This window comes from Kitasatospora sp. NPDC048194, assembly GCF_043202455.1.
In the GTDB taxonomy this organism is placed as follows: domain Bacteria; phylum Actinomycetota; class Actinomycetes; order Streptomycetales; family Streptomycetaceae; genus Kitasatospora.
Window position 1 is genome coordinate 226,440 of the sequence record NZ_JBIDAK010000006.1, and the last position, 57,671, is coordinate 284,110.

Annotated in this window: 43 protein-coding genes, 1 tRNA gene and 2 pseudogenes (2 of these 46 cut by a window edge); 32 read left to right on the forward strand and 14 right to left on the reverse strand. The window is 74.4% G+C overall.

Features of this window, described 5'->3' with window-relative positions; all coding sequences use genetic code 11:
* A pseudogene (locus ACGF07_RS11110) lies at positions 1 to 274 on the forward strand (Rv3654c family TadE-like protein) (its annotated part extends 143 nt beyond the left edge of the window); the annotation flags it as partial.
* A gap of 80 nt (positions 275 to 354) precedes the next feature.
* On the opposite strand, the gene ACGF07_RS11115 reads toward ACGF07_RS11110, so the two are convergent.
* Positions 355 to 2,778, reverse strand: a complete 2,424-nt coding sequence (locus ACGF07_RS11115; protein WP_392897433.1) for a DEAD/DEAH box helicase — start codon at positions 2,776 to 2,778, stop codon at positions 355 to 357.
* Positions 2,779 to 3,000: 222 nt separating this feature from the next.
* Here ACGF07_RS11115 and bldG point away from each other — a divergent pair, with 222 nt between their 5' ends.
* From bldG to ACGF07_RS11170, 11 genes are all read left to right on the forward strand, one after another.
* Positions 3,001 to 3,342, forward strand: coding sequence for an anti-sigma factor antagonist BldG (gene bldG / locus ACGF07_RS11120; RefSeq protein ID WP_188305076.1), 342 nt, complete (start codon positions 3,001 to 3,003; stop codon positions 3,340 to 3,342).
* 159 nt (positions 3,343 to 3,501) lie between these two features.
* Positions 3,502 to 3,921: an ATP-binding protein gene (locus tag ACGF07_RS11125; RefSeq protein WP_392897342.1), complete on the forward strand. Its 420-nt coding sequence runs from the start codon at positions 3,502 to 3,504 to the stop codon at positions 3,919 to 3,921.
* Between the two features lie 180 nt (positions 3,922 to 4,101).
* Positions 4,102 to 4,470 (forward strand): cyclophilin-like fold protein, encoded by a 369-nt coding sequence (locus tag ACGF07_RS11130; protein ID WP_392897343.1) that lies wholly within the window; start codon positions 4,102 to 4,104, stop codon positions 4,468 to 4,470.
* Between the two features lie 134 nt (positions 4,471 to 4,604).
* Positions 4,605 to 5,366, forward strand: a complete 762-nt coding sequence (locus ACGF07_RS11135; RefSeq protein WP_392897345.1) for a small secreted protein — start codon at positions 4,605 to 4,607, stop codon at positions 5,364 to 5,366.
* A gap of 135 nt (positions 5,367 to 5,501) precedes the next feature.
* Entirely contained in the window at positions 5,502 to 7,034 is a 1,533-nt protein-coding gene (locus ACGF07_RS11140) for a methyltransferase (RefSeq protein ID WP_392897346.1), read from the forward strand.
* 262 nt (positions 7,035 to 7,296) lie between these two features.
* Entirely contained in the window at positions 7,297 to 7,755 is a 459-nt protein-coding gene (locus ACGF07_RS11145) for a DUF3592 domain-containing protein (protein WP_392897347.1), read from the forward strand.
* 602 nt (positions 7,756 to 8,357) lie between these two features.
* Positions 8,358 to 11,249, forward strand: coding sequence for a type I DNA topoisomerase (gene topA / locus ACGF07_RS11150; protein WP_392897349.1), 2,892 nt, complete (start codon positions 8,358 to 8,360; stop codon positions 11,247 to 11,249).
* Positions 11,250 to 11,515: 266 nt separating this feature from the next.
* Positions 11,516 to 15,112: a dTMP kinase gene (gene tmk / locus ACGF07_RS11155; RefSeq protein WP_392897351.1), complete on the forward strand. Its 3,597-nt coding sequence runs from the start codon at positions 11,516 to 11,518 to the stop codon at positions 15,110 to 15,112.
* A gap of 290 nt (positions 15,113 to 15,402) precedes the next feature.
* Positions 15,403 to 16,614 carry a DNA polymerase III subunit delta' gene (locus ACGF07_RS11160; RefSeq protein WP_392897435.1) on the forward strand — a complete coding sequence of 404 codons (1,212 nt, stop codon included), beginning with the start codon at positions 15,403 to 15,405 and terminating at the stop codon, positions 16,612 to 16,614.
* 279 nt (positions 16,615 to 16,893) lie between these two features.
* The gene (locus tag ACGF07_RS11165; RefSeq protein ID WP_392897353.1) at positions 16,894 to 18,066 is read left to right on the forward strand and encodes a hypothetical protein; all 1,173 of its coding nucleotides are present in this window, start codon (positions 16,894 to 16,896) and stop codon (positions 18,064 to 18,066) included.
* 71 nt (positions 18,067 to 18,137) lie between these two features.
* Positions 18,138 to 19,898, forward strand: a complete 1,761-nt coding sequence (locus ACGF07_RS11170; RefSeq protein ID WP_392897355.1) for an alpha/beta fold hydrolase — start codon at positions 18,138 to 18,140, stop codon at positions 19,896 to 19,898.
* Between the two features lie 28 nt (positions 19,899 to 19,926).
* Here the strand turns inward: ACGF07_RS11170 and leuE are convergent, their stop codons facing one another.
* Entirely contained in the window at positions 19,927 to 20,580 is a 654-nt protein-coding gene (gene leuE, locus ACGF07_RS11175; protein ID WP_350737128.1) for a leucine efflux protein LeuE, read from the reverse strand.
* A 171-nt stretch (positions 20,581 to 20,751) separates the two neighbouring features.
* Between leuE and ACGF07_RS11180 the strand changes: the two genes are divergently transcribed.
* Positions 20,752 to 20,825 (forward strand) — tRNA-Thr (locus ACGF07_RS11180).
* Positions 20,826 to 21,075: 250 nt separating this feature from the next.
* Entirely contained in the window at positions 21,076 to 22,443 is a 1,368-nt protein-coding gene (locus ACGF07_RS11185; protein WP_392897357.1) for a helix-turn-helix domain-containing protein, read from the forward strand.
* Between the two features lie 143 nt (positions 22,444 to 22,586).
* Here ACGF07_RS11185 and ACGF07_RS11190 read toward each other — a convergent pair whose 3' ends face one another.
* A complete protein-coding gene (locus ACGF07_RS11190; protein WP_392897359.1) occupies positions 22,587 to 22,748 on the reverse strand; it encodes a hypothetical protein in 162 nt (53 codons plus the stop codon).
* A 327-nt stretch (positions 22,749 to 23,075) separates the two neighbouring features.
* Here ACGF07_RS11190 and ACGF07_RS11195 point away from each other — a divergent pair, with 327 nt between their 5' ends.
* On the forward strand, positions 23,076 to 24,374 hold the full coding sequence (locus tag ACGF07_RS11195) for an alanine--tRNA ligase-related protein (RefSeq protein ID WP_392897361.1): 1,299 nt from the start codon (positions 23,076 to 23,078) through the stop codon (positions 24,372 to 24,374).
* A gap of 176 nt (positions 24,375 to 24,550) precedes the next feature.
* On the opposite strand, the gene ACGF07_RS11200 is transcribed toward ACGF07_RS11195, so the two are convergent.
* Together ACGF07_RS11200 and ACGF07_RS11205 are read right to left on the reverse strand one after the other, a co-directional pair.
* Positions 24,551 to 25,585 carry a JmjC domain-containing protein gene (locus tag ACGF07_RS11200; protein WP_392897362.1) on the reverse strand — a complete coding sequence of 345 codons (1,035 nt, stop codon included), beginning with the start codon at positions 25,583 to 25,585 and terminating at the stop codon, positions 24,551 to 24,553.
* 30 nt (positions 25,586 to 25,615) lie between these two features.
* A complete protein-coding gene (locus ACGF07_RS11205; RefSeq protein ID WP_392897364.1) occupies positions 25,616 to 26,419 on the reverse strand; it encodes a class I SAM-dependent methyltransferase in 804 nt (267 codons plus the stop codon).
* A gap of 233 nt (positions 26,420 to 26,652) precedes the next feature.
* Between ACGF07_RS11205 and ACGF07_RS11210 the strand changes: the two genes are divergently transcribed.
* Positions 26,653 to 27,357, forward strand: coding sequence for a Type 1 glutamine amidotransferase-like domain-containing protein (locus ACGF07_RS11210; RefSeq protein ID WP_392897366.1), 705 nt, complete (start codon positions 26,653 to 26,655; stop codon positions 27,355 to 27,357).
* Positions 27,358 to 27,521: 164 nt separating this feature from the next.
* Here ACGF07_RS11210 and ACGF07_RS11215 read toward each other — a convergent pair whose 3' ends face one another.
* The 3 genes from ACGF07_RS11215 to ACGF07_RS11225 form a co-directional block, all read right to left on the reverse strand.
* A complete protein-coding gene (locus ACGF07_RS11215; RefSeq protein ID WP_392897368.1) occupies positions 27,522 to 28,598 on the reverse strand; it encodes a hypothetical protein in 1,077 nt (358 codons plus the stop codon).
* A gap of 80 nt (positions 28,599 to 28,678) precedes the next feature.
* The gene (locus ACGF07_RS11220) at positions 28,679 to 30,487 is read right to left on the reverse strand and encodes an alanine--tRNA ligase (RefSeq protein ID WP_392897370.1); all 1,809 of its coding nucleotides are present in this window, start codon (positions 30,485 to 30,487) and stop codon (positions 28,679 to 28,681) included.
* Positions 30,484 to 31,875: an alanine--tRNA ligase-related protein gene (locus ACGF07_RS11225; protein ID WP_392897371.1), complete on the reverse strand. Its 1,392-nt coding sequence runs from the start codon at positions 31,873 to 31,875 to the stop codon at positions 30,484 to 30,486. Before ACGF07_RS11225 ends, ACGF07_RS11220 begins: the two co-directional genes overlap by 4 nt.
* Positions 31,876 to 32,000: 125 nt before the next feature.
* Here ACGF07_RS11225 and ACGF07_RS11230 point away from each other — a divergent pair, with 125 nt between their 5' ends.
* Genes ACGF07_RS11230 through ACGF07_RS11250 form a run of 5 tightly spaced genes read left to right on the forward strand, consistent with a single transcriptional unit; the run spans position 32,001 to position 37,972 of the window.
* Positions 32,001 to 33,110 (forward strand): radical SAM protein, encoded by a 1,110-nt coding sequence (locus ACGF07_RS11230; RefSeq protein ID WP_392897373.1) that lies wholly within the window; start codon positions 32,001 to 32,003, stop codon positions 33,108 to 33,110.
* Positions 33,107 to 34,144: a Gfo/Idh/MocA family protein gene (locus ACGF07_RS11235; RefSeq protein ID WP_392897374.1), complete on the forward strand. Its 1,038-nt coding sequence runs from the start codon at positions 33,107 to 33,109 to the stop codon at positions 34,142 to 34,144. Before ACGF07_RS11230 ends, ACGF07_RS11235 begins: the two co-directional genes overlap by 4 nt.
* Positions 34,145 to 34,188: 44 nt before the next feature.
* The gene (locus tag ACGF07_RS11240; RefSeq protein ID WP_392897376.1) at positions 34,189 to 35,745 is read left to right on the forward strand and encodes a hypothetical protein; all 1,557 of its coding nucleotides are present in this window, start codon (positions 34,189 to 34,191) and stop codon (positions 35,743 to 35,745) included.
* Positions 35,742 to 36,797: a sulfotransferase gene (locus ACGF07_RS11245; protein ID WP_392897378.1), complete on the forward strand. Its 1,056-nt coding sequence runs from the start codon at positions 35,742 to 35,744 to the stop codon at positions 36,795 to 36,797. Before ACGF07_RS11240 ends, ACGF07_RS11245 begins: the two co-directional genes overlap by 4 nt.
* 47 nt (positions 36,798 to 36,844) lie before the next feature.
* On the forward strand, positions 36,845 to 37,972 hold the full coding sequence (locus ACGF07_RS11250) for a radical SAM protein (protein WP_392897379.1): 1,128 nt from the start codon (positions 36,845 to 36,847) through the stop codon (positions 37,970 to 37,972).
* A 182-nt stretch (positions 37,973 to 38,154) separates the two neighbouring features.
* Here ACGF07_RS11250 and ACGF07_RS11255 read toward each other — a convergent pair whose 3' ends face one another.
* The 5 genes from ACGF07_RS11255 to ACGF07_RS11275 form a co-directional block, all read right to left on the reverse strand.
* Complete coding sequence (locus ACGF07_RS11255; RefSeq protein ID WP_392897381.1) at positions 38,155 to 39,072, reverse strand: hypothetical protein; 918 nt, start codon at positions 39,070 to 39,072, stop codon at positions 38,155 to 38,157.
* Between the two features lie 140 nt (positions 39,073 to 39,212).
* Entirely contained in the window at positions 39,213 to 40,478 is a 1,266-nt protein-coding gene (locus ACGF07_RS11260) for a DUF455 family protein (protein WP_392897383.1), read from the reverse strand.
* Complete coding sequence (locus tag ACGF07_RS11265; protein WP_392897384.1) at positions 40,475 to 41,470, reverse strand: TIM barrel protein; 996 nt, start codon at positions 41,468 to 41,470, stop codon at positions 40,475 to 40,477. The genes ACGF07_RS11260 and ACGF07_RS11265 overlap by 4 nt, the downstream gene beginning before the upstream one ends.
* Positions 41,464 to 42,804, reverse strand: a complete 1,341-nt coding sequence (locus tag ACGF07_RS11270; RefSeq protein ID WP_392897386.1) for a DegT/DnrJ/EryC1/StrS family aminotransferase — start codon at positions 42,802 to 42,804, stop codon at positions 41,464 to 41,466. The genes ACGF07_RS11265 and ACGF07_RS11270 overlap by 7 nt, the downstream gene beginning before the upstream one ends.
* A complete protein-coding gene (locus ACGF07_RS11275; RefSeq protein WP_392897388.1) occupies positions 42,801 to 43,970 on the reverse strand; it encodes a Gfo/Idh/MocA family protein in 1,170 nt (389 codons plus the stop codon). The genes ACGF07_RS11270 and ACGF07_RS11275 overlap by 4 nt, the downstream gene beginning before the upstream one ends.
* A gap of 122 nt (positions 43,971 to 44,092) precedes the next feature.
* Here ACGF07_RS11275 and ACGF07_RS11280 point away from each other — a divergent pair, with 122 nt between their 5' ends.
* The 6 genes from ACGF07_RS11280 (at position 44,093) to ACGF07_RS11305 (ending at position 50,500) form a co-directional block, all read left to right on the forward strand.
* Positions 44,093 to 44,779, forward strand: coding sequence for an SIS domain-containing protein (locus ACGF07_RS11280; RefSeq protein ID WP_392897389.1), 687 nt, complete (start codon positions 44,093 to 44,095; stop codon positions 44,777 to 44,779).
* The gene (locus ACGF07_RS11285) at positions 44,776 to 45,372 is read left to right on the forward strand and encodes a D-glycero-alpha-D-manno-heptose-1,7-bisphosphate 7-phosphatase (protein WP_392897390.1); all 597 of its coding nucleotides are present in this window, start codon (positions 44,776 to 44,778) and stop codon (positions 45,370 to 45,372) included. Before ACGF07_RS11280 ends, ACGF07_RS11285 begins: the two co-directional genes overlap by 4 nt.
* 282 nt (positions 45,373 to 45,654) lie before the next feature.
* Complete coding sequence (locus ACGF07_RS11290) at positions 45,655 to 47,883, forward strand: cysteine peptidase family C39 domain-containing protein (RefSeq protein WP_392897392.1); 2,229 nt, start codon at positions 45,655 to 45,657, stop codon at positions 47,881 to 47,883.
* Entirely contained in the window at positions 47,867 to 48,805 is a 939-nt protein-coding gene (locus tag ACGF07_RS11295; protein WP_392897394.1) for an ABC transporter ATP-binding protein, read from the forward strand. The genes ACGF07_RS11290 and ACGF07_RS11295 overlap by 17 nt, the downstream gene beginning before the upstream one ends.
* The gene (locus tag ACGF07_RS11300; RefSeq protein WP_392897396.1) at positions 48,802 to 49,647 is read left to right on the forward strand and encodes an ABC transporter permease; all 846 of its coding nucleotides are present in this window, start codon (positions 48,802 to 48,804) and stop codon (positions 49,645 to 49,647) included. Before ACGF07_RS11295 ends, ACGF07_RS11300 begins: the two co-directional genes overlap by 4 nt.
* Entirely contained in the window at positions 49,634 to 50,500 is an 867-nt protein-coding gene (locus tag ACGF07_RS11305; RefSeq protein WP_392897397.1) for an ABC transporter permease, read from the forward strand. The genes ACGF07_RS11300 and ACGF07_RS11305 overlap by 14 nt, the downstream gene beginning before the upstream one ends.
* A gap of 224 nt (positions 50,501 to 50,724) precedes the next feature.
* Here the strand turns inward: ACGF07_RS11305 and ACGF07_RS11310 are convergent, their stop codons facing one another.
* The gene (locus ACGF07_RS11310; RefSeq protein ID WP_392897399.1) at positions 50,725 to 52,101 is read right to left on the reverse strand and encodes a hypothetical protein; all 1,377 of its coding nucleotides are present in this window, start codon (positions 52,099 to 52,101) and stop codon (positions 50,725 to 50,727) included.
* A 181-nt stretch (positions 52,102 to 52,282) separates the two neighbouring features.
* On the opposite strand from ACGF07_RS11310, the gene ACGF07_RS11315 reads away from it, so the two are divergent.
* The 5 genes and pseudogenes from ACGF07_RS11315 to ACGF07_RS11335 all read left to right on the forward strand — a co-directional run.
* Positions 52,283 to 53,527 carry a cytochrome P450 gene (locus ACGF07_RS11315; protein ID WP_392897401.1) on the forward strand — a complete coding sequence of 415 codons (1,245 nt, stop codon included), beginning with the start codon at positions 52,283 to 52,285 and terminating at the stop codon, positions 53,525 to 53,527.
* Positions 53,528 to 53,627: 100 nt separating this feature from the next.
* Entirely contained in the window at positions 53,628 to 55,115 is a 1,488-nt protein-coding gene (locus ACGF07_RS11320) for an FAD/NAD(P)-binding protein (protein WP_392897403.1), read from the forward strand.
* Positions 55,116 to 55,227: 112 nt separating this feature from the next.
* Positions 55,228 to 55,761, forward strand: a pseudogene (gene cysC, locus ACGF07_RS11325) (adenylyl-sulfate kinase); the annotation flags it as partial.
* Positions 55,758 to 56,696, forward strand: coding sequence for a sulfate adenylyltransferase subunit CysD (cysD, locus tag ACGF07_RS11330; RefSeq protein WP_392897405.1), 939 nt, complete (start codon positions 55,758 to 55,760; stop codon positions 56,694 to 56,696). The pseudogene cysC and the gene cysD, both read left to right, overlap by 4 nt.
* On the forward strand, positions 56,696 to 57,671 hold the 5' portion of the coding sequence (locus tag ACGF07_RS11335) for a sulfate adenylyltransferase subunit 1 (RefSeq protein WP_392897407.1). It continues 347 nt past the right edge of the window; 976 of the gene's 1,323 nt are visible here — the first part of the coding sequence; the start codon lies at positions 56,696 to 56,698; its stop codon lies beyond the right edge, outside the window. The genes cysD and ACGF07_RS11335 overlap by 1 nt, the downstream gene beginning before the upstream one ends.

Here is a 57,671-nt window from a genome sequence, read left to right on the forward strand (position 1 = left end):
GGTCTTCGCCGCGACGATCGCGCTGGGTGCGGTGGTTGCTGCCCGGCACCGGGCCGAGTCCGCCGCCGATCTGGCGGCCCTCGCGGCGGCGGACCGGTTGCTGCTGGACGCGGACGGCGGCTGCGGTCGGGCTGCGGGGATCGCTGCCGCGCAGGGTGCCGGCCTGGTCTCCTGCGCGGTTGACCGGACGGCGGACGCCGTCGAGGTGGTCACCGAGGTGCCGGTCGGCGGGCTCCCGGCGCGGCTGCCGGTGGGACCGGCGCGGGGGAGGGCCCGGGCCGGACCGGCCCGGGCGCCCGTCACGGTCGCCGAGGACGGCCTGGGTGACTCTCCGGGCGGTGCGACGGCGGCCCCTCACGGTCCGGTCGGCGCACCGCCGTCCGGACCGGATCCGCCCTCCTCGGGGCCGGGTGCACCGTCGGGGCCGGGCGCACCGCCGTCCGGACCGGGCCCGGCCTCGGCCTCAGGTGCTCCGGCCAGCAGCACGTCCAGCAGCAGGACGGCCGCCGCCTTGTCCAGCGGGTCGTTCCCGTTGCCGCACTTGGGCGACTGGACGCAGGACGGGCAGCCGCGCTCGCACTCGCAGGAGGCGATCGCCGCCCGGGTGGCGGTCAGCCATTCGAAGGCCCGCTGGAAACCGCGCTCGGCGAAGCCGGCCCCGCCCGGATGGCCGTCGTAGACGAACACGGTGGGCAACCCGGTGTCGGGGTGCAGCGGGACGGAGACACCGCCGATGTCCCACCGGTCGCAGGTGGCGAACAGCGGCAGCAGGCCGATCGAGGCGTGCTCGGCGGCGTGGGCCGCGCCGGGCAGCTGGTCGAGCGGGAGGTCCGCGTCGAGCAGCTGGTCCTCGGTGACGGTCCACCAGACCGCCCGGGTGCGCAGCGTGCGGGGCGGCAGGTCGAGCTTGCTCTCGCCCATGATCTCCCCGGTGGAGATCCGCTTCCGGAGGTAGCCGACCACCTGGTTGACCACCTCCACCGAACCGAAGCTGAGCCGGCCCTCGCCCCAGGGGACGGTGGTGTCGGTGTCGAGGACGGAGATGGAGGTGATGTCGCGGGCGGCCGTGGTGTACGGCGGGTCGGCCGGTGCGACCAGGGCGACCGAGTTCTCCAGGTCGAGTTCCCGGACCAGGTAGGTGCGGCCCTGGTGGAGGTGCACGGCCCCGGTGTGGACGGTGGTGTGGGCGGCTGCGGCGTCCACCGTGCCGAGCAGTCGGCCGGTGTCCGCCTCGACGATCTGCACCGGGCTGCCGCCGCTGCCGCGCAGGTCGACGGCGTCGGCGGCGCGTTCCCGGCGGGTCCAGTACCAGGATCCGTCGGCGCGGCGGCGTAGCAGGCCGCGCCGTTCCAGGACCGGTAGCAGCGGCGCGGTGGAGGGGCCGAACAGCTCCAGGTCGGCGGCGGTGAGCGGAAGCTCGGCGGCGGCCGCGCACAGGTGCGGGGCGAGCACGTGCGGGTTGTCGGGATCGAGCACGGTGGCCTCGACGGGTGCCGCGAACAGGGCCTCCGGGTGGTGCACCAGGTAGGTGTCCAGCGGGTCGTCCCGGGCGATCAGCACGGCCAGCGCTCCCTGGGCCTCGCGGCCCGCCCGGCCCGCCTGCTGCCAGAGCGAGGCCCGGGTGCCGGGGTAGCCGGCCATCAGGACGGCGTCGAGACCGGAGATGTCGACGCCGAGCTCGAGAGCGGAGGTGGACGCGAGGCCCAGCAGCCGACCGGAGTGCAGCGCGCGCTCCAGGGCCCGGCGTTCGTCGGCGAGGTAGCCGCCGCGGTAGGCGGCGACCCGGTCGGCGAGCGGGCGGCCGAGCTGGTCCTGGGTCTGGAGGGAGACCAGCTCGGCGGCGCGCCGGGAGCGGACGAACACCACCGTCCGGGTCTGCTGCTCGACCAGGTCGGTCAGCAGGTGGGCGGCCTCGGCGGTGGCGGTGCGGCGCACCGGCGCGCCGTGTTCGCCGACGTTCTCGGTCAGTGGCGGTTCCCAGAGGCCGAAGACCATCGGCCCGCGCGGCGAGGCGTCCTCGGTGACGGCCACGGCGGGCAGGCCGGTCAGGCGCCGGGCGGTGGCGGCCGGATCGGCGGTGGTGGCGGAGGCGAGCAGGAAGGTGGGTGCCGAACCGTAGCGGGCGCAGATCCGGCGCAGCCGGCGGAGCACCTGGGCGACGTGCGAACCGAACACGCCCCGGTAGCTGTGGCACTCGTCGACGACCACGTAGCGCAGCGACTTCAGGAAGGAGGACCAGCGGGCGTGCGCCGGCAGGATGCCCCGGTGCAGCATGTCCGGGTTGGTGAGCACGTAGGACGCGTACTGGCGGACCCACTCGCGCTCCTCCGGCGGGGTGTCGCCGTCGTACAGGGCGGCCCTGACCCTCGGCGGCGCGAGTTCGGCCGCGCGGCGGCGCTGGTCGGCGGCGAGCGCCTTGGTCGGGGCCAGGTAGAGCGCGGTGGCGCCACGGCCGTTGCGGGCTTCCGTGCCCTCCAGCAGATCGCTGAGGACCGGAGCCAGGTAGCCCAGCGACTTGCCCGACGCGGTGCCTGTGGCGATCACCACAGTCTGACCGGTTTTGGCCAGGTTCATCGCTTCCGCCTGGTGTGCCCAGGGCTGTTCGACGCCGACGGCGCGCGCGGCGGACACGATCTCCGGTCGGATCGACTCGGGCCAGGGCGCATAACGTGCAGGTCGGGCGGGAAGGTGCTCCGTATGGGTGAGCCGGTCGGACCGCCCCCGGCTGGTGGCCAGGGTCGTGAGCAGTGCCTCGGGCAGGCTGTGTCGGGGCGGCATGAGGACCCAGTGTGTCACCGGCGTGACGGAGAATCGTCGTAAGCCATCGTGCGGCCATGGTCGCAGGTGGTTGAATGTGGCCGTGACGGCCGTACGGCCGTGGGTCGCAGCGCTGAGGCTTGCCACGCGTTTGGCTTGGCGCGCCAGGCTCGCGACCATGCGGTGGCGGCCTTCCGGCCGAGGATCGCACATGACGTAGCAAGGCAAGGTGCTGGAGGTTCCGTGGACCTGTCCCTGTCGACCCGCGCAGTCGGCGATCGTACGGTCGTCGAGGTAGGCGGCGAGATCGATGTGTACACCGCCCCGAAGCTGCGGGAGCAGCTGGTCGAGCTCGTCAACGACGGCAAGTACCACCTCGTCGTCGACATGGAGGGCGTTGACTTCCTCGACTCGACGGGCCTGGGTGTGCTGGTCGGCGGTCTGAAGCGGGTGCGTGCCCACGAGGGTTCGCTCCGCCTCGTCTGCAACCAGGAGCGCATCCTCAAGATTTTCCGGATCACCGGCCTCACCAAGGTCTTCCCGATCCACACCTCGGTGGACGACGCGGTCGCCGCGACCGACTGACGCGTCCGGGCCGGTCCCCGTGGCCGGCCCGCCGTTCCACACGTCCGGAGCGCCGGGGCCTGTGCGGCCCCGGCGCGGCCCGGCCGTTCCCGGGCCGGTCCGGCCGGCCCATCAGGGGCCGCGTGCCGGGCCCCAGTCGGAGCACCCCGAAGGGGAGAGATGGCAACCGTCGAACTTCGATTCAGCGCGCTACCCGAGCACGTGCGGACGGCCCGGCTGGTCGCCGCGGCCGTCGCCAGACGGGCCGGTGTCGACGAGTCGGTGCTCGACGAGGTCCGGCTCGCGGTCGGCGAGGCGTGTTCGCGCGCCGTGGGCCTGCACCAGCGCGGTGGCGTCGGCGGCACGATCCGGGTGGCGCTGACCGACCAGGAGAAGCGTTTCCTCATCGAGGTCGAGGACGAGGCCGGCCCTGCCGCCGTCCCGACTTCCGGCGCCCCCGAGGGCGGCGACCCGGACGACGACACCCTGGGCCTGGCCGTGATCACCGGCCTGGTCGAGGACCTCGAGGTCACCAACGGCAGCGACGGTGGCGTGATCCGGATGAGCTGGCCGGTGCCGGTCGCCTCCGTGACGGTCTGAAGCGGCCGCGCCGCCGGTACCCGCCGCTTCGACCGACGCCGCCCGACCGCCGAGGACGCGACTGCGGGGATCCCGATTCCTGAGATCCCGTTGACAAGTTGTTGAGGCTGGCGGTTCCCTGCTTCCGGCACGACCGGGTCCGATCGTCGTCGATCGGACTCGTCGCGGAAGAGGAAGCACATGCGGATTCGCATCCTGTGGCCGGCCGGGCAGACCACCGCCACGCTGCGGGCGACACCGACCACCGAAGCGCTCTGGAACGCGCTGCCGATCGCCTCGACGGCGAACACCTGGGGTGACGAGGTCTACTTCGGCACGCCCGTCAGTGTGCCGCGCGAGGACGGTGCCCAGCAGGTCGTCGAACCGGGCACGGTCGCGTTCTGGACCGACGGGGACAGCCTCGCGCTCCCGTACGGGCCGACCCCGATCTCGCGTGACGGCGAGTGCCGACTGGCCAGCCCCTGCAACGTCCTCGGCGCGCTGGACGGGGACTCCCAGGTGTTGCGCACCGTCCGGCCGGGCGATCCGATCCGGGTGGAACGCGCCTGACCGATGGCCCGGGATGGCCCGGGGCCTCGAGTTCGGGGCGGGGGTACCGGGGCCGAGGAGCCGGGAACCGGTGGCCGGACGGCGGACGTGTAGGTTCGACGACCGAAGACGACCGAACCGAAAGGCTTCTCCCGGTGAACAAGCGACTGCTGGCCGTACCCGCCCTCGGCGTGCTGCTCGCGTTCGGCGCCGTCGGCTGTGGCAGCGACAACAGCAAGCAGCTGGAGTCCTGGGCGTCGAACGTCTGCGGCGCGGCCAAGGATCCGATCGCCCAGGCGCAGACCGCCCTCGCCGACACCGGCCAGGTGAAGACCGGCGAGGCCCCGGCCGACCTGCAGAAGCGGCTCTCGACGGACATCGGGAAGCTGGCCAAGACCAACCAGGACATCGCGGCCGCCGTCGACGCGGCCGGCGCGCCCAAGGTGGACGACGGCGCGACCCTGCAGAAGGACACCGTCGACGAGCTGAAGAAGGCGGCCGACGGCTACCAGGACGTGCAGAAGAAGCTGGACGCGCTGCCCAACAACGACCAGGCGAAGTTCGCCGACGGGTTGCGCAGCGTGGCCGATCAGGTGCAGCGGCTGGCGTCGCTGTCCACCCAGGCGCAGAGCAAGCTGCAGAGCGGCGAACTCGGCGCCGCGATGGCCAAGCAGGAGGGCTGCAAGCCCAGCCAGGCGACTCCGGGGGCGGGTGCGAGCGGCAGCGCCGGCGGCTCCCCGGCCGCCGGGAGCGCGAGCGGGACGCCGAGCGCCGGTGCGTCCGCCCCGACCGGCGCCCCCAGCGCCGCGCCCACGCCCGGCGCCACGGGCAGTGCGAGCCCGGCGGCCGCCCCCTCGGCGAGCGCCGCCGCCACCCCGGCCGCCAACCCGTCCACTCCGGCCCCCAGCGCGAGCTGACCGAGGGCCGACGGGAGGACGCGAGAGTTCCCCCGCTCCAGCCGCCTCCGCTCCGGCCGCCGCCCGCTTCGCAACCCGCCCGCCCAAGGACGGGCTGCGGGGCGGGGGTCGGCCGGGGCGGGGGACAATGGCGGGGTGATCAGTAGCCCCGTTCTCGACCCGACCCGTCTGGCCAAGCTGCGCGAGGCGCTGCTGGCCGCTTCGTTCACCGCTGACGGCTGCCTGGACCTGTTGGGCCCCACCGGATACGCGGCGCTGGCCCGTAGCGAGGCCGTCCCCGCCCTGCGTGCGACGCAGGGCGGCAGCCCGCTGGAGACCCTGGTGCGGCTGTTCCTGCTCCAGCAACCGGTGCCGTACCGGGCGGCGGCGGCCGCACTGCCGGTGGAGGACTGCCTGGCGGACGGCTGGCTGCGCCCCGACGGAGACCTGGTGCGAGCCACCGTGGACGTCCGGCCGTACGCCAACGAGGTCGCCGGTCTGCCGAGTTCGGATGCCTGGGTGGTCTCCGACCTGGGCTGCGCGGTGGGCGGCGCGGGCGGCATCGGCTCCGGGGAGACGGCTCACGGAGTGGCTCGCAAGGACCTGGTGCTGGGGGTCGGCGGGGCGTCCACCACACTGGCGAACATCACCGTGCGCCGCCCCGTACGGGCCGCGCTGGACCTCGGTTCGGGCTCGGGCGTGCAGGCGCTGCACGCGGCCCGGCACGCCCAGCAGGTCGTCGCCACCGACCTCAACCCCCGGGCGCTGCGGTTCACCGAGCTGACCCTGGCGCTGTCCGGTTTCGACCGCACCGAGGTGGCCGCCGGCAGCCTCTTCGAGCCGGTCGGGGAGCGGAAGTTCGACCTGATCGTCTCCAACCCGCCCTTCGTCATCTCGCCGGCCGGCCGGTTCACCTACCGGGACGGCGGCATGGCCGGGGACGACCTGTGCCGCAACCTGGTGCGCTCGGCCGCCGAGCACCTGGAGCCGGGCGGCTACTGCCAGTTGCTCGCCAACTGGCAGCACGTCAAGGGCGAGGACTGGCACGAGCGGCTGGCCGACTGGGTCGCGGGCACCGGGCTGGACGCGTGGATCGTCCAACGCGAGGTCCAGGACGTGGCCCAGTACGCCGAGTTGTGGCTGCGGGACGGGGGCGACCACCGCGGCGCCGGCGGCGACTACCAGGCCCGGTACGGCGAGTGGCTGGACGCCTTCGAGGCCGGCCGGGTCGAGGGCATCGGCATGGGCTGGATCACCCTGCGGGCCGGCGGCGCCGAGCGCCCGACCGTACGGGTGGAGGAGTGGCCGCACCCGGTGGAGCAGCCGCTCGGCCCGCACATCGAGGAGTGGTTCGACCGGCAGGACTTCCTGCGCTCGCACGACGACGCCGGCCTGCTCGCGGCCCGCTACGTGCTGGCCGACGAGGTGGTCCAGGAGCAGGTCGGCGCGCCGGGGGCGGAGGATCCGGAGCACGTGATCCTGCGTCACAACCGCGGCATGCGGCGCGCCACCAAGGTGGACACCGTGGCGGCGGGGTTCGTCGGGGTGTGCGACGGGACGCTGTCCGCGGGCGAGATCGTCGACGCCATCGCGCAGCTGCTCGGCGAGGACCGGGTGGTGCTGCGCGACCGGGTGCCGGAGTCGCTGCGGCTGCTGACCGAGCAGGGGTTCATCGATCCCGTCCGGTGATCCGCTGGGCGTGACCCCGCCGGGTGGGGCCTGCCCGCGCAGGCCCGCCGTCGGCCCGCTGTCGGCCCGCGTCTGCCGGGTGCCTGCCCGCGCCTGCCCGGCGTCGGTCCGTCCGCGGAACGCTTCGCGGACGATGCCTGGTTCACCCGCCCGTACCCCCCGGTTCGGCCGGCCGTCCCCGGGCGGCCCCGCTCCGTTGGCCCGGCGCTGTGAGGCTCTCCGTCCACAGGCTGTGGACAAAGCTGGGGAGTCGGGGGCAGGGGTGGACGCGACGACGGCGACGCTGGCCGGGGTGGTGCTCGCCCTGTTCGGCGGCGTGCTGCTGCTCTGGTGCGCCGCCGAAGTGCGCCTTCGCCACCGGGTGCGTCGGCGGGGCGTACCGGCGGTCGCCACCGTCGTCGCCGAGACCGATGTGCACGGGCATCTCGACAGCGCGCCGCTGCTCTCCTTCTCCGTGCTGCCCTCGGTGGGAGGGCCGGGTGGCGGCCGGATCGGTGAGCTGGTGCTCACCCGTCCGCGGGGACACACCCCGTTGCGCCGTCCGGTGCGCTTCGCGCCGGGAGCCTCGGTACGCGTCTGCTACGACCCCGACCGTCCCTGCCGGGCGGTGCTGGCGGCGGGGGAGGTCGGCCGGGCCGTGGTCACCGACCTGCTGTGGAGCGCCCTGGGCGCGGGCTGCCTGGCGGCGGGTGCCGCACTGCTGGTCGCGGCCGGCCGCTGAGGTCGGAGCTGCACCGACGGCGGGGACGAATCAGCACGGTCCAGGGCCAACGGCGCGAAACGGACCGTAACGGTAAGAAACGAACGGAGTCGGAGCACCCGGAGCCCCACCCGATCGGAGTGCCCCGGAATCCCGCGGTTCCGAGCGCCCCGGAACCCCACGGGTCGGAGTGCCCCGCAACCGCATGGATGCGGAGCGGGCTCGGAGGACCTCGGAACGGGCGAGAACGGCCAGGTCCGCACCGGTCGGCCCGGACGGCCCGAGCGCTTCCGACGCGATCCGGCGGGCGCGGTACCGCAGGCGCGGCGATTTTTCCGTTGACAGATCTTGAAATCCGTCATTCCATCCTCCGGAACCTGCCGAAGCCGCCCTCCGCGGGGCGCGAACCTCCGTCATCGGGTTACCGTTCGAGTGGCGTCGGTGAGCCCGGCAAGTGAAAACGCGGGATCCGTCCGTTTGACAAGGGTGGCCGGGGTACGGTCACACTCCGCTGGTGGGGTGTCGTTCGGCGGCAGCCCCGGGACGGTGGAGGGGTCGGGCGGAGCGCAGCCCGTGCTGCCAGCGCCGACCAGCCACATAAGGACCGGGAGAGAAGAGCGAAGGTGTCCCCGAGCAGCGAGACCGCGCACGGACAGCGACTCGTCATTGTCGAGTCGCCGGCCAAGGCGAAGACGATCAAGGGCTACCTTGGCCCCGGCTACATCGTCGAGGCGAGCGTCGGGCACATCCGCGACCTGCCCAGCACGGCGGCCGAGGTGCCGGACAAGTACACCGGTGAGGTGCGCCGCCTCGGAGTGGACGTCGACCACGACTTCGCGCCCATCTACGTGGTCAATGCGGACAAGAAGTCCCAGGTCAGCAAGTTGAAGTCGCTGCTCGCGGAGTCCGACGAGCTCTTCCTGGCCACCGATGAGGACCGCGAGGGCGAGGCCATCGCGTGGCACCTCCAGCAGGTGCTCAAGCCCAAGGTGCCGGTGCACCGGATGGTGTTCCACGAGATCACCAAGTCGGCGATCCAGGAGGCCGTGGCCAACCCGCGCGAGCTCAACCAGCGCCTGGTCGACGCCCAGGAGACCCGCCGCATCCTCGACCGGCTGTACGGCTTCGAGGTCTCGCCGGTGCTGTGGAAGAAGGTCATGCCGAAGCTGTCGGCGGGCCGGGTGCAGTCCGTCGCGACCCGTCTGGTGGTCGAGCGGGAGCGCGAGCGGATCGCCTTCCGCACCGCCTCGTACTGGGACCTGGTCGGCACCTTCGGCACCGGCCGCACCCCGGTGGACGCGGCCAACCCGGAGACCTTCGGCGCCCGGCTGGCCTCGGTGGACGGCAAGCGGATCGCCAGCGGCCGGGACTTCGGTTCGGACGGCCGGCTGAAGGCCGGCAGCACCAACACCCTGCACCTGGACGAGCAGGCCGCCCGCCAGCTGGCCGCCGCCCTGGTGCAGACCGCCTTCAGCGTCCGCAGCGTCGAGTCCAAGCCGTACCGCCGCTCCCCGTACGCGCCGTTCCGCACCACCACGCTCCAGCAGGAGGCCAGCCGCAAGCTGGGCTTCGGCGCGAAGCGGACCATGCAGGTGGCCCAGAAGCTGTACGAGAACGGCTTCATCACCTATATGCGTACCGACTCCACCACGCTGTCGGACACCGCGATCGCCGCTGCCCGGGCGCAGGTCACCCAGCTCTACGGTGCGGACTACCTGCCGGACGCCCCGCGCACCTACGCCAGCAAGGTCAAGAACGCCCAGGAGGCGCACGAGGCCGTCCGCCCGTCCGGCGACCGCTTCCGCACGCCCGCCGAGACCGGCCTGACCGGCGACGACTTCAAGCTCTACGAGCTGATCTGGATGCGCACCGTCGCCTCCCAGATGAAGGACGCGGTCGGCCAGTCCGTCACCGTCCGGGTGGGCGGCGCCTCCGCCGACGGCCGGGACGTCGAGTTCTCCGCCTCCGGCAAGATCATCACCTTCCACGGCTTCCTCAAGGCCTACGTCGAGGGCGCCGACGACCCGAACGCCGAGCTCGACGACCGCGAGCGCCGGCTGCCGCAGGTCGCCCAGGGCGACCCGCTGGCCGCCGAGCGGATCACCCCGGAGGGCCACGCGACCAAGCCGCCGGCCCGCTACACGGAGGCTTCGCTGGTCAAGGAGCTGGAGGACCGGGAGATCGGCCGCCCGTCCACCTACGCGTCGATCATCGACACGATCATCCAGCGCCGGTACGTCTTCAAGAAGGGCACCGCGCTCGTCCCGTCCTTCCTCTCCTTCGCCGTGGTCAACCTGCTGGAGAAGCACTTCGGCCGGCTCGTCGACTACGACTTCACGGCCAAGATGGAGGACGACCTCGACCGGATCGCCGCCGGTGAGGCGCAGTCCGTGCCGTGGCTGAAGCGCTTCTACTTCGGCGAGGGCGAGGGCCACGCCGCGGGCGTCGCCGCCGAGGCCGGCAACGGCGACGGCGACCACCTGGGCGGCCTGAAGGAACTGGTCACCGACCTCGGTGCGATCGACGCCCGGGAGATCAGCTCGTTCCGGATCAGCGACGACATCACCCTGCGGGTCGGCCGCTACGGCCCGTACGTCGAGCGCGCCTCCGCCGTGGAGGGCGAGCCCGGCCAGCGCGCCGACATCCCGGACGACCTGCCGCCGGACGAGCTGACCGTCGAGCTGGCCGAGGAACTGCTCGCCAAGCCCAGCGGCGACTTCGAGCTCGGTCCGGACCCGGTCACCGGCAACATGCTGGTCGCCAAGGACGGCCGGTACGGCCCCTACGTGACCGAGATCCTGCCCGAGGGCACGCCCAAGACCGGCAAGAACGCCGTCAAGCCGCGCACCGCCTCGCTGCTCAAGTCGATGTCGCTGGACACCGTCACCCTGGAGGACGCGCTGCGGCTGCTCTCGCTGCCGCGCGTGGTCGGCACCGACCCCGAGGGCGCGGAGATCACCGCGCAGAACGGCCGCTACGGCCCGTACCTCAAGCGCGGCACCGACTCGCGTTCGCTCACCAGCGAGGAGCAGATCTTCACGATCACCCTCGAGGAGGCGCTGGCGATCTACGCCCAGCCCAAGCAGCGCGGCCGGGCCGCCGCCGCCCCGCCGCTCAAGGAGCTGGGCACCGACCCGGTCAGCGAGCGCCCGGTGGTGGTCAAGGACGGCCGCTTCGGCCCGTACGTGACCGACGGCGAGACCAATGCCACGCTGCGCAAGGACGACGACGTCGAGACCATCACGCCGGAGCGCGGCTACGAGCTGCTCGCCGAGAAGCGGGCGCGCGGTCCGGTGAAGAAGGCGGCGAAGAAGGCCCCGGCGAAGAAGGCGGCGGCCAAGAAGACCACCACCGCCAAGGCGACCGCGACCAAGACCGCCGCCAAGAAGACGGCCGCGAAGAAGACCGCCACCAAGACGGCGGCGGCGAAGAAGACGGCCGCGAAGAAGACCACGGCCAGCAAGACCGCGGTCGGCAGGACCGCGGCGGGCAACGCCGCCGGCGACGAGGGCTGATTCCTCGGCGCCGTCGCCGGCGACGAGGCTGACTTCTCGGCGCCGCCTCCGGCGACGACGGCAGATCCCCCGGCAGTCCCCGGACAGCCGGGGGAAGCCGGCGACAGCCGACGGGACGGTCCTCCCGGAGCCCGACCGGGCCCGTGCCCCCACCCCGGGGGCGCGGGCCCGAGCTCTGTGCAGGGATCGTCACAAGGCGGTGATGACCGGGGACCGGAACCCCGTTCATCTCAATCGGGCAAAGCCCAGCCCGCTACGCTGACCGTATGACGAGCGAGGAGCAGCCCACCCCCAGTGCCGCCCCGGCCGCCGGCGCCACCGTGGCCGACCTGCCCGAGGTCGTGCCCGCCGGGACCCCTGTGGACCGGGCCAGGGCACTGCTGCGCATCCGGCCCTACCGGCGCCTGTGGACCACCCAGCTGATCGGCGGCACCGCCGACCGGCTCGGGCTGCTGGTGCTGCTCGCGCTCACCGTGATCGCCGCCGCCCAGGGCGGGCAGTTCGGCGCGCTGCCGCGCAGCCTCGCCTTCGCCACCGCCGCTGTCCTCGCCGTGCGGGTGGCGGCCACCGGCCTGGTCGGCGTGGTGCTGCTGGAGCCGGTGCACCAGCTGGTCGCCGGGAAGCTCGACCGGCGCTGGACGCTGCTCGGCGCCGACGCGCTGTGCGCCCTGCTGATCGGCCTCGCGCCCTGGTGGACGGTCTGGCTGGGTTCCGGGCCGAAGCCCTCCGGCGCCGCGACCTACGTGCTGCTCGCCACCGTGTTCCTGGTCGGCGCGGCGGAGCGGGTCCGGGGGATCGCCAGGGCCGCCGCCGTTCCCGGCCTGCTGCCGCCGGCCAACCCCTACGCGCCCGCCGCGGAGCAGCGGCCGGCCGCCGCCAACCTGGACACCGTCCGGAGCGTCGACCGCTTCACCGGCTGGGTCACGGTGCCGCTCGCGGCCGCCGGCCTGATCGCCCTCACCCTGGTCAACAACGTCGGCGCGGCGCTCGGCTCGGACTGGCTGCGCGCCCACCAGCTGACCTTCGCGGCGCTCGGCGCGGCCGGGCTGTTCGCCGCCGCCGCCGTCCGCGACCACCTCCAGCAGCTGCCCGGCGGGCCGGTGGCCGTGGCCCCGCGCTCGCCGCTGACCGGTCTGCGCGCCCCGACCGACGCGACCCCCGGCCCCGCCCTGAGCAAGGGCCGCACCGGCAGTGCCCCGTACTTCACCTTCGCCGTCGCGGCGGCCTTCGCCTCCACGGCGGGCGTCGCCGCGCTGGCGCTGCTCACCGCCGCCGAGCACCGCGCCGGGCCGATCGGCTACGGCCTGGTCGTGCTCGCCGCGGTCGGCACCCCCGCGCTGGGCGCCCGGCTCACCCGGGCCGTCCTGCCCTCGCTCTCCCGCCGCCGGCTGCTCGCACTGGCCCTGCTCACCGAGGGCGTCGCGCTGATCCTGGCCGGGCTGGTGCTGGACTTCGTGCTGGTCCTGCTGCTCACCGTGCTGGCCGGCCTGGCCGCCGGGATCGTGGTCTCCGCAGGGCGCACCCTGCTCGCCCAGGAGGTCGAGGAGGCCCGGCTGCCGAAGGTCACCGAGCACCTGTACGCGGTGCTGCGGGTCGTGGTCGCCGCCGCGCTGGTCGCCGTCCCGCTGATCGCGGCGGCGTACGGGGACGTCGAGTACGGCACCGTCGAGCCCGGCTCCTTCACCTTCATCCACGGCGGTGCGGCCCTCGCCGTCGCCACCGCGGGCCTGCTCACCCTCGTGCTCGCCGCCGTCGTGCTGCTGCGCACCGACGACCGGCGCGGCACCGCGCCGTTCGCCCGGGACCTGGTGGACGCGGTGCGCGGCGGCAGCGGACCGGTGCCGCACCGGGGCACCGGCGCCGGATTCTTCATCGCCCTGGAGGGCGGCGACGGCGCCGGCAAGTCCACCCAGGCCCAGGCGCTCGCCGAGTGGATCCGCGGCAAGGGGCACGAGGTCGTGCTCACCCGCGAGCCCGGCGGCAGCCCCGTCGGGCAGCGGCTGCGCGGACTGGTCCTGGACGTCGGCAACACCGGGCTGTCGCACCGCGCCGAGGCGCTGATCTACGCGGCCGACCGGGCCGAGCACGTCGAGAACGTCATCCGGCCGGCCCTCGCCCGCGGCGCCGTCGTGATCACCGACCGGTACATGGACTCCTCGATCGCCTACCAGGGCGCCGGGCGCGACCTGGCCGCGACCGAGGTCGCCCGGATCTCCCGCTGGGCGACCGGTGGGCTGCTGCCCGACCTGACCGTGGTGCTGGACGTCGACCCGACCAAGGCCCGGGAGCGCTTCACCGAGGCGCTGGACCGGCTGGAGTCCGAGCCCACCGAGTTCCACCAGCGAGTCCGGGCCGGCTTCCTCGCCCTCGCGGCCGCCGACCCGGCGCGCTACCTGGTCGTCGACGGCAGCCAGGCCCCCGGCTTCGTCACCACCGCCATCCGGCACCGGCTGGACCGCGAGCTGCCGCTCTCCGAGCAGGAGAAGGCCGCCCGCGCCGAGCAGGAGCGACTGGCGAAGGAGGAGGCCGAGCGGCGCGCCGCCGAGGAGGCCCGCAGGAAGGCCGAGGAGGAGGCCGCCGAGCGCAAGCGCCAGGAGGTGCTGGCGCAGCTGCGGGCCGAGCAGGCCGAGCAGGAGCGGCTCGCCAAGGAGGCGGCCGAGCGGGCCGCCGCCGAGGCCCGGCGCAAGGCCGAGGAGGAGGCCCGCCGCCGGGCGGAGGAGGAAGCGAAGCGCCGCGCCGAGGAGGAGGCGCGCCGGCGGGCGGCCGAGGAGGCCCGGCTGGCTGCGGAGGCCGCCGAGCGCCGGCGGATCGCCGACGAGGAGGCCGCCCGGGCGGAGCTCCAGCGGCAGCGGGAACTGGCCCGCGAGGAGCAGCGGCGCCGGGCGGAGGAAGCCCTGCAGCGGGCCGAGGAGGCCCGGCTGGCGCAGGCTGCCGCGCTCGCGGCGGCGGCCGCTGCGGCTGAGACGGCAGCGGACCGCGCCGCGGACCGGGCTGCCGGCCGCGCCACGGGGCGGCCGGAGGGGTCACCGGAGGCCGGGGACGCGGCGACGACGGAGCTGCGGGCGGTGCGGGAGACGCCGCAGGGCGGTTCGGGCGCTGAGCGCGCTGCGGGTGCTGCGGGTGCCTCGGGGGCTTCGGCAGTGTCGGGCGCGTCGGGGGTTCCCGGCGGTCCCGGAACGTCGGAGGGATCGGGCGGGCTCGGTGACGAGGCGACGCGGGAGCTGTCGCTGCGGGACCGGCAGGCGGCCGATGCGACCGCCAAGCTGCCGAAGGTGCCGACCGGGCCGGCCGCGGACGACACGGCGGTGCTGCCGACCGTTCCGGCCGCCGACGAGACGGCCGTGCTGCCCAAGGTCCCGGCCGCGGACGAGACCGCCGTGCTGCCCCGGATCGAGCCGGACGGGAAGCCCGGTGAGCCGGTGGACAGCACGCGGGAGCTGCCGGTGGTCGACGGGGGGAAGGCGGACGCCGGGTGGCCCGGCGCGGGTCGGCCCGCCGCCGGTGCCCCGGTCTCCGGCGGTCCCGGCGGCCCCGGCGGTCCTGGCGGCTTCGGCGGTCCTGGCGCTCCCGGCACCGGGCGGTCCGGTCCGGGTCAGCCCGCCGCCGGTCAGCCCGCCCCTGGTCAGCCCGCCGAGCAGCCCACCGTGGAACGGTCGCGGCCGGAGTGGGCCGAGGACACCCCGATGGACGACCTGCCGAGCCTGACCGACACCCTGCTCGGATCGCGGGACGAGTGGGCGCGTTGGGAGCAGGCCGCCGGTCAGGAGCAGCACGGCCCGCGCGACGGCGACAGCCGGCGTGACGGTGGCCGAGGCGAGGACGGCGGCAAGGGCAGGGGCAGGCGCTGGGGCCGGCGGAGCTGAGCAGGCTCCACGGCGACTGAGCGGGCGGTGTCACCGGGGCAGTACCCCCGGCGGCGCCGCCCGTCGCCGTCGGGGCCCGCTTCCCGTCCGCTCCCGTCGCGTGCCCTTCGCGTCCAGTCCGCTTCCCGTCCCGTTCCGCTCCCCGTCCCATTCCGCTTCCGGTTCGCGGCTCCGCCCGGCTCCGTACCCGGGGTGACCCGGACGGAGCAGTGGCTGTCGAGGCGGAGACGTATGCTCGACGGCGGGGAATCGGCGCCGGGGGCGCTGTCGTACGGAGCTTGGGAGCAGCAGTGGCCGTCTGGGACGACCTGGTGGGCCAGGAGCGGGTGGTCGAGCAGCTGACCGCCGCGGCCCGGGCGGCCGGGGCGACGGTCGAAGCGGGCCGCGGCGCCGCGCCTGCGGACGGCGGGAACGCCTCCCTGATGACGCACGCCTGGCTGTTCACCGGGCCGCCCGGGGCCGGGCAGGTCACCGCCGCGCGGGCCTTCGCCGCCGCCCTGCAGTGCACCAGCCCCGACCTCGCGCTCGGCGGCACGCCCGGCTGCGGGTTCTGCGACGGCTGCCACACCGTGCTGGCCGGCAGCCACGCCGACGTCAAGTACGTGCGGACCGACGGCCTGTCCATCGGCGTCGGCGACATGCGCGAGCTGGTGCTGCGCGCCTCCAGCTACCCGACCGGCGGCCGCTGGTCGGTGATCCTGGTGGACGCCGCCCACCGGCTCACCGAAGCCGCCGCGAACGCGCTGCTCAAGGGCGTGGAGGAACCCTCCCCGCGCACCGTCTGGCTGCTCTGCGCCCCCTCCGTCCAGGACGTGCTGCCGACCATCCGCTCGCGCTGCCGCCTGCTCGTGCTTCGCACCCCCTCCGCCGAGGCGGTCGCCGACATGCTGGTCCGGCGCGACGGCGTCGAACCGGAGGCCGCCCGGATCGCCGCGCTCGCCGGACAGGGCGACATCGAGCGCTCGCGCCGCCTCGCCGTGGACGAGCAGGCCCGCACCCGCCGCGCCGAGGTGCTGCGGATACCGCTGGAGGTCTCCGACATCGGCGGCTGCCTGGCCGCGGCGCAGCGCCTGGTCGACACCGCGAAGGCGGACGCCGAGGCGCTCGCCGAGACGCAGGACGCCAAGGAGACCGACGACCTGAAGGCGGCCTACGGCGCGGCCGAGGGGAGCAAGGCGCCGCGCGGCATGGCGGGGGCGGTCAAGGAGCTGGAGAAGCGGCAGAAGAGCCGCGCCACCCGCACCCGCCGGGAGACCCTCGGGGTCGCACTGCTCGACCTGCTCGGCTTCTACCGGGACGTGCTGGCCATCCAGCTCGGCTCCACCGGCGCGCTCGCCAACGAGGACCAGCGGCAGGCGCTGAACCGGGTCGCCCAGGCCGGCCCGGCGGAGGGCACGCTGCGCCGGATCGAGGCGGTGCTGGCCTGCCGTACCGCGCTGGACCGCAACGTGGACCCGCTGCTGGCGGTCGAGGCGATGACGGTGGCCCTGCGGGCGGGCTGAGGCCCTGCGGGCGGGCCGGTGTCCTGCAGGCGGGCCGATGTCCTGCCGGTCGCGGTAGGCCTCCCGGAGTCGGTCCGCCGTCCCACCTTCGAGTGAACGGGCGATACTCGCCGGGCACACCCGCGTGTGACGGTGCCCCCGTTGTGCACGCTGGGGGCCGACTGCGCCCCGGCCCCACTCCGGGTCCCCCGTGTCGGGGGTCCCGCCGCCGGAGCGGTCGCCTCCCGTACGGCACCGGGTCCGGTCCGGCGCCGACCCTCTTCCGAGGTGGTGCGTTCCGTGGTTCGTCCGCTCCTCGTCATCCCCCTGCTGGCCGCCGCGTTCGGCGGGATCTGGCTGGCGCGCGGCTCGCTCCAGCGCTGGCGCGACCTCCGGGCCGCCGAGACCTACGAGCTCGCGGGCGACCGGTGGCCGATGCTGCTGCGGGCGGCGGGGGCGATGGTCTGCGGCGTCTGCGTCACCGCACTGACGCTGCTCACCGCGCTCGGGGCCTTCGGCGGCCTCGGCCGGGGCGGCCAGGGTGCCGACCGGGCCCAGTCGGCCGCGGACGCCGCCGGCGCGGGGGCCTGGAAGGACCCCGACAGCGCTTCGACCGCCCGGCAGCAGGCGGCGCCGCCCACGCCCGCCGAGTCGGCCGCCGCTCCCGCACCGGCCGCACCGGCCGCGGCCACGGCCGCCGCGTCCGCCGTGGCCAGCCGCTTCGACAGCGTCGGGCACCCCGCCGGCGGCGAACTGCTGCAGTCCGCGGTGCTCGGCCCCGACGGGAAGCCGCGCAACATCCGGGTCTGGCTGCCCCCGCAGTACGCCAAGGAGCCGAACGCGCGCTTCCCGGTCGTGGTGATGCACTCCGCCACCCCGAGCAAGACCGCCGACGCCGAGGTCCCGGACGTCTTCGAGGGCATCGGCGCGGCGCTGCAGGCCGGTCGTGCCCGCCCGTTCATCCTGGTCGCCCCCGAGGCGCCCAACGGCACCGCCCACCCCTGCGAGCTGGTCGCCGCCGCTCCGGCCGCCGTCTCCGACGACGCGACGCTGCGCACCACCATCGCGAACTCCTTCCGCACCCTGCCGCCCGGCCCCGCCTCCTGGGGCGCCCTCGGCGTGGAGGGCGGCGCACCGTGCGCGGCCGCGGCCGGGCTGGCCCGCCCGGACCTGTACGGCGCGGCCGCGGCGGTCTCCGGCCGGTACGACGCCGCCGCGCTCACCCAGACCGGCGCCGAGGCCCCGGCGGGCAGCGCGGCCAAGCTGCTGCTCGCCGCGGCCAAGGCGGACGCCCCGGGACTGGACGCGGCCCGCAAGCTCCAGGCGGCGCTCAAGGCGGGCCAGGGCCCGGCGGCCAAGGCGGAGGTGCGGATCTCGGACAACGTGCAGGACTACACCCCCGACCGGGAGCGGCTGCGGCTGGTGCGGCAGGCGGCGCAGTTCCTGGCCGAAGCGCTGGCGAAGGCCTCCTGAGCGGCGGGGGAGCGGGGGTCTACGCTGCCTGCCGGCGGGTGATCGGACGGAGGAACGGAGGAGGGGAGCGGATGACGGCCTTCGGTCGGCGGGCGCGGTCGGCGGCCGCGGTGCTGGTGCTCGGGCTGCTGGCGGGGTCGGCGGGCGGGTGCAGCGCGGGGCCGGCCGGTTCCGCCGGCGCGTCGGCCGGCGCGTCGGTCGGCGCGTCCGGCCCGTCAGCGGCTGGCTCCGGCCCGTCAGCGGGCGCCGCAGCCGTCGTAGCCGCCGCCACCCCGCTGGAGCCGTTGCCGGCCGCCGTCCCGGACGCGCTCGCGCCGTACTACGCGCAGCGGCCGGTCTGGCAGCCCTGCGACGGCGGGTTCGAGTGCACCACCTTCCGGGTGCCGACGGACTACGACCGCCCGGCGGACGGCGACCTCACCCTCTCGGCGGCCCGGGCGGTGGCCGTGCCCGGTGGCTCCGGAGCGGGATCCGACCCGGGCACCGGACTGGGCTTCGACCCCGCCACCGGCTCGGTCACCGGCTCAGTCACCAACTCAGTCACCGGCTCGGCCGCCGGATCGGGATCCTCTCCGGGCAGCGGCCCGCGGCTGGGCTCCCTGCTGCTCAACCCGGGCGGCCCCGGCGGCTCGGCGATCGAGTACCTGGAGGCCGTCGCCCGGACGTACGACGGCTCGGTGCGGGCCCGCTACGACCTGGTCGGCCTCGACCCGCGCGGGGTGGGCCGCAGCAACCCCGTCAGCTGCCTGAGCGGCGAGCGGATGGACGCCTTCACGGCCGTCGACCTGGAGCCCGGCGACCAGCGGGCGGTCGACGCACTGGTCGCCGCCGACAAGGAGTTCGCCGAGGGCTGCCGGCGGCAGGCGGGGCCCGCGCTCGGCCACCTCAGCACCGTCGAGGCCGCCCGCGACATGGACGTGCTGCGCGCGCTCATCGGCGACGAGCGGCTGAACTTCGTCGGCAAGTCCTACGGCACCTTCCTCGGCGCCACCTACGCCGGGCTCTTTCCGAGCCGGGTCGGGCGGCTGGTGCTGGACGGCGCGATGGACCCGGCACTCGACTCGGTGGCCGGCAACCGCACCCAGGCCGGTGGCTTCGAGACCGCCTGGGCCGCCTTCGCCGAGGACTGCGCCGGGCGCGCGGACTGCCCGCTCGGCCGCACCGTGCCGCAGATCGGCGAGCAGCTCACCGCGCTGCTCGGGGCCGTCCACGCCGCCCCGCTGCCGAGCACCGACCACGGGCGCCCCCTCACCGGCTCCCAGGCCACCACCGGCGTCATCCAGGCCCTGTACGCCGACTTCCTCTGGCCCCAGCTGCGCAGTGCGCTCGCGGACGCCCGGGCGGGTGACGGCAGCGGGCTGCTGAAGCTGTCTGACGCCTACTACGGGCGCGGAGCGGACGGCTCGTACCCCAACCTGATGTTCGCCAACACGGCGGTGAACTGCCTGGACCTGCCCGCCCCGTTCCGCACGCCGGAGGACGTGCGGCGGGCGCTGCCGGACTTCGAGCGAGCCTCGCCGCACTTCGGGCGCGACATGGCCTGGATGGCGCTGACCTGCGCCTACTGGCCCGTCCGGGCCACCGGAGCCGCGCACACCATCCGGGCCGCCGGCGCCGCGCCGATCGTCGTCATCGGCACCACCCGCGACCCGGCCACCCCCTACGACTGGGCCCGCTCCCTCGCCGGACAGCTGGAGTCCGGCCGGCTGCTCACCTACGACGGGGACGGCCACACCGCGTACGGGCGGCACAACGCCTGCGTGGACGGCGCGGTCGACCACTTCCTGCTGACCGGGGAGCCGCCGGAGCAGGACAAGCGGTGCGGCCGCTAGGGGCCCGTCACCGAGCCACGGGCCGGCGTCACGCGGAGGAGACGGCCAGCTTCGCGGCGAAACCCGCGAACAGGACGGCGACGCCGCTGGTGAGGGTCGCGGACAGGCGCTTGCGGCGGCGGAAGGCGGTGGCCAGCGTGGTGCCGGCGAAGATCAGCAGGGAGAGGTAGAGCAGGCTGAAGGTCTGCAGGATGCCGCCGAGCAGCCCGAAGGACAGCGCGGGCTCCCCGTAGGACGGGTCGACGAACTGGGTGAAGAACGACAGCAGGAACAGGATCGCCTTCGGGTTCAGCAGGCTGATCACCAGCGCCCGGCGGAACGGCCGCTCGACCGCCTCCGGCGCCGCCTCGGCCCCCTCCGGCCCGGCCTCGGCCCGGCGCTCCCGCCACAGCTGGCGGGCGGCCCGGAGCATCCCGAAGCCGATCCACAGCAGGTACGCGGCACCGCCGAACTTCACCACCGCGAACACCGCCGGATTGGCCTTCAGCAGCGACGCGGCGCCCAGCGAGGTCAGGCTGATCAGCGTGAAGTCGCCGACGAACACGCCCGCGGCGGCCCGGTACCCGGTCCGGATGCCCTTCCGGGCGGCGACCGACAGCACGTACAGCGAGTTGGGGCCGGGCAGCAGGATGATGACGAGGGCGCCGAGGATGTAGGTCGCCAGGTCATTGACGCCGAGCACGATGCGCTCCGGAGGTGCGGGAAGGGCGGGAGGGGGCGCTCATCGTAACGTCGTACCGGTGATCGACTGAAGCGACGACCATCCACCCTCCAGAGGCCCGACCCCCTCGGCTACGGATCACCTGCGAACCTGTGTAGACTGACCCGCGTTGCCACCGCACGTGGCAACGGTGCCGCCTTAGCTCAGTTGGCCAGAGCAACGCACTCGTAATGCGTAGGTCGCGGGTTCGAATCCCGCAGGCGGCTCAGTGGTGGAGGTCCCCGGTCGGAGTGTGTCCGACCGGGGACCTTTCTGTTTTCCGGTGGCGGTGGCGGCTGTCGTGGCGGCCTGGGGCCGGTGGTGGCCGTGGGGACGCGGGCGGCCGGGGGCTCTGGGGGGTGGGGGTGGCCGTCCGGGGCGGCGGGCACCGGGGGTCCTTACTCGCTTGCTGCTCGGCGGCAACCTTGACAGTATGTTTACAGGCAAGTCATTGCGGAGTAAAGGTGGCCGAGCGGCGTGACAGACATTCAAGGGTTGGGAGCGCGCATCAGGCAGCTTCGGCGGGCGGCCGGGATGTCGCAGGCCGACCTCGCCGGGGCGGGGCTCTCGCCGAGTTACATCTCCCTGCTGGAGTCGGGCAAGCGGACGCCCTCGGTGGAGGTGCTGAACCAGCTGGCCGAGCGGCTGAAGTGCGATCCGGCGCAGTTGCTGGGCTTCGTCGAGCAGGAGCCGCAGGAGCAGCAGCAGCCCCACCAGCAGGTGCTGGAGCTGGAGGTGGAGGTCCGCTACGCGGAGATGAGCCTGCACAACGGCGATCCGCAGACCGCGCTGCGGGTGTACCAGGAGGTGCAGCAGAAGACCTCGCGCGCCAGCCAGCCGGAGCTCTGGCTGACGGCCGAGACGGGCATCGCCCGGGCGCTGGAGCACACCGGCAGCCTGGAGGAGGCGGTCCGGCGGTACGAGGGCCTGCGGACCGCGCACGAGCGGTCGCAGGACCGGATCGCCGTGCTGCCGGTGGTCGTCGCGCTCTGCCGCTGCTACCGCGAGCTCGGTGACCTCTCGCACGCGATCGAGCTGGCGGAGTCGACCCTGGCCGAACTGGAGAAGCTGGAGCTGACTCCGACCCTGGTCGACATCGAGCTGCAGTCCACCCTGGTGGGCATCTACTGCGAGCGGGGCGACCTGCACCGGGCCGCCTACCTCGCCTCCCGGGCGATCGAGCACGCGCAGGCGATCAGGAACCCGAAGGCCCGCGCCGCGGCGTACTGGAACGCCAGTGTGGTCATGCACCGCAACGGCCGGACGGCGGACGCCCTGCCGCTCATCCAACGGGCCCTGGCGATCTACGCGGAGGGCGAGGACGAGCGCGCGCTGGCGCGGCTGCGGAACGCCTACGCCGGGGTGCTGCTGCAGATGGACGAGCCGGACGCCCGGACCGCCAAGGACCTGCTGCGGCAGAGCGTCAGCACGCTCTCGGACCTGGGCAGCGCCATCGACGTCGCCTACTGCGAGACCTCGCTGGCCCGGGCCGAGCTGCTGCTCGGCAACAACCCCTCGGCCATCGCGCACGCCACCAACGCGCTCGAACTGCTCGGGCCCGAGCACCGGTTGGAGACCGCCCGGACCCTGCTGGTGGTGGCCGCCGCGCACCTGGCGGAGGGCGACGGGGACGCGGCGGAGGCCGCGTACGAGCGCGGTGCCCTGATCCTCGAGGCGTCCGGGGCCGGGCGGCAGGCCGCCTTCGCCTGGGCGGAGCTGGCCGAGATGCTGGAGGCGCGCGGCCAGGACGAGCGCGCGGTCTGGGCCTACCGGCAGGGCATGCGCTGCCTGGGCCGGTCCGGCAGCCTGCTGGGCGGCCGGACGCCGGCGGTGAAGAAGGGCTGAGCCGGGGAGGGCCGGCCCCGTCGGCCAGTACCGATCGGGATCCGCTCGGCCGGGTGTCGTGCCGTTCACTCGCGAACGGCACGACACCTTTTGTTTTCCCCGGACTCCCGGTGGAAATTACCGGAAAGATGCTACCGGTGAATTCAGCAACACAGCGGAATGTCGGTGGTGTGCTTGTTGTTGCCGTCCGCCTGGATGGTGACGTGGACGGATCCCGAACCGGCCGCTGCGGCCGAGGCAACCGGGAAAGCAGTGGTCATGGCCGCGACAATCAGTGCCATGATGCCAACGGTCTTGCGAAGCACGATGCCCCCTCGTGATGAGCTTTCAAAGTAATTCCCCCGGTTGTGAAAAGGATAGTTACATGCGGTGTTGACTGTGTCAAGTTCCTCATGACGGAGGCTATTTGGTCCCGATGTCCGTTTTTTCGGAATCCATTTGACCGGCGATCGGGGGAGCAAAGGCTGATGAAGTCGGGCATTCGGGCTCATTGGAGCGCCCGTTTCGCAATACAGCTATATAGGGATCGTGACTTATAGTAATGTTCAGTCAATGACAGCGGGCAGTAAAGTTTCTGGAGGTAGTCACGGATGGCTCCACCGGGGGGAGACCGGACGCCGGGCGTCCCGCAGATGGGAGAGCTGATCACCGCCGTACTGGGCGCCGCCGGCTACCGGCGCCAGCTGCCGACGTCCCTCGTGGCCGAACGCTCGGAGCCGACCCTGTTCACCTCTGCCGCCGCGCGGTCCTGGCGGCAACGCCTGCTGGCGGAGGTGCCGCGTAGCGGCAGCGGCAGCATGACCCTGCAGTGGTGCGTCCGGACGAGCCGGCTGGAAGCGCTGCCCGTGGCCGCGGTACCGACCGCGGACCGCGTCGCCGGCGCGCTCTGGCACGGGCGCCGGCGGTACGTCCGGCTGCTCGGACTGCTGCTGGAGGTGCTCGGCACCTGCGGTGTCGACCTGGAGGCGGTCGGCTTCCTGGTGTCCGCCCGGCCGGAGGACAGCGGCCGGGCGGACGGCCGGGTGAGGAACTGGTCCGGCGACGAGGACGCGCGGCTGGTGCTGGCCGCCCTGACCGATCTGGGGGTCGGCCCCCGGCGGGTGGCGTTCGGAGCGCCCCCGCCCGGGGTGCCGGACCGGCTGGCCGTCGCCCTCGGCCCGGTGCTGACCGTGGTGGCACCGACCGGTCCGTTCTGCTCGGCCACGTGCGACCTGTCATGCCCGTGCGGCGGCCACCTGCAGCTCGCCCACGTCCAGTTCGTGGAACGCCGCCGGTCGGCCCACGGTCACCTGGCGCGGCGGCCGCACCCGGTGTTCGAGCTGCTGGTGATGGAGCACGCGGTGCGCTGCGCGGTGGCCGGTACCCGTGATCCGGCCGTGCTCCACGGGCCGCTGACCGCTGCGGCCGGACGGCTGCTCCCCCGGGGGACGGACCGCCCGGCCCGGTCCGCCGCCGCGGTGCGGCTGCTCACCGACCACGCCCGGACGGCCGCACTGCTGCTGGGTGAGGGCCTGACACCGGGAGCACGCGGCCAGGCCCACGTCCTCCGGCGGCTGTTGCGGAGGGCAGCCGCCGAAGTGATGCTGGCGGGCGGCGACCCGGGGGGCCTCGGCGGGTTGGTCGGGGCGGCGGACCGGGCGACCCGGGTGCCGCTCGGGCTGGCGCCGCTGTCAGCTGTCGAACTCGCCGCGGTAGCAGGTGAATCGGCGGCGCTCGAGCGGGCCGTCGAGGTGGGCCGGGACCGGTTCCGGCGGGCGCGCGGCGGATTGCGCGACCCCGAGCGGACCGCGGCGGTGCTGCTGCGGCTGCGCTCCGAGCACGGGGTGCCGCTGGCGGTCTCGCTGGCCTGGTGCCGGGAGGAGGCGGTGGAGGTGTCGCTGCTGGATCTCGCGGTCGCGGACCACGAACTGCGGGCGGGCAACCGCGCCTGACCGGTGGGGCCGGCCCGGGCGCCCGGAAGGCCCGCGGCCGCCCGACCGGCGGGCGGCGGGCGGCGGTGGCACGGGTGCGGCGATCGGGCTGGGCGGGACGCGGGGCCGGCTGGGACGTCGGGCCGGCCGGGGCGTCGGGCTGGTCGGGCGGTCGGAACGGCGGTGTGGCCGGCGGCTCAGGCGACCGGGGCCGGGCGCGGCCGGTCGGCCAGTTCGCGGGCGAGCGCGGCCAGCCCCGGGGCGGCGTGGTCCGGCAACCCGGCGCGCTGGGCGGCCCGGGCGGCCTCGAGCACGTCCGCCGCGGTGAGCGACGCCAGGCGCTCGGCGAGGTGGCCGAGCATGGTCCCGGCCGTTTCCAGCAGTGCGGCGTCGTCCACCGGGCGGGGCGGTAGCTTGAGACCGGCCATCAGCAACCGCTGCAGGGCGCCGAAGAGTTGCTGGCTGCCCGGCTCGCGGACGGTCAGCGACAGATGGGCCGAGAGCCCCGAATCCCCGGTGGCGCGGTGGGCGAAACCTCTTGGGATGTACAGCACTTCGCCGGTCCGGAGGGTGGTCTCCAGTACGGCGGGGCATTCCCCGGTGACCCGCCCGGGCCGCCAGTCCTCGTCCTCGGGGCCCTCGTGGACGTGCCACCGCTTGCTTCCGTTGACCTGCAGGATGAGGACGTCGGCGTCGTCCCGGTGCAGCGGCAGGCCCTGGCTGCCCGGTGGGGTGATGAAGAAGAACGCCTCCACCCGGCGGCCGAGTTCCTCGGTCAGGCGGGCGGTGAGCTCCGCCGTCGGCGGGTGCCAGTGGTCGACGTTGCGCAGCAGGAGGGTGGCGCCGCCGTCGAGCAGCTCGCGGATCCGGACGCTGTCGACGTAGCCGCCGTTGGCGGTGCCGAGCACGTTCCGGCTGGTGGAGTAGGTCTCCGGGGCCACCGGGTCGTCCGCGTGGGCGATCTCGACGTAGGGCTGGTGCAGGAGGCCGCCGGCGAACGCGGTGTCGATCTGTTCGAGGGTGAGGTTCGGAGCGATCGGCTGCTCCGGCCGGAAGACCCCCGGGCGGCGGCGCCAGTGGGTGGCGTGGAAGCGCTCGGTGTCACCGACCCAATCGTGCAGCGTCGGCTGGTGCGGCTGGTGCGGCTGGTGCGGCTGGTGCGGCGTCGGCTGCGGCAGCGGCTGCGGCAGCGGGGATCGGTGCGGGGGGCGCTGCGAGGTGGCGGGGGGCATGGGGGCGGTCCTCTCGGCTGGTCGGGGCCATCAGTGGGGCAGGCGCTCGAGGACGGCCGCGTAGCCGCCCCACGGCGTGCCGTCCACCTCGGCCACCCGCCAGCCGGTGGCGCGGGCGGCCGCCGTCAGTTCCTCGGGCGACATGAACAGCCAGTCGAACTCCTCGCTCACCTGGTCCCGGTACCAGGAGCGCAGCCGCACCCGGCCCGGGAGGTCGCCCCGTTCGCGGTTCGCCCGCTGGTAGGCGATGTTGCGCGGATCCTCGGTGCGGGAGACGTCGGTGTTGGTGAGGAGGATCCGCCCGCCGGGGGCGCTGACCCGGTGGCACTCGGTGAGCAGGCGCTCGACCCCGGCCGGTGTCCCACCCATGGCGAGGCCGTTGGAGAAGAGCAGGATGCTGTCGAAGTGCCCGCCGGGGTAGTCGAGTTCCATGGCGTCCATGACCGAGACGTCGGTCAGGCCGCGGTCCCGGCAGATCCGGACCGCGAGCGGGGAGATGTCGATGCCGTGCGCCTCGATCCCGGCCCGCTGGAGCGGCCACAGGTGCTTGCCGGCCCCGCAGCCGATGTCCAGCGTCCGCCCGGCGGCCTTCTCGAACGCGCGCCGCTCGTAGTCACGGAACCGCTCCGGTGGCTCGAACCGGCGCTCGATCGGATCCTCGGTGGCGACGCCGTCGTCGCGCAGGTAGCGGAACGGCGGCTGGAAGAGGCCGTGGAGGTAGTCGTACATCGCGAGGGCGTGCGGGTCCTCGGACGGGCCGGCGGTCTGCGGGTCGGCGGCCTGAAGGCCGGCGGATTGAGGGTCGGCGGCCTTGGGGCCGAGCGAGACGGTCATGACCCACCTCTCTGGCGGATCCGGACAGCTGTGCTGCTCCGGGCTGGAGGGACGCGCCCATCATGACAAGGCGCGTGACCGCCAGTCAATGCTCAGTCAAGAGGTGGGGCGTCGTACCCGGAGCCCGGTCGAGAGCCGATCGCTAGGCTGCCGGGGGCGGGACGCCGCCGGAGTGGCGCGTCCGGAGGAGGCACGGCGAGCGGCCGGCGGTGGCCGGGGATGGGGAGCGCCAGGTGACGGGCAGGGTGTTTTTGGCGGGCGGCGGCGGGGCCGAGGACTCGGTGGGCATCGACCGGGCCTTCGCCGCGCGGGTCGCGGGCTCGGCGGTGCTGTACGTGCCGCTCGCCAAGGACCTGTCCGCTCGGGACTACGAGGCCGGGCGGGACTGGCTGCGGTCGGCGCTCGAACCGCTGGGCATCGCCCGGATCGGGATGTGGTCGGCGGGGCCGGCGCCCGACCTCGCGGCGCTGCGCGGGTACGGCGGCGTGTACCTGAGCGGCGGCGACACCGCGAGGCTGCTCACGGTGCTGCGGACCACCGGAGCGCTCGACGTGCTGAGGGCCTACGTGGCGGCGGGCGGTGCGCTCTACGGCGGCAGTGCGGGCGCGGCCGTGCTCGGCCGGGACATCGGCACCACGGCCCACCTGGACCGTGGCGTCGCGTCGGCCTCCGACACCCGGGGGAGCGACCTGCTCGGCGGCTGGAGCGTGTGGCCGCACTACCGCCCGGAGGAAGCCGACGCGGCCGCGGCCTGGGCCCGGGACCACGACGGCGGGGTGATCGCACTCGGCGAGCGCGGCGGCCTGGTGATCGGCCCGGACGGCGTCCGTTCCTCGGGCGCGGACGCCGCCTGGCTGGTCGAGAGCGGTCGGCCGCCGCGACGGCTCGCAGCCGGCGAGCGGTTGTCCGCACCGCTCGCTCCCGCCCTGACCCTCTAGCGGAACCCGCGGCCGACCGCGCCGCGGGCCACCGGCCGCCAGCTCACGGCCACCAGCCCCTGGCCGTCGGCCGCGCCACCACGAGCCGCCACCCCCGCCATCGCCCGCCACCCCCGCCATCGCCCGCCGCCCCGCCCGCCAGCAGCCCCTGGCCGTCGGCCGGGCTACCGGCCGTCCGGCCGCAACGACCGGACCCGGCAGCCCCGTGGGTCGCTGCGGAAGGGCAGTTCGGGCAGCCCCGCGTCCGCCATCGCGGCCCGGACGTCCGGCTGGCCGCCCTCCCGGCAGCTGACCAGCAGGAACCCGGAGCCGCCCGCGCCCAGCAGCTTGCTGCCGTCCGCGCCGCCCTCCCGAGCGATCGCCCGGGCCCGTTCGACCGCGGCGCCCCCGGTGGAGCCGGAGAGCTCCGCCTTGAGCGCCCAGTGGGCGTCCAGCACCGGCCCCAACTCGTCGACCCGGCCGTGCCGCAGGGCGTCCACGCAGGTGCCGACCAGCTCGCCGATCCCGTGCAGCAGGCGCAGGGTCGCCGGGTCCGCCCGGTCGGTCCGGCCCGCCTGGGCGGCCAGGGACCGGCCGGCGTCCCGTCGGCCGCCGAGGAAGAAGAGCAGCAACCGCTCGTCGAGGTAGCGCACCACCTCGGGCCGGTTCGGCAGGAGCTCCGCCCGGACGCTGCGGTCGCGGCCGATCCGCAGCAGCCGCAGCCCGCCGAGCGCGGCGAAGTAGTGGTCCTGCTTGCCGACCGGCCGATCCAGGTCGACCATCTCCACCGCGCTCGCCTGCTCGGCGAGTTCGGTCGGTCCGGGCCGCCCGGGGTGGCGCAGGGCGGCCTGCAGCGCCACGGTCAGTGCTCCCGACCCGCCCAGGCCGACGCCGCCCGGGGCGTCGCTGAAGCAGCCGAGCTGGAGGTCGGTGGGGTTGCCGGTGCGCACCAGGGAGGCCCGGACGAAGCGGTGCCGCAGGTCCTCCGGCCGTTCGACCTCCTCCACCTCGTCGAAGGCGGCGCGCAGCCCGCCGGTGAACCGGCCGGGGTAGCGGACCACGCACACCCGCCGGTCGATGGCCGTGCCGACGACCGCGCCGCCGAAGCGGTCGGCGTAGCTCGGCAGGTCGGTTCCGCCGCCGGCCAGCGACACCCGCATCGGGGCGCTCGCGACGACCATCACCCGGTGGGCCTGATCGGCGTCCGGCCCCGCCGCGTCCGGCTCCGTGACGCCCGGCTCCCCCGCGTCCGGCTCCGTCACGCCCGGCTCCGTCACGTCCCGGGTTCCCCCCGACGAGGCCGGGACCCCGGGCGGCCGGGACGGCACCGCCTGCCGGCCGCTCATGCCAGGACCGCGCGGATGCGACGCACGCCCGCGCCGCAGGACTGCTCCTTGACGATCCGGAAGCGTCCCAGTTCGCCGGTGTTGCGCACGTGCGGGCCGCCGCAGAACTCGAAGGAGCGGGTGCCGATCCGGTAGACCGAGACATCGCCCTGGTACTTCTCGTCGAACAGGCCGATCGCGCCCGCCGCCCGGGCCTCGGGCTGGGGCATGACGGAGGCGGTCACCGGGATGCGCTCCTCGATCCAGGACTGGACCAGGGCCTCGGTCGCGGCGATCTCCTCGGCGGTCATCGCCCGGGGGTGGGAGAAGTCGAACCGCATCCGGTCCCGGGTGATGTTGGAGCCCTTCTGGAACACGTGGTCGCCGAGCACCTGGCGGAGCGCCGCGTGGGTGAGGTGCGTGGCGGTGTGGTAGCGCACGCTCTCCTCGCTGTCGTCGGCGAGTCCGCTGGCCGCCGCCGTGGAGCGGGACTTCTCGCGGTGGACGGCGAACCGGTTCCGGTACTCCTCCACGTCCACGCCGATGCCGGACTCGGCGGCGATCTCCACGGTGAACTCGAGCGGGAAGCCGTAGGTGTCGTAGAGGTGGAAGGCGACGTCCCCGGGCAGCGTGTCGCGACCCCGGGCGCGCAGGTCCGCCAGCTCCTGGCTCAGCTTGGCGGTGCCGCGTTCGATGGTGCGGCCGAACCGCTCCTGCTCCTTGGTGATCTCGTCGATGATCCGCTCGCGGGCGGCCGGCAGCTCCGGGTACACCTCGCCGTACATCCCGATGACGGTGTCGGCGGTGGCCGCCCACGCGCCGGGCGCCAGGCCGAGCTTCTGCGCGTAGCGCACCGAGCGGCGGATCAGCCGGCGCAGGACGTAGCCCGCGCCCTGGTTGCCGGGGGAGACCTGGTTGTGGTCGCCCAGGATGAAGACCGAGGTGCGCAGGTGGTCGCTGAGGATGCGCACGGCGCGGGTCAGCTCCGGATCGCCGTCCACCTCCTCGGCCGTCCGCCCGGAGGCCTCCAGCAGGGCGGCGATGATCGGGGTGAAGCAGGAGGTCTCGTAGACGGTGGGGCAGCCGTTGAGCACGGCCAGCGTGCGTTCGAGGCCCATGCCGGTGTCCACGTTGCGCTTCGGCAGGGGCTCCACCCGGTCGGCCCGCCGGTCGAAGGTCATGAAGACGTTGTTCCAGATCTCGAAGAACCGCCCGCCGCCGCAGAGTCCGGGAAGGCAGGCGCCGGGCTCCTCGTCCGGGCACGGCGTGCCCTTGAGGTCCACGAAGATCTCGGTGTCGGGCCCGCAGGGGCCCTCGGGCCCGGCCGCCCACCAGTTGTGCTCCTCGGAGAGGAAGACGATCCGCTCCTCGGGCAGGCCGAGACCGCGCCAGATCGCGGCCGACTCCTCGTCCCGCTCGACCAGCTGGTTGCCCTCGAAGACGGTCACCCACAGCCGCGCCGGGTCGATGCCCAGGCAGTCGGCGCGGGTGAGGAACTCGTAGCTCCACCGGATGGACTCGGCCTTGAAGTAGTCGCCGAGCGACCAGTTGCCGAGCATCTCGAAGAAGGTCAGGTGGGTGGCGTCGCCCACCTCCTCGATGTCGTTGGTGCGCACGCACTTCTGGTAGTCCACCAGCCTGGTGCCGACGGGGTGTTCGGCGCCGAGGAAGTAGGGGACCAGCGGGTGCATGCCGGCCGTGGTGAACAGCACGCTGGGATCCCGGTCCGGGATCAGCGAGGCGCTGGGGATCACGGTGTGCCCGCGTTCGGTGAAGAACGCCAGGTAGCGCGAGCGGAGTTGGTCGGCGGTGATGCTCTGGCTCATGACTGTGACCTCGGTGAGGAGTCGGACGGCCCCGCCGCGGGAACGGCGGGGGAGGCGGCGGGTCGCCGTGCGGCGGGGACGGGTGAGCCGGGACGCGGGGCGTAGCCGACCCGGGAGGTGCGCTGTTCCAGCGCCATCTGCTCCGTGATGTCCGGCAGTTCGACCGACCGGCCGTCGCGGCGGCACCACTCGAGCACGATCTCCAGCGGGATGCCGCGCTCCGCCTTGAGCCGGAAGACCGTCTCGGCCGTCAGGCCGGCGGCACCGTGGGTCAGGTCCCGGTACGCCCGGCGGCCGTTGGCCAGCAAGGCGGCGAACGCCTCGGACTCGGCCCCGACCATCGCCAGCCGGTGGTCCGGGACGGGCGGGAAGCCGGGCCAGCCGCGGTGCGCGGCGGCGGCCAGGGCGACCAGGCCGACCATCCGGTGCGGTGCGGCGCCGAGGAGTTCGGCGGCGACGAAGGCCCGGCGCAGGATCCGGCGCAGGACGTGCCCGTGCCGCTTGCCGCCGGGGACGACCCCGGTGCCCAGCAGCAGCGCCGCCGTCCTGGCGTGGTCGGTGACCCGGCGCAGCAGCGCGGCGGTGTCGGTGCCGGCGGTGTCGCCCCGCGCCATCGTGGTGACGTGGGCGTGCACCGACGCGAGGGCGGGCAGGGTGTAGGCGTCGGGTCGGCCGAGGACGGCGCAGGCGAGCCGTTCGCTGCCGCCCGCGGAGTCGACCAGGGGACGGTCGGCCGGTTCGTGCCGTCCGGCGCCGTCCAGTTGGAGGTCCAGGAACTCGCAGTTCCAGAAGTGGAACCAGCGTCCGCAGGTGCAGTCCGGGGTGCAGCCCGGGGTGCAGCCGCGGTGCGGCACCTGTGCGGAGCCGTGGTCGACCAGGACGAACACGTTCGGGCCGAACGGGCCGCCGGGGAAGGGCGCGGACATCCGGTGCGGACGGGTCGCCAGGCGGTCGGCGGGTATGCCCAGCCGGGTCAGGGCGCGGTGCGTCGCGTCGTCCAGCGGCCGCCCGGCGGAGTCCCGCGCGGTGAGGAAGCCGAGGCGGCGCGGGTCGAGGCCGATCGCCTGGAAGGCGGTCAGCAACTCCTCGAAGTAGCGGATGCGTTCGATCCGGCCCCGGCGTACGTCGCTGACCATCGCGAACGCGGTCTGGATGCCGCCGGCGCCGGCCGCCTCCAACCGGTTGGTGCGGACGCACCACTGGAGGCCCACCCGGCCGGCCCGTTCCGGCCGCCCCGACAGGGCCCACTCGCGCCAGGGCTGGATGCCGGCCGAGACGAAGAGCGTCGAGTCCCCGCTGGGGGCGATCACCTCGGCGGGCGGGACGCGGTGCAGGCCGCCCCGACGTGCGAGCTGGTCCATCAACCGGTGCGCCAGGTGCTGCTCCACGTCGTCCCCCTCCCCGAGGCCGCGCCCACGTGCGTGGACTGTCGATGACCATGTGTAATGCCAGTTAGTCAGCGATGTCAATTCAGTTCTTGACCAACTTGACTCTAAGTCATATCGTCAACGTCATGACTGGTGAGCGCATGACCCGGGCGGCCCGGCCGACCCTGGATCTCGCCGACAACTTCTCGCCGATGAAGCTGTTGGCCCACCCGGACGTTCTGCTGGCCGCGCGCAGTCCGGAGCCGATGCGGCCGATCAACCTGGAGATCAACCCGATCAACATCTGCAACCAGAGCTGCACCTGGTGCACCTACGGGTACCTCCACGAGCGCAAGGAGGTCCTGGAGAAGGAGCGGATGCTGGAGCTGCTCGACGACGCTCACAGCATCGGCGTGCAGTCGGTGACCTGGACCGGCGGCGGTGAGCCGACCGTCCACAAGGACCTCGAGGAGGTCGTCGAGTACGCCGCACGACTGGGCCTCAAGCAGGGCATCAACAGCAACGGCGTGAAGCTCGGCCCGCGGCTGCGCAACACCCTGGTCCAGCACTTCTCCTACATCCGCCTCAGCGTGGACGCGGGCACCCCGGGCGTCTACGCCCGTACCCACCGGGTCAACAGCGCGCTCTACGAGGTCGTGCTGCGCAACATCACCGCCCTCTGCGAGGAGCGCGACGCCGCCGGGTCCCGGCTGGTGGTCGGCTTCTCCTTCCTGGTGGACGAGTCGAACGTCGAGGACCTCGCCGAGGGCGCGCGGCGCGCCAAGCGGGCCGGGGTGGACTACTTCCAGGTCAAGCCGATCGTCCACTACGAGCGGTCCAACGAGCAGTTCGGCGAGGGGTCGCCGCTGTGGGACGCGCTCGCCGCGCAGATGGAGCAGGTCCGCCCGCTGCAGGACGAGGGCTTCGAGATCCGCTTCCTCGAGCACAAGTTCACCGACGTGGTCCGGCAGGACGACTACGGCCGCAGCTACACCGTCTGCCGCGGCAACGAGCTGCTGGCCACCGTCGGGGCGGACGGCTCGGTCGACCTGTGCTGCGCCTTCAAGGGCGACAGCGGCTGGTCCTTCGGCAACATCAACGAGCGCCGGTTCGCCGAGATCTGGGACGGCGAGCAGCGCCGGAAGCTGCTGCCGACCATCGACGTGCGCAAGTGCCCGCCGCTGTGCAAGGCGCACGAGCTCAACAAGATCATCCACTTCGTCAACAACTTCGACGCGCACCGGGAGTTCCCGTGACAGAGCCCGCCGCGGGCATCGCCATCGTCGGCGTCGGCGGTGTGGCCCGCTACGCCCACCTGCCCGCGTACCGCACGCTCGGGCTGCCGGTCACCGTCCTGTGCGACCTGGACCAGCGGCTGGCCCGCGAGGTGGCCGCCGAGTTCGGGGTGCCCGGAGTCGTCCGCGACGTCGCCGAGCTGGCCGGACGGGACGACGTCCTGGTGGTCGACATCGCCACCCCGCCGGCCAGCCACCTGGACCTGATGCGCGCGGTCGCCGACGCCGGGAAGCCGATGCTGGTGCAGAAGCCGCTCTGCACCACCGAGGGAGAACTGCGCGAGATCGCCCGGCTGCGGGCCGACGGCGCCCGGGCCCGCCTCAACCTGACCGGACGTCACGTCGCGGCCTGGCGCAAGGTGGGCGAGCTGCTGGAGGGCGGTGCCATCGGCCGGCCCTACCTGTGCACGATCCGCAACCGCGACTGGTGGGACCGCGAGCCCGGCCGGTGGGACCACACCATCGACACCTACATCGTCCACGAGATGGCGATCCACCACCTCGACCTCTGCTCGTCCTGGTTCGGCCCGGCCGTCCGGATGTCGGCCCGGGCCGGCAGCCACCCCGGGCAGCTGATCGAGCAGGCCAACTGGCTGGCCGGAACGGTCGAGTACGGCAGCGGGGTGACCGTCCAGCTCCTGGAGGACTGGACCATGCCGGAATTCGGCCTCGCCACCGGGCACCCCTTCGAGGAGGTGGTGATCTCCGGTTCCGCGGGGGTCATCTCCGCGACCAGCGAACGGGTCACGGTCGCCGGGCTCGGCGACAACACGCTCCGGGTCTGGCACCGGCCGCGCCCCGGACAGACCCTGCCGGGGGAACAGCTGACCTCCTCCTGGTTCCCCGACAGCTTCGGGCTGGCGATGAGCGACTACCTCGACGACCTGGCCGCCGACCGGCACGCCGACCGCGACTGGGACCACCTGGTACGGCTCACCGAGGACACCCTCGCGCTCTCCGAGTCCGTGCGCTCCGACCACTGGGTGAGCCGGTAGGCCCGTCCGGCTCCCCACCCGTTCGACGACAAGGCCCGGACCAGATGGACCTGCTGCCCGTACTCAGCTACACGATCGGAATCCCGGCCGCCGGGTACTTCGCCCTGGCGGCCGCCCGGCTCCACGTCGGCAGCGCCCGCACCGTCGCGGCGCTGCGCCGGGCCGGCACCCAGCCCCCGCCGCCGGCGAGCGGAACGCCTCCGGTCCGCTTCGCGGTCCTGATGCCGATGCTGCGCGAGGACCGGGTGGTGGACCGGGCCTGCGCGCACCTGGCCGGTGCGATCAGGGCGGGCGTGCCGCTGGAGGTGGTGATCGCCGTCTCCGAACGCGAGGAGCACGAGCGGAGCCGGGCGGTGGAGGCGCTGCGCCGGGCCGCCGGGCAGCGCCGGAGCGAGGGGCTGGACGAGGCGCTGACCAGGGCGGTCCGCCCCGAGGCGCACCCGCGGGTGCGTGCCGCCCTGGCCACCGGTGACGAAGCGGCGCTCGGCCGGATCCTCGCGGCCGAACCGCGGCCGACGACCGCGGAGGCGGCGGCCGAGGTGGCCGACCGGCTCAACGCCGAACTCGGCCGGACCGCCTTCCGGCTGGTCACCGCCCCGGCCTCGGCCGGCGGCAAGGTGGGGCAGCTGAACGCCGCCCTGCGGGCCTGGTCGGACCGGCGCGGAGCGGACCGGTCCACCGTGTACGTCGGGGTCTACGACGCCGACTCGCAGCCCGACCTGGCCGTCTTCGACCGGATGAGCGGGCAAGTGGCGGTCCGCGGGGCGCAGGGCGCGGCGGCTCCGGAGATCTTCCAGCAGGTCTCCTGCTACTGCCGCAACCTCGGCGACATGCGGGGCCTGCGCGCCGCCCTGGCCCTGCCCGACGCGCTCGCGCAGACCCGCTGGGCCCTGGGCTTCGAGTACGAGCTGTACCGCCGCTACTCGGCGCGGGCACGGCGCGGCACCCTCCGCCCGCTCGCCTACTGCATCGGGCACGGCTGCTTCGTCTCGGCCGACTTCCTGGAGCGGATCGGCGGCTTCCCGACCCTGAGCCCCAACGACGACCTCGCCCTCGGCTACCAGGCGTCCCTGCTCGGCGCGGAGATCGCCCCGGTCCCGGCCCTGGACTACTGCGACGTGGCCCCCGACTCGCTGTCCACCATCCGCCAGTCCCGGTTCTGGTTCCACGGCTCGGCCCGCTTCGACACCGACCTGCGGGCCTTCCGGGCGGAGCTGGGCGTGCGCCCCGGCCGGCTCCAGTGGTGGGCCCTGCTGGCCGCGGGACACGGCCGGAACCTGGCCTGGGCCTGGCGCGCGGCGCTGTGGACGGTGGCCGCCCTGCTCGCCGCCGTCGCCGGTCAACCCGCCCTGCTGGCCGTCCTGTTGGCGCTGCACCTCTGGTACGTCCAGGGCGGCTACCTGCAGACGCTCCGCCAGCTGCGCCGCCTGCCGGGCGGCGCCGACCGCTCCGGGGTCGGGCGCCTGCCGCTGCGGCTGCTGGCGGCCGGGGCGGTCGCGGCCTCGGCCGCCTTCGTGATCCGCAGCCTCGGCCCGCTGACCGGCAGTCTGCAACTGCTGGCACGCCGCCGCCCGACCCGGCCATGGAAGGTCGAACGATGAACCGCACGACAGGTGCCGCGGCACGGGTGCTCGACAACGACCCGGTGTTCGTCGCGGGCTATCCGCGCAGCGGAACCACCCTGCTCTACCGGATGCTCGCCCAGCACGCCGAGTTCGGTGCCGCCGAACGCACCCGGGAGATGGGCGACTCGGCGCACGAGACCGCCCTCAGCTTCTACATGAGCCCGCGACTGGACTTCGGACGGATCGCCGCCCAGGGCTGGCCGCACTGGACCGAGTCGCTCGGCGGCAGCGATGGCCTGGGCGCCTTCCTGGCCCGCCGGGGACCGCTCGGCCCGGTCCGCGACGCCCTGGAGTCCGTGCTGACCAGGACGGTCTTCGGGGACGAGGTCTTCGAGCGGTTCACCGACGACGTGGACAGCGTGGTCGTGCGCGGCTGGTCGCGGGCCGACCGGCGGCTGGGGCTGCGGCGGGCCGCCATGCGGATCAGCCGGCGCCGCGACGTGGTGCGGGACTTCTTCGCCCTCACCGCGCGGGCCGGCGGAGCCGAACGGATCCTGGACAAGTTCCCGTTCCACTACTACCGCTTCGCCGAGCTCTCCGTCGCGCTGCCGAACAGCCGCTTCGTCTTCGTCCACCGCGACCCGGTCGACGTGTTCGCCTCGATGCTGCGGCGCGCCAGGGTCGAACTGGGCGGGCGCCCTCCGGTCGGCAGCGTCGCCTGGCTGGTGATGTCCGCCGCGGCCTTCGTCCAGGACTGGTGCGACTCCGCCCGGGCGGCGCTGGCCTTCGCCCGGACCGCCCCGGACCGGCTGCTCGTGGTCGACTACGAACTCCTCACCTCGCCCGAGCTGCGCGAGCGGCAGAGCGTCCGGCTGGCCGACTTCCTGGGGCTCGATCCAGCGGTCTGGGCGGCTGCCCGGCCGGGGTCCGAGGAGACCCCCGACACCAGCAAGCGGTTCCCGCTCAGGTCGGCCGTTCCGGTGCCCAACGCCCGGCGCTATGCGGCCGAGTTGGCCGACAGCGACGTGGCCACCGTCCAGCGGGGCTGCCGCACCGCGCTGACCGCGCTCCGCCGTGCGTCCGAGTGACGCCCCGGCACGTCCCAAGCATGCTGTTCCACCGAGAGGAGAGGCCGATGGCGGCCGGTCAGACGATAACCATGGGTAAGGGCGTGCTGGTCATGACCTACGCCTGCAACCTCAAGTGCTCGTTCTGCTACGCGGGTTCCGAGGTCTTCGGCACCCCCAAGACGATGCGCGCCGCAGAGGCGTACAAGGGGATCGACTTCATGGAGTCGATCGGGATCAGCACCTTCACCCTGCTCGGCGGCGAGCCGACGATCCACCGCGACCTGTTGGACGTGGTCGAGTACGCCCGGAGCAAGGACATGGGCGGCTGGGTGGTGACCAACGGCGTGAAGATCTCCGACCCGGCCTTCGGGCAGGCCCTGGTCGACGCCGGCCTCAAGGGCGGCTGCATCAGCCTGCACGGGCACACCGCGGAGGAGCACGACACCGCCACCAGGATCCCCGGCAGCTACGACAAGGCCATGAAGGCGGTGCGCCTCGCGGTCGAACGGGACTGGCCGCTGTACCCCATGCTGACGGTCATGGACTCCAACCTGGCGAACGTCCGCAAGGTGGTGGACAACCTGGTCGCCCTGGGCTGCCGGACCATCTACATCAACTACGGGGTGCCGAACGTCATCCAGGAGCTGGACACCGGTGTCGCCTCCGGGCCCGAGGCGCTCGCCCGGCTCAGCGAGCAGCTCTTCCGGCTGCAGGCCGAGCTGGGCGTGCGGTTCGTCTTCAACCGGGAGAAGAACAAGGTGCCGCTCTGCCACTTCGACCACGAGCTGCTGGGCGAGATGTTCGCCGCCGAGGTGATCGGCACCGGCTGCGAGGCGGCCACCGGCAACACGGTGGTGATCGAGCCGGGCGGCAAGGTGCTGGGCTGCTCCCACTGGGTGGACCATCCGCTGATCAACATCTACAAGGACCGGGAGAGCCTGGAGCTGATCACCCCGGACGAGTTCTGGGAGCTGTGGCACTCGGGCCGACCGCGCGAGTTCCGGGACGAGCTGCGCTTCTTCCCCTACGACCAGTGCACGGACTGCGGCTGGCGCAAGGACGGCCTGTGCGCGGGCGGCTGCAAGATCTGGCAGCAGGCGGGCGTCCTGCCGAAGGCGAACGCCTACGACGGGGACTCGGTCGTCCCGTTCGAGCCCCGCCGGATGCTGCCGCTCACGGTCAAGCGCGGCTGACCCGCGGCGCCGTGCCGGGCCCCGGTACGGCGCCCGTCCTGCTCCGGTGCTCGCGCCGATCCGCCCTCGGCGCTGGCACCGGTCCCTCTCGGCCTTCGCGCCGGTCCCCCTCGGCCTTCGCGCCGATCCCCTCCGCTCCGGGCGGAGCCGGTGATCGGGCGAAGGCCGTCCGCGTGTCCGGCTCAGGACCCGGCGCCGCGCAGGTGGGCGGCCGCGGTGCGCGGGTCCAGCGGGTTGACCAGGATGCCGGAGCCGTGCTCGCCGGCCGCGACGAGGCGGGGGCGGCCGGGGCTGTGCCAGAGCCCCACCAGGTGGACGTGGAGGTGCGCGGTGGGCCAGAGGCCGTGCGGCGGGCGCTGGTGGATCCACATCATCGAGGGCATGGAGCCACCGGCGACCCGGTCCAGCCGCCGCACGCAGTCGGAGAGCAGGGCGGCCAGCTCGTCCCGGTCGGCCGGACCGAGTGAGGGCAGGTCCGGAAGGTGCCGGACGGGGGCGATCCGCAACTCGTAGGGCCAGCCGGCGGCTTCGGGCACATGGCCGACCCAGTGCGGCGTGCGGACCACCGCCAGGTCCGGGTCCACCGGCTGTTCGCACAGCACGCACCCGGCGGCGCCGAGTTCCGCGGCGGCGAGGTCGGGCACCACCGGCAGGCCGAAGACCTGACCGTGCGGGTGCGCGACGGTGGCTCCCACCTCGGCACCGCGGTTCTCGAAGACGAGCACGTAGCCGACGTCCTCCCGCCGGCCGAGCGCCTCGGTGCGCTCGGCCCACAGGTCGACGACCCGGCGCACCTCCACGGGACTCAGGTCGCCGAGCCCGCGGTCGTGGTCGGGGCTGTACAGCACCACCTCGCTGCGCCCCGGCAGGGCGGGCCAGCGGTTCGGGAACGAGCGGACCAGGTAGGGCTCGGGCGCCTCCTGGCCGCCCGGGCAGAACGGGCAGTCGTCCGACCCGCCCTGCGGCCGGTGCCGGCGGTGGGCGGCGATCAGCACCTGCCGCCCGGTCAACGGGTCCCGCAGCAGCCGTGGGCCGGCGGTCGCCGGCCCGGCCGCGGGCTCCACCGCGGTCGGCCGTGGTGGGTCGGTCGGCTGGGTCATGACGGTGACCTCCTCGGTCGGGAGCATCGGGAGAGCAGGGAGAGCCGGGGAAGCACGGAGAGCCGGGAGAGCCGGGAGATCCGGGGGAGCCGGAAAGCGGAAGGGCTGCCCGGGCGGCATCGCCCGGGCAGCCCGGCTGGTCAGTGGGCGGCGCGTTCCCGCTGCCAGGCCCGTTGGAGTTCTCCGATCTCCTCCGGTGAGAAGCCGGAGAGCGCGCGGTCCTCCGCGTTGATCGGAATGACGTGCCGCACCCCCATGCCGCCGTCGGCGAGCAGCTCGCGCACGTGTTCGTCCAGCCGTCGCACCGCCTCGGCACTGCCGAGCAGTTCCTCCAGCCAGCGGTTGGCGTTGCCGACGTGGGTGACCTCGTCGGCGTTGATGTAGTCGAAGATCAGTGCCGTCCGGTCGTCGCCGATGGAGCGCAGCCAGCGGTAGACCCGCAGGCCGCCGTCCAGGCCGACGCCCTCGCCGAGCCGCTGCTCGATGGTGATCCGCTCCGCGAGGGTGCGGCCGAGCCGGAACTTGTCCCAGATCTGGTAGCGGACCGGGTACGCCCCGACGCTGCCGCCGAGTTCCCGCATCCGGGCGATCAGCAGCTCGAAGTGGCGCCCCTCGTCGCGGACCTGCTTGGCCAGGTCGTACCGCAGCCCCCAGGGCGCCTCCGGGTGGAGGGCGAGGATCGTCGCGCAGATCTCGGCCGCACAGAGCTCGATCTTGAAGGCCACGTCGTGCAGCGGCGCGGTGATCTCGTACGAGGAGGACAGTTCGCCGACGCTCGCCGGGTCGACTCCCGGCCGGTGCTCGCGCAGCCGGGGGTCGCGGCCGGGACGGACCGGGATCCCGGCCATCGCCGCGGTGCAGTCGGCGGCGGTGAGGCGCCCGGGGCCGGCGTGCGGGCGGGAGCAGGCCTCGAAGAGCGGGGACGGGGTGTCGGGCCGCTCCCCGGGGCCGGCCGGTGCGCGGTGCAGGGTGCCGAGCCGGTCGAGGACCAGGTCGAGGCACTCGCGGCTGTCCTCGTCGGCGAGCGGATCGAGCCGGGCGATGTGCGCGGCGACGGCGGCCCGCAGGTCGGGGTAGGCGGCGCGGGTCAGCAGGTCGAGCCGGTCGACCGGATCGGGCTCGGCGGCCAGGTCGTTGCTGAAGTGCACGAAGGCGTCGCTGATCGGCGTGGCCGCCTCGGCGTGGGAGCGCAGGCCCGGCAGCCGCTCGCCGATCGTCTCCGCGCACTGGGCGAGGATCCAGACGTCCTGGGAGAGCGCGATCTTGGTGTCCGTGTCGTCGATGCCGACCAGGACGGCCGAGGCCAGTTCCATCAGCCGGATGCAGGCGAACCTGAGGCCCTCCATGGTGTGGCGGTTCTCCAGGACGCCGGGGGGCGTGGCGAGGTTCTGGGCGGTGGTCGTCATTCCTGTCCTCCAGTTCGGATGCCGGCGGCTGCCGCGGCCCGGCCGGCGAGGCCGTTCCTCCCGGCGGCGAGCAGGTCGGCGGCGAGTCGGACCAGTTGCGTGCGGTCGGTTCCGGGGGCGGGGGAGGGCAGCACCTCGATGGAGAGCGGCCCCCGGTAGCCCGCCCGGTGCGCGGCGTCCAGCAGCGCGCCGGTGTCCTGGTGGCCCCGGAAGGGCGCGGTCCGCGGGCCGCTGTCGGCGTCGGAGCCGGTGCCGAGCGGCACGCCGCTGACGTGCATCCAGCCGATCGCGCCCGCGGGCAGTGCGTCGATCCAGTCCGGGCCGCACCCGGCGCGGAACAGGTGGAAGGTGTCGACCAGCAGCTGCGGCCGCCCGCCTGCGGAACCGGCGGCCTGCGCCAGCACGGTCGCCGCGGCGCGCAGGTGGTGCGGGTCGTTGAGTTCCAGGCAGAACCGGACGCCGTGCCGGGCTGCCGTCTGCGCGAGGCGCCCGCAGCGCTCGGCCAGTTGGGCTCCGCCGAGCTGTCGCATTCCCTCGCGGGCGCCGTTGAAGAACGCGGACACCCGCTCGCCGCCGGCCGCCGCCACCAGGTCGAGCAGGGCGGGCAGTTCCCGCAGCCGCCGTTCGAACCGCTCGTCGTCGACGCTGCCGTTGTAGGGGCCGGACCACGGGCAGGAGAAGACCCCGGGGCGCACGCCGTGGCGGTCGCAGAGGTTGCGCAGGGCAGCGGGCCCGAGGCGGACCAGCTCGGCCACCGGGACCTCGACCCAGTCGTAGCCGGCCTCCGCGGTGACCGTCAGGTACTGCTCGAAGGAGAGCGCGAAGCCGAGGGTGCCCGGGTCGAGTGCCCAGCCCGCGAAACCTCCGGTGGCCGGGTTCGGCGCGGTCCGGTTCGGCGCGCTCGGGTCCGGCACGGTCGGCTTCGGCGCGGTCGGGTCCGGCTTGGTCGGGTCCGGCACGGTCGGGTCCGGCGCGGTCGGTCGGCTCAGCACGGCGTGGCCTCCGGTCCGCGTGCGCCGCGGTCCCGCTGGGCGCGGGCCGCGGGCAGGGCGCGGGCGACCGCCCGGGCGACGTCCCGGGCGTCGTCGGGCGTGAGGCCCTCGTTCCAGTTCAGGGTGAAGCTGTGCCGCAGGAACCGCTCCGCCCCCGGGCAGTCACCGGGCCGGTGGCGTGGTGGGCGCGGGTGGAACGACCACGGCGGTTCGCCGGGCCGCACCGCGCGCAGCGCGTCGGAGAGGTAGAGCGGTGAGACGCCGATGTAACCGGGGGCGAAGGGCGTGCCGTCGGCCGCCAGCGACGCCGCGATCCCCGCGCCGAGGCCAGGCTCGGCCAGCAGCGCCGGCCACTGCACGCACAGCGCCCACCAGCTCGCCAGCTCCCCGTCGCGTTCGGTGGCCACCCGGACGTCGGGCTCCCCGGCCAGTGCGACCACCAGCGCGGCGTGCGAGTTCCGGCGACGGGCGATGATCTCGTCCGCCTTCCGGAGCTGGGCCAGCGCCACGGCGGCCGAGAGCTCCGGCATCCGGTAGTTCACACCGAGCACCGGGTACGCGCGGTCGCCGGTGCGCTCGCGCGCCCAGCCCTTGTTCTGGAACAGCGCGGCGCGTTCGAAGAGTTCGTCGTCGTCGGTCACCAGGATGCCGCCCTCGCCGCAGCTGATCACCTTGGACTGCTGGAGGCTGAAGCAGCCGAACGCGCCGCCGGTGCCGGCGAATCCGTCGCGGTCCCGGCTGAAGTGCGCCTGGGAGGCGTCCTCCACCACCGGCACGCCGAACTCCGCGGTTACCGCGCGGATGCCCGCCGTGGGCGCCAGCCGGCCGAACAGGTGCACCGGCAGCACGGCGCCGGTGTGTTCGGTGATCGCCGCCCGGACGGTCTCGGGGGTGAGCATGCCGGTGAGCGGGTCCACGTCGGCGAAGACCGGGACGAGTTGGGCCCGGACGATGGCGATCACGGTCCCCATGTCGGTGACCGGGGTGGTCACCACCTCGCGGCCGGGCGCGAGGTCGAGCGCGGCCAGGGCCACCTGGAGGGCCGCGGTGCCCGAGGAGACCGCGACGGCGTGCCGCACGCCCAGCCGGTCGGCCCAGGCCCGCTCCAGCGCCGTCACGGCGGTGCCGCCCCAGCGGGTCAGCGTGCCCGAGCGCAGTACCTCGTCGACGGCCTCCCGCTCCTCGGGGCCGAACAGGCGTCCGGTGGCGTCGAACACCGAGGGCAGCGGCCGGGAGCGGACGGGAGCGCCGCCGAGCAGGGCGCTGCGCGCGGACGGGCGGTGCGGCGTGTGGCGGTCGGACGGCTCGGGGCGGCTGGCGGCGGGGGCGGTCACCGGGCCGCTCCCTGGGCGGGTGCCGCGCCGGCCCGTTCGTCGTCCGCCGCCGGGCCCGGGCGCACCGACTCCCCGGTCCGGGAGGACTCGTAGACCGCGTCGAGGATCTCCAGCACCTCGACGTGGCGGTCGGCGGCCAGCTCGGTGTCCCGGCCCTCGGCCAGGGCGGCGAGGAACTCGGCCATCGGGCCGGCGAAGGCGTCCGGGAACCAGGCCCGTTTGGTCGTGTAGCGGTGCTCCACCAGGTCGGTGGTGAGCCGCAGTTCCTGCGGGGTGGCCACCAGGGTGCCCTTCGGGCCGGAGACCACCAGCTGTTCGCCCTCCGGGTGGTAGTGCCAGACCCCTTCGTCGCGGCAGGTCCAGTCCTCGATCAGGTTGGCGACCGCGCCGGACGCGAACCGCAGCGTGACCACGGCGGCGTTGTCCGCCTCCACGCCCAGGCCGGGTACGTGGCGGACCACCGAGTAGACGGAGGAGACCGGCCCGAAGATCCAGCGCAGCAGGTCGACGTGATGGATCGCCATCTCGTAGCCGATCAGCCGGGTGACCCGGCTGCGCCACTCGGTGCCGGTCTTGCGGTTGAGTCCGCGGTTGACCAGGGAGACCAGCGGGGCGTCACCCACCACGCCCTGGGCGAGCAGCTCGGCGGCCTTGCGGAACGGCGGTACCCAGCGGCCGTTGAGGTTCACCGCCATCGGCACCCCGAGGGCGGCGGCGCGGTCGGCCAGGGCCCGGGCGGAGGCGGCGTCCTGGTCGAGCGGCTTCTGGACCAGCAGCGGCGGGCACTGGGAGCCGCAGACGTCCAACAGCAGTGCCACGAAGTCGTGGTGGGCCGGCGAGGGCAGGGCCACGTCCAGGACGTCCAGGCCGAGGCCGGGCAGCGCCGCGGCGAACTGCTCGGCCGAGGTGAACCGGGCGGGTGCGGCCGCGGTGGCGCCGGGCGCCGTGGCCGCCAGCGCGGCGACCGCGCGGTCCAGTGCGGCGGGGGAGACGTCGAACAGCGCCACCGGGACGAGTCCGAGCTGCCCGTACGCGGGGATGTGCGCGAAGCTCGCCACGCCACCGGCACCGGCGATGCCGATCCGGGTCCGCGGGTGCGGCCGCGACCACGGTGTCGGCTGGTCCAGGGACCGAGCCGGGGCCTCGGTGGGGGAAAGGGTCGTCACGGTGTCCTCCCGAAGAGCCGCGCGGTTTGATGACTACACTCTAGTCATCATAGTCATATATCTGTCATGGAAATTGACTAGAATGCGCGCTGCGATGTGACACCATCTCGAGAGGAAACGCGATGCCGAGTGATCAGCTTTCCGGGCCCGGTCAGCTCGACGCCTATCTGACCTCGCTCCACCGGGCCCTGTCCCGCCTGGACCGGGCCGCCGTCGCGCGCTACGCGCAGGCCCTGGTCGGCGCCCGCGCGGACGGTCGGCGGGTGTTCGTCTTCGGCAACGGCGGCAGCTCCTCGATCGCCAGCCACCACGTCGCCGACCTGGTCAAGACCGCTGCGGTGGCCGGGGCCGCGCCGCTGGCCGCGTTCTGCCTGAGCGACAACACCCCGCTCGTCACCGCGATCTCCAACGACATCGCCTACGAGGAGTGCTTCGCCTACCAGCTGGCCGCCTACGCCGGGCCCGGCGACGTCGCCGTGGCGATCAGCTGCTCCGGGACCAGCCCGAACGTGGTCCTCGCGGCCCGGGCGGCGGTGGACAGGGGGATGCTCCTGGTGGCGCTGACCGGGGACACCGCGCAGGGCGCGGCGGCCCTGGCGGACATCCACGTCCGGGTGGCCGCGAGCAACTACGGGGTGATCGAGGACGTCCACCACTCGGTCGCGCACGCGGCTTCGCAGCTGCTGCGGACGGCCGTCGAGCAGGAGCAGGCCGCCGGCGGGGGCGTACCGCCCGCCGGCGGCGTGCCGGACGACCCGACCGGCCTGCTCGGCCTGCCGGCCCTGCCCGGTCTGCTGCCGTCCCGGTGACCGGGCGCCGCGCGGTCTTCCTGGACCGGGACGGAACGATCATCCGCGACGTCCACCACATCGGGGACCCGCGCGACGTCGAACTGCTGCCCGGCGCCGCCGGGGCGCTGCGCCGGCTCGCCCGGGCCGGCTGGGTCACCTGCGTGGTGACCAACCAGTCGGCCATCGGGCGCGGGCTGATCACCGAGGGCCAGTACCGGGCGGTGGACGCCCGGATGAACCGGCTCCTGCTGCGCGAGGGCGTGTCGCTCGACGCCGCGTACTTCTGCCCGGTCGCGCCGCTGGGCGCGGACCGGACCGCGGTCGAGCACCCGGACCGCAAGCCCGGGCCCGGGATGCTGCTCCGGGCCGCCGCGGACCTCGGCCTCGATCCGCGGGCGGGCTGGATGGTCGGGGACATGGTCAGCGACGTGCTGGCGGGCTTCCACGCGGGCTGCCGGGGCGCGGTCCTGCTGACGCCCGGCGGCCGGTCCGGCGCCGCCCCCTCCGCCGCCCTCGGAATGCCGGCCGGATTCGTCCGGGAGGCGCCCGACCTCGGCCGTGCCGTGGACCTGATCTTGACTGCCGCTACGGCCGGGCCCGCAGGTTTTTGACTCCTTGTCTTGACTGTTAGTCATTAACTGTGATGACATGGAGTCACACCGAGGGGATGGAAGGAGGTGGAGAACATGGAGCTCAACATCGAGGAGTTCGCGGCCGACGTCGTCGCGATCCTGGAGGACGGTGACCTGGAGCTGGTCACCGGCGCCGCCATGGCCCACGAGACCATCTGAGTCTCACCGCGGTGTGCCGCTCCCCAGGGGGCGGCACACCGCGGAGCCCGCCTCGCTGACCGACACGTTGACTGACCGGCTCACGCGCCGGAAGGGTGGGAGATGGTGCGCCGCCTGTCGCTGCGGGCGACGTCCGCCCGGGTCCCCTTCCTGCCGCAACTCGGACTGTACGACTGCGGCCGGGCCTGCCTGGCCATGGTGCTCGGGGCGCACGGCGCCTGGGACGCGGTGGCGGACCTCGCCGCCGAGCTGCCCGCCGTCCGCCCGGCCGGCTTGCGGGCGAGCGCGCTCGTCGCGACCGCCAGGCGCCACGGGCTGGCCGCCCAGGGCGTCAGGGTCACCGGCGCCGACGGACTGCGCCGCCTGCCCACGCCCTTTGTCCTGCACCAACTCCGCGACCACTACGTGGTGGTGGCGGGGATCCGGCGGGGCACCGCCGAGGTGCTGGACCCCGACGCCGGGCGCGAGCGGATCCCGCTCGACCGGCTCGCCGAACTCTCCTCGGGCGTCGCGCTGGTCTTCGCCGCTCCGCAGCGGCGGTCCCGCGCACCGCGACCGGTCGGCTCCCCGGATGCGGGGGCGCGGTGGGTGCGCACCCGTGCGGCCGGCAGGACGGCCGTCGCCCGGGTCGCTCGGTCCGTCGCCCGGTCCGCCCGGTCCGCCCGGTCCGCCGCCCGGGTCGCCCGACCCGCGGGCTCGCCGACGGCCGCCCGCCGGACCCTGCTGGTGCCGGGCACCCGCACCCGGGCCCTGGCCGCGACCGCGCTCGCCGCCTCGTCCGCCGTCGCGGCCGTGGTCGCCGCCGACCGGTCCGTCGCCACCGCGACCTCGCCGGGCGCCACCGCCGCCCTCGTCGTCCTGGTCCTCGCCGTCCCGCTCGCCCTCGGCGCCGCCACCGGTGGACTGACCGCCGCCGCCGGTGAGCGGACCCTGGAGGCCTTCCGGGCCGCCTTCGGCCGACGGCTCGCCGCGCCGGAGCGCGCCTACCTCGACAGCCGGGGCACGGAGGACCTGGTCAACCGCTGGCGCTCGGCGCCCGGGCTGCTCGACGCGCTGGTCCGCGACCCGCATCCGGTCGGCCCGCCGGCCGTCCCGGTGTGCGCCCTCGGAGCCCTCGCGGCCGTCGATCCCGTCCAGGCCCCGATCGCGCTGGCCTCGGCCGTCCTCGGGTTCGCGTTGCCGGCCGCACTCGCCGGCCGGTCGAGCCGCCGCGAGCCGTCGGACGCGAGGACCGCCGAGGACCTGCGCCACCTCATCGACGCGACCGAGTCGCTGCGCGCCGTCTCGGCCCAGCGCTGGGCGGTGACGGCCTGGCAGCAGGCGTCCGGCCCGGCCCTCGCCGAGGCCCGGCGGCAGGAGCGCGCACGGCAGTGGTCCCGTTCGGGTCTGACCGCCGCGCGCGCCCTCGCCGCCCTGGCACCGGTGCTCGCCGCCGTCGTCCGGCACGCGCCGCGTGCCGAGGGCGGACCGCTGCTGGCGGACCTGGTCGGCACGGCACTGGTCACCGCCACCGCCACCGAGGCGGCCCGGCGGTGGCGCGAACGGCGCCGGGCCCAGGTCATGCTGGCCCGGTTGGCCGACGCCGCGTCCGCCGCCCGGGACTCCCCGCCCGCGGCGCCGGACGCGGCGGTGGACGCGGCGGTCGAGGTCCGGTTCCCCGAGCAGGCGGTCGTGGTCCCCGCCGGCGGCCTGGCCTGGCTGGTCGGCGAGGACCCGGCTGCGGGCACCCGCCTGCTGCGCCACCTCACCGCGCTCGGGTCCGCCCGGCTGCCTCCCTGCCTGCTGGACGGCCGCTCGCCCGGCGCTTTCCTCGACGCCCGTCCGGGATCCGTCGCCCTGGTGCCCCGGCGGCCGGCCCTGATCGCCGGCACCGTGGGGGACAACGTCGCCCTCGGTGATCCGGCCTGCACCCGCGAGCGCGTCGCCGAGGCGCTGCGCACCTGCGGGGCGACCGGTCCGGAGTACGGGCTCGACACCCCGGTCGAGCCGGCGTCGAGCCGGGTGGACCCGGCCCGGATCGGCCTCGCCCGGGTGCTCTGCCGCCGCGCGGGCCTGGTCCTGGTCGACGACCTGCTCGGGCGACTGGACCCGGACGAGGCGGCCGCGGTCCTGTCCGCCCTGCGCGCCGGCGGCGCCACCGTCCTGCTCGCCGTCACCGGGCCGCCGCCCCCCGGCCGGACGCGGCCGGACGACCTGCGCGTCGGGGTGGCCCCGGACGGCAGCGTGCTGCCGCTGCCCGCCGCCGACCACGAGCGGCCCGGGGACCGGGCCGCTGCCACCGCCACGCCCACCAGAGGGGATCGGAAGGACCGTGTTGGTACTGGAGATTGAGGACCTGACCCGTAGCTTCGACCACCGTGGGACCGAGGTCCACGCGCTCCGGGGCGTCTCGCTGACGGCCGGGGCCGGCCAGATCGTCGGTCTCCTGGGCCTCAACGGCGCCGGCAAGAGCACCATGCTGAAGATCGTGTCCACCCTGCTGCTGCCGACCTCGGGCAGCGTCCGGGTGTGCGGACACGACGTGGTGCGGGACCCGCGCAGGGCCCGCGAGAACCTGTCCGTGGTGCTCGGCGGCGACCGCGGGCTCTACCAACGCCTCAGCGGCCGCGACAACCTGAGGTTCTTCGCGACCCTCGCCGGGGTGCCGTCCGCCGGCCTGCGGAACCGGGCCGCCGACGCACTGGACTTCGTCGGGCTGACCCGGGCCGCGGACCGCGCCGTGGAGACGTACTCCAAGGGGATGCGGCAACGGCTCCACCTGGCGATCGGCCTGATCACCCGTCCGGAACTGCTGCTGCTCGACGAGCCCACCGTCGGCCTGGACCCGCTGGAGGCCCAGAACATCCGGCAGGCCGTCGCCGGCATGCGGGACGAGGGCACGACCATCATCCTCACCAGCCACTACCTGAGCGACATCGAGCAGCTCAGCGACCGCATCGTGCTGCTCCAGGAGGGGCGGATCACCCATGACCGCCCGCTGGCCGAATTCCTCGACCAGGCACGCTGCGTGGCCACCGTGACCATCACCGGCACCGGCCGGCCGCCGGCTCCGGCCGAGGACGGGTTCGCCCGGCTGGAGGTCCACGCCGCCGGCTGGACGCTCACCCGCCAGGTGGACCGCTGGCACCCGCAGGCGTTGCGCGAGCTCGCCGACGCCTGGCCGGACGCGCACGTCTCCGACGTCCGGGTGGTTCCGTCCGGTCTGGAGGACGTCTTCACCAGCATCGCCCGCACGGCGGGAGCGGACGCGTGAACGGCTCGACGACCGAAGCGGTCCGCACCGGTGTCCGACCCGCCTTCGCCGCCCAGGAGTTGGAACGGCGCCGTCCGATCAGGGCGCTGCGCTCGATCGCCGCGGCGGCGCGTTTGCAGGTCAAGGTGAGCTCGATGCCGCAGCTCGTGGTCTCCAGCGCCCTCCAGCCCGTCGTCTTCATCGTCGTGGTGCTCACCGCCGCCGGCCCGCACGGAGCCGACCGCGAGCGGGTGGTGCTCGGCGGCGCCCTGCTGGCGATCTGGTCGGCCGTCGTCTGGCAGGCCGGACTGACCCTGAAGACCGACCTGTGGCTGGGCACCCTGCCCGGCATCTGCAGTCGCAACCTGGGCCTGGCGGCCGTCGCGATCGGCCGGAGCCTGGCCGCCTCGTCGATCGCGGCCGTGGTCATCGTCTGCGCCGTCACCGTCACCTCGGCCCTGCTGGGCGCGCTGCCGAGCATCGCGGATCCGGTCGGGTTCACCCTCGCGGCCGTGCTGACCTGGATCTCCGCGCTCGCCATGAGCCTGCTGCTGGCCTGTCTGCTGCTGCTCTCGCGCAAGGCCATCCGGGTCGCCGAAGCCCTGGTGTACCCGGTGTTCATCCTCGGAGGGCTGCTGGTGCCGCTGGACGTGCTGCCCGCGTGGCTGCGGCCGCTCTCCTCGGTCCTCTCCCTGCGCTGGGGCGGTGAACTGCTGTCCGACGCGGCGGCCGGTCGGCCCGGCGCGGCCTCCGCCTGGTGCTGGCTGCTGCTGCTCGTCGTGGCCTACGCGGTCCTCGCCCGGGTGGCCTTCGCGATCGTCCTGCACCGCACCAGGAAGGAGGGTTCCCTTGAGTACCACTAGCCGGACGACCGGCGCCGTTCGGACGGGCACCGCCGGTACCGACGGTACGACCGGGTCCGTGCCCGGTGCGGGCGCCGTGGCGCTCCTGCCCGCCTACCGCCTCACCCTCGAACTCGCCTGGCGCGACTTCCGGTCGGAGTACCCGCTGGGCATGCTGGCGCTGGTGGTGCTGCCCCGGATGGTGGTGCAGACGTTCTTCTGGACGCTGCTCGGCCGGGTCGCGGCGGGGCCGGCCGGGACGACGTTCGCCTTCGTGGGCGCGTGCGTGCAGATCATGGTCACCACCCTGGTGATCAACGGTGCCGACGCGCTGAAGAACGACCGCCTGTACGGCACGGCGTACCGCCTGCGGCTGGGCCGCGTCCCGGTGCTCGGCCTGGTGACGGTCCGGTGGCTGGTCTACGTGTTCGAGGCGGTGCTGATCGCCGTCATCTGCTCGGTGCTGATCGGCCTGGTCATCGGGCGGGCCGCGGTGCTGGGGCGCCTGCTCCTCGCCCTGCCGCTCTTCGCCCTGCTCGGGGTGTGCGCGATCGGCCTCGGGGTGACGGTCGCCTCGCTGACCACCCGCGTCAGCGCGGACACCCTGGTGACGAACGCGACGTGCTACCTGGTGCTCGCGGTGTGCGGAGTGGTGGCTCCCGTCCCGCACTGGGCGCCCGCCAGGTTCGTCGCCGACCTGCTGCCCTTCACCCCGGGCCTGAAGGCGATCCGGAGCGCCCTCGCGGGCGGGTCGCCCTGGGGCTACGTCCTGTGGGAGATCGCCCTGTCGGCGGCCTGGTTCGCCCTCGCGGCGGTCATGCTGCGGCTCAAGGCCGAGCGCACCCGCCGGAGCGGGGACGACGACAGCTTCTGAGCCGGGGCCCGGGCGGCCCGCCGGACCGGCACCGAGTGCGTCCGGCGGGCCGCCCGACTGCCGCGGGGCGGCGCCCCCGGGTCCCGGCGTCCCTGTGCCCCAGCGTTCCTGTGCCCCAGCGTTCCTGTGCCCCGGCGTCCCCGCTGCCCCCGCGCCGCCCGCGCGTCCTCGCGTCCTCGCGTCGGCGGGCCGACGGAGCGCCCGTCGGCCCGCCGAAGGACGGCTCAGAACGACCGGACGTTCAGGGGGCGGACCTCGGTGCGGTCCACGGTGAGCCGCACCGTCACCTCCAGTCCGGCGGCGACCAGTTCGGCCGTCTCCGGGCAGCAGTTCTCGACGGCCTCCCGCAGGGTGGCGCGCAGCTGCTCGGCCCGCTCGGGGAAGAGGTGCGGGGCGAACGCCGGCACCGCGCTGAGCAGCAGTCGGCCCGGTCCGCCGTCGTCGTCGGGGAGGAACTCCGCCCGGGCCAGCGGGGCGGCCGCGTCCACCATCGCGGTGAGCGGGATCCGGTCGTACACCGCGGCCCTGGCGACCTCCGGGACCGCCTCCAGGGCCTCCCGCAGGGCGATCGGCCGCCAGACCACCCGCTCGGAGCCCAGGAGGCGGGTGGTGGGCGCGTGGGCGCGCCGCCCGGCCAGCACGACCGACACCTCGCCCGGCTCGCAGGGGCTGTCCACCAGTTCGACCAGGTCGCCCGTGTCGTACCGGATCAGCGGCTGCACCTGCGAGAAGGGGTGGAGCTCCGTGAGGACCAGGCGGCCCAGGCCGGCGGTGAGCGAGTGCGGTCCGTCCAGCGCGACGACCTGCGGCAGGACGTGGGCGTCGAAGTGGTAGGCGCCGCAACGGTCGCAGCGGGTGGCCCCGCCGCAGATCTCGGACATCGAGTAGCGGTCGACGATCCGGGTGCCGGGGCCGAAGGTGCGCTGCAGGAAGGCGCGGGTGAGGCCGGACAGGTAGTCGCCGACGCAGACGATCCGCTCGACGCCCAGGCGTTCGACCAGTCCGCGCTCCGCCAGGCCGTAGCCGAGGATCACCAGGTCGTCGGGGTTGCCGCTCAGCTCCACCACCGGGTCGTGGAGGTCGGGGTGGAGGTCCTCGTGCCGGGCCAGCAGCTCCAGCGCCCGGTCGAGGTCGCGCGGTCCGATCAGGCTGAAGCTCAACTGCCGGTCCGACACCGTGCTGCCGACGGTGTTCCCGTGGAAGCGGGACGAGATGGTGGTGAAGTGGAGCACCGGCCGCTCCGGCCCGGTGCGCCCGGCGGTGGCGCGCCGGTGCAGGGCCCGGCGCAGCTCGGTCAGGGCGCTGATCTCCTCAGCGCTGCGGTAGCGCAGGAACGGCTTTCCGGTGGTGCCGCTGCTGTGCAGCAGGACCGAGCCGGTCCGGTCGGGGTGGCGGACCGCGGCGGCGCCGCCCGCGGGTTCGTACTTGCCGGTGACCGGCAGCCGGTCGAGGTCGGCGGAGGTGGTGACGTCCCGTGCGGTGTCCGGCCAGAGCCGGCGGTAGTAGTCGGTGCCCAGCGCGTGCTCGATGGTGCGGGGGAGCAGCCGCTCCCGCAGGGCCGTCTTGCCCCGGCCGGTGGACGATCGTGCGGTCGCTGTCAAGATAGCTCACTCCACTCAGTCAACGTCTTCCCGAGCCTGACCAGGGTGCATTCCGGCTTAGGAGAATTCGGACGAGAAGTCTGTCATGGTTTCATGACACCGTCCATTGACTAGTGATGACCAAGTAGTCATGATTGGTCCGCTGCTTCCGCGGCGCCGCCGACCGCCAGGAGTGGAGACCATGACCCACCCGATATTCGCCGACTACTCGAAGGCCGACCCGCTGCCGGCGATGCGCGGCATGACCGACTCGGTCTCCACGTACGAGCCGGCCATGAAGGCGCTGTTCGTCAACACCCACGCCGAGGTCCGGGCGCTGCTGCGGGAACCGGCACTTCAGAACGCGAAGATCAAGGACCCGTTGCTGGAGTCGCTCCCCCCGGAGCAGTACCGCCTCCACCGGCCCATCAAGGCGTTCATGGCACTCTGGCCGCTCTTCTCGCAGGGCGACTACCACACCGGCGTGCGCGAATGCCTGCGGCCGGCCTTCACCGCCGCGGCCCTCGAACCGCTGCTGGTGGACGCGCGCCGCTACTGGGACGCCTCGGTGGACGAACTCCTGCGCCGCGAGGGCCCGGTGGAGTGGGTGGAGTCCTACGCCTACCCCTGCGCCCGCCGGCTGCTGGCCGGCTTCTTCGGCATCCCCGAGGACCGGCTGCTCCCCGCGCTGAACGCCGCGACCGACATCACCCAGTACATGGCCAGGCCGCTCTCGCTGACCGACGACAGTCTGGCCCACGAGACGCTGGACGCGATCGAGCGCCTGCGCGACGAGACCCACCGGACGATCATCGGGACCGGCGACGGGCCGGCGGCCACCGCCCTGGCGGACATCGCCCGGACGCCGGGCCTCGGCCCCGACGCCGCGGTCGCCACCGCTGCCCAGCTGATCACCGGCGCCCTGGACCCGCTGGCCGCCCTGTTCGCCGAGGCCGTCCGCCGGCAGGGGCGGCAGCCGGGTGGCGACGACCGTGACCTCGCCGGGCGCACCACCGGGTCGGCCGCCGACGGGCGCAGCACCGAGCGGCCCGCCACTGCGGCCGAACTGACCGAGGAGACCCTCCGGCTCGGCTGCCCGTTCCGCTTCGTGCAACGGCACGTGACCGCGCCGCTGACCGTCGACGGCCACCGCCTGGAGCGCGGCGACCGGCTGCTGCTGGGCCTCGGCCCCGCCAACCTCGACCCGGCGGTGTTCCCGGACCCGCTCGAGTTCCGCCCCGGCGGTGACCAGCGGCCCGCCCACCTGGCCTTCGGCTTCGGGGCGCACTACTGCCCCGGGGCACTGCTCGCCCGGGGCGTCGTCCAGGCGCTCTTCGAAGCCCTGCTGGAGCGGGGCGCCGTCGCCGTGGTCGACGAGGAGTCGCTGGAGCGCTCGCCGTACCTCTCGGTCGGCAAGGTCATCTCGCTGACGGTCAGCCTGCGCTGAGCGGTCGCGCCCCCGGCGCCGGGGCCACTGCTGCCCCGCACCGCCCCGTACCGCCCCGATCCGCCCGGGGCCACCAGCCCACCAGAACCGGAGGAATCGGATGGACGGCCCGGCACACCGCCGCCGTCAGGTGACGGCCGTCGTCGGAGCGGGCGCCGCCGGCACCCTGGTCACGCTCCAGCTGTGCGAGGCGGCGGCAGCGGGCGAAGTGCCCTGGGAGGTGCGGCTCATCGATCCGGCCCCGGACACCGGGCGCGGCACCGCCTACCGGACCGAGGACCCACGCCACCTCCTCAACGTCCCGGCCGGCGGGATGAGCGCCTACCCCGACGATCCCTCGCACTTCGTCGACTGGTGCGCCCGGCAGGCGGACGGGGACGGCACCGCACCGGCGGCCGCCGACTTCCTCCCCCGGGCCTGGTTCGGGGCCTACCTCGACGACGCCCTCGGCGAGGCGGTCGGCCGCGCCACCGCCCGGCTCGGCGACTCGGTGCGGGTCAGCCGGGTGCGCGCCCGGGTGGTGGACCTCCGCTGGTCGCCCGACCCGGCCGGGCCGGCCCTGCTGCTGCTCGACGACGGCTCCCGGCTACGGGCCGACGGCGTGGTCCTGGCGACCGGGCCGGACCGCGCCCCCAACACCGGGTTGCCCGAAGGACTCCGGGAGTCCGCCCGGTTCCTGCCCGATCCGTGGGCCCCCGGCGCACTGCGGCCGCTCCTCACCGGATCCGGACCGGGCGCCGTCCTGCTGCTCGGGACCGGACTCACCGCCGTCGACGTCGCGATCCGTGCCGACCGGCCCGGTCGCGTGCTGCACGCCGTCTCGCGGAACGGTCGGCTGCCCCGGCCGCACGCGCCGGCACCGCTGCCCCCGCTCGCTCCGCCGGAGCTCCTGGCACGGCCCACCCCGGGGCAGCCGCTGGCCGCGCTGCGCGCCAGCCTCGCACGGCACGTCCGCCGGGCCGCCCGGCTGCACGGCGACTGGCGGCCCGCCGTCGACGGGCTGCGCCCGGTCACCTCCCGCCTGTGGCAGGCGCTGTCCGATCCGGACCGTGCGGAGTTCCTCCGGCGGGACAGCTCGCTGTGGAACGTGCACCGGCACCGGATGCCGCCGGAGACCGCCCGGACGGTGGACCGCCTCCGGCAGGCCGGCCGGTTGCGGGTCTCCACCGGTCGCCCGGTCGACTGCCGGGAGGACGGCGACGGCCTGACCGTGACCCTGGACGACGGCCGGGAGCTGAGCGTGGCCTGGGTCGTCGACTGCCGCGGCCCCGGCCTGGCCGCGGTGCCCGGAGCCGACCCGCTGCGGGACGCCCTGCTCGCCACCGGGCGAGCGGTGCCCGGCCCGCTGGGCATCGGGCTGCGGACCGACGGCGGCCGGCTCCTCGGCGCCGACGGCTCGGCCGCACTGCCGTTCTGGACCCTGGGCGCCGTGCGGCGCGGCGAGCTGTGGGAGAGCACGGCGATCCCGGAGATCCGGGTCCAGGCAGCCGAGATCGCCCGGCGACTCCTGGCGGAACGGTCCGCCGGGAACGACGAAGGCGCGGGCACCGAACAGCAGGGGGGAGAGCGTGTCCTCCTCGGGCGGTGACGCCTCGGGCCGTGCCGTCTCGGGCCGTGCCGTCTCGGGCCGTGCCGTCTCGGGCCGTTCCTCGGGCAGGAACGCATCAGACAGGGACGCGGCCCGTGCGGCCGTCCCCTGCGAGCGCGGCGCCACCGTGTGGCTGACCGGGCTGCCGAGTGCGGGCAAGACCACGCTGGCGTTCGCGTTGGCCGAGTGGCTGCGCGCGGAGGGCCACCGGGTCGAGGTCCTGGACGGCGACGAGATCCGCGAGTTCCTCTCCAAGGGCCTCGGTTTCTCCCGCGAGGACCGGCACACCAACGTCACCCGGATCGGCTTCGTCGCCGAGAAACTCGCCGCCAACGGCGTCAAGGTGCTGGCCCCGGTGATCGCCCCTTTCGCCGACTCCCGCGCCGCCGTGCGCGAGCGGCACGCCGCCACCGGCACCGAGTTCCTGGAGATCCACGTCGCCACCCCCATCGAGCTGTGCGCCGAACGCGACGTCAAGGGCCTGTACGCCAAGCAGGCAGCCGGCGAGATCACCGGTCTCACCGGCGTGGACGACCCGTACGAGGCGCCCGTGGAACCCGAGTTGCGCCTGCAGACCCAGGGCCGCGAGGTGGCCGAGAGCGCCGCCGAGCTGCACGCCTTCCTGACCCAGAGGGGCCTGGCATGACCACCGCGACCGACCATCCCGTCCGCACCGACGACAATCCCTTCGCGCTGTCCCACCTGGACGCGCTGGAGGCCGAGTCGGTGCATATCCTCCGCGAGGTCGCGGGGGAGTTCGAGCGCCCGGTGATCCTCTTCTCCGGCGGCAAGGACTCCATCGTCATGCTGCACCTGGCGCTGAAGGCCTTCGCGCCCGCCGCCGTCCCGTTCTCCCTGCTGCACGTCGACACGGGGCACAACTTCCCCGAGGTCATCGCCTACCGCGACCGCGTCGTGGCGCAGCACCACCTGCGCCTGTACGTCGCCCACGTCCAGGACTACATCGACGACGGCCGGCTGCGCGAGCGTCCGGACGGGACCCGCAACCCGCTGCAGACCGTGCCGCTGCTCGACGCGATCGAGACCAACCGCTTCGATGCCGTGTTCGGCGGCGGGCGCCGGGACGAGGAGAAGGCCCGCGCCAAGGAGCGCGTCTTCTCCCTGCGCGACGAGTTCGGCGCCTGGGACCCGCGCCGCCAGCGCCCCGAACTGTGGTCGCTCTACAACGGCCGCCACGCCGCCGGCGAGCACGTACGCGTCTTCCCGCTGTCCAACTGGACCGAACTCGACGTCTGGCAGTACATCGAGCGCGAGGGCATCGAGCTCCCCGAGATCTACTACGCCCACGAACGCGACGTCTTCGCCCGGGGCGGCATGTGGCTCACCGCCGGCGAGTGGGGCGGCCCCCGCGAGGACGAGCCCGTCCAGCGGCGCCTGATCCGCTACCGCACCGTCGGCGACATGTCCTGCACCGGCGCCGTCGACTCCGACGCCACCACCATCCAGGCCGTCATCGCCGAGATCGCCGCCAGCCGCCTCACCGAACGCGGCGCCACCCGCGCCGACGACAAACTCTCCGAAGCCGCGATGGAAGACCGCAAACGCGAGGGATACTTCTGATGAGCACCACCACCGACACCAGCGCCACCTCGCTGCTGCGCTTCGCCACCGCCGGCTCCGTCGACGACGGCAAGTCCACCCTCGTCGGCCGCCTCCTCCACGACTCCAAGTCCGTGCTCGCCGACCAGCTGGAAGCCGTCGAACGCGCCTCCCTGGGCCGCGGCCAGGACGCACCCGACCTCGCCCTGCTCACCGACGGCCTGCGCGCCGAACGCGAACAAGGCATCACCATCGACGTCGCGTACCGCTACTTCGCCACCCCCCGCCGGCGCTTCATCCTCGCCGACACCCCCGGCCACGTGCAGTACACCCGCAACATGGTCACCGGCGCCTCCACCGCCGAACTCGCCGTCGTCCTGGTCGACGCCCGCAACGGCGTCGTCGAGCAGACCCGCCGGCACGCCGCCGTCGCCGCCCTCCTGCGGGTGCCCCACGTCGTCCTCGCCGTCAACAAGATGGACCTCGTCGACTACGCCGAACCCGTCTTCGCCGCCATCGCCGCCGAGTTCACCACCTACGCCGCCTCCCTCGGCATCACCGACGTCCTCGCCGTCCCGATCTCCGCCCTCGCCGGCGACAACGTCGTCGAACCCTCCCCCCACATGGACTGGTACGCCGGCCCCACCCTCCTGGAACACCTCGAAACCGTCCCGGTCGGCACCGACCCCAGCGCCGAACCCGCCCGCTTCCCCGTCCAGTACGTCATCCGCCCCCAGACCGAGGAACACCCCGACTACCGCGGCTACGCGGGCCAGTTGGCCTCCGGCGTCCTGCGCGTCGGCGACCAGATCACCGTCCTGCCCACCGGCCACACCACCACCGTCACCGGCATCGACGTCCTCGGCCGCGCAACGGACATCGCCTGGGCCCCGCAGTCCATCACCGTCCGCCTCGCCGACGACCTCGACGTCTCCCGCGGCGACCTCCTCGCCACCGGCCCGGCCCCCACCCCCACCAAGGACATCGAGGCCACCG

Coding starts and splice junctions, on each gene's coding strand:
- ACGF07_RS11115 (WP_392897433.1), bottom strand. CDS start 2,778: ATGCCGCCCCGACACAGCCTGCCCGAGGCACTGCTCACGACCCTGGCC.
- ACGF07_RS11125 (WP_392897342.1), top strand. CDS start 3,502: ATGGCAACCGTCGAACTTCGATTCAGCGCGCTACCCGAGCACGTGCGG.
- ACGF07_RS11130 (WP_392897343.1), top strand. CDS start 4,102: ATGCGGATTCGCATCCTGTGGCCGGCCGGGCAGACCACCGCCACGCTG.
- tmk (WP_392897351.1), top strand. CDS start 11,516: ATGACGAGCGAGGAGCAGCCCACCCCCAGTGCCGCCCCGGCCGCCGGC.
- ACGF07_RS11170 (WP_392897355.1), top strand. CDS start 18,138: ATGACGGCCTTCGGTCGGCGGGCGCGGTCGGCGGCCGCGGTGCTGGTG.
- ACGF07_RS11195 (WP_392897361.1), top strand. CDS start 23,076: ATGGGAGAGCTGATCACCGCCGTACTGGGCGCCGCCGGCTACCGGCGC.
- ACGF07_RS11200 (WP_392897362.1), bottom strand. CDS start 25,585: ATGCCCCCCGCCACCTCGCAGCGCCCCCCGCACCGATCCCCGCTGCCG.
- ACGF07_RS11205 (WP_392897364.1), bottom strand. CDS start 26,419: ATGACCGTCTCGCTCGGCCCCAAGGCCGCCGACCCTCAATCCGCCGGC.
- ACGF07_RS11220 (WP_392897370.1), bottom strand. CDS start 30,487: ATGAGCCAGAGCATCACCGCCGACCAACTCCGCTCGCGCTACCTGGCG.
- ACGF07_RS11230 (WP_392897373.1), top strand. CDS start 32,001: ATGACTGGTGAGCGCATGACCCGGGCGGCCCGGCCGACCCTGGATCTC.
- ACGF07_RS11240 (WP_392897376.1), top strand. CDS start 34,189: ATGGACCTGCTGCCCGTACTCAGCTACACGATCGGAATCCCGGCCGCC.
- ACGF07_RS11245 (WP_392897378.1), top strand. CDS start 35,742: ATGAACCGCACGACAGGTGCCGCGGCACGGGTGCTCGACAACGACCCG.
- ACGF07_RS11250 (WP_392897379.1), top strand. CDS start 36,845: ATGGCGGCCGGTCAGACGATAACCATGGGTAAGGGCGTGCTGGTCATG.
- ACGF07_RS11255 (WP_392897381.1), bottom strand. CDS start 39,072: ATGACCCAGCCGACCGACCCACCACGGCCGACCGCGGTGGAGCCCGCG.
- ACGF07_RS11260 (WP_392897383.1), bottom strand. CDS start 40,478: ATGACGACCACCGCCCAGAACCTCGCCACGCCCCCCGGCGTCCTGGAG.
- ACGF07_RS11280 (WP_392897389.1), top strand. CDS start 44,093: ATGCCGAGTGATCAGCTTTCCGGGCCCGGTCAGCTCGACGCCTATCTG.
- ACGF07_RS11290 (WP_392897392.1), top strand. CDS start 45,655: ATGGTGCGCCGCCTGTCGCTGCGGGCGACGTCCGCCCGGGTCCCCTTC.
- ACGF07_RS11315 (WP_392897401.1), top strand. CDS start 52,283: ATGACCCACCCGATATTCGCCGACTACTCGAAGGCCGACCCGCTGCCG.
- ACGF07_RS11320 (WP_392897403.1), top strand. CDS start 53,628: ATGGACGGCCCGGCACACCGCCGCCGTCAGGTGACGGCCGTCGTCGGA.
- cysD (WP_392897405.1), top strand. CDS start 55,758: ATGACCACCGCGACCGACCATCCCGTCCGCACCGACGACAATCCCTTC.